The organism is Rothia sp. 11254D007BW (genome assembly GCF_053548195.1).
Genome location: NZ_JBPWPK010000001.1, coordinates 113,186 through 169,594, shown reverse-complemented (window position 1 = coordinate 169,594; position 56,409 = coordinate 113,186). Strand labels below are relative to the sequence as shown.

Here is a 56,409-nt window from a genome sequence, read left to right as displayed (position 1 = left end):
ACGGCCCCGGCACCACCCACGAACTGCCTGAAGGCCACATCGGCATCAACGGCCCCGGCACCACCCACGAGCTCCCTGAAGGCCACATCGGCATCAACGGCCCCGGCACCACCCACGAGCTCCCTGAAGGCCACATCGGCATCAACGGCCCCGGCACCACCCACGAACTGCCTGAAGGCCACATCGGCATCAACGGTCCCGGCGTAACTGCTGAGCCCAAGCCGACCATCGATCCCTCAACTGTTGTAGCTGAGCCTAAGGTCGAGGCTACCCCCGTAGAGACCCAGGCTGAAGCAGCTCCCGCTCCTGCAGAAACCACCAAGGCTGAAGCAGCTCCCGCTCCTGCAGAAACCACCAAGGCTGAAGCAGCTCCCGCTCCTGCAGAAACCACCAAGGCTGAAGCAGCTAAGGCAACTCAGTCACAGCAGCAGCTTGCCAACACCGGCGCTTCCAGCGCAGCTGTATTGGCTCTTAGCGGTCTAGCTGTTGTTGCGTTGGGTGCAGGCGCAGTATTCGCAACTCGTCGAGCAAAGGCATAATCGCTCAATTCCTACTATTTACCAATAGAAGGAGTACGCGATAACTGACTCCCAGTGAGTCGGACGGCGGGTACGTAGCGATATAAGCTACGTACCCGCCGTTCTCGCTTTGGGCGCAGTTCCGTATGCTGCCTTCCCCGCTCCATTTCACTTTATTTCCAGAAGGTCCCATGAAAAAACTAAAAGGCTTCGCTGCCTATGCCTTTACCGGACTAGCCATCACAGGTACCTTACTCCTCAGTAGCTGTGGTTCTTCTACTACTGCAGAGCCAGCGTCAGAGCCATCATCAGCAGCTGCACAATCAGTCCCTGTTATTACAGATACAGCTGATATTCTTACGGACCAAGAAGAACAAGAGCTCACCCAGCGTATCTCTGACTTAGAGCAGGAGCATAACTCGCCGCTCACCCAAATCTTTATTATCGATGACAGCAGTAAAACAAACTTTGCAGCTGAGGTAAATCAAAAGCTCACGGAACAAGAGTCGAATTTTCAAGAACAAGGCGTCATTATCGGCATCAACCTTGGCAGCAAGTCAGCATATATAGCTCGGGGCTCTGTAGCTAGCCAAAACCTCACCAATGAGGAAGCATCCTATATCGTCGATAAGGCGATTCTCCCCTACGTTACAGCAGAAGAATACAACGGTGCGATGACCAACGCCCTTGATGGTGTCTACCAGCTTTCGCACAATAACACCACGGCTGACTCATCGCGGGGTAGCGCTAGTGCGAGCCCCACGGCCACTAGCTAGAAATGTTCCCCACGCTTTATAAAACAAACAGTAAATAAAAGTAAGGCCCTAGCCGTACCCTGCGGCTAGGGCCTTACTCGTTCTTTCAGCTAGCCAAGAATAGCTGGCGCCTCAAAGTCTTTCCCTGAGAGGTGCTGATCTAACCAGGCTGTGAAGACCTGGTACCAGAGGCGGGAGTTGCCGGGTTTCAGGATCCAGTGCCCTTCATCGGGGAAGTAGAGGTACTTGTGGCCTAGCTCCGGGGAGTGGCGCTGTAGGTCAGCCCAGAGGTGGTGGGCCTGGCCGATGGGCACGCGGTAGTCCTTATCGCCGTGAATCACCAGCATAGGAGCCGCGATATCGGCGGCACGATGACGGGGCGAGATGCTGTCGCCCTCTCCCCCAAATTCGACCTTCCATTCGTGCCAGGCACCGTTATCTGAGAGGTAGTACATGGTGTTGTAGTCCCAAATTGAGGCGTGGGTGACGTAGCACTTAAAGCGGGTGCCCGCGCGTCCTGCCACCCAGTTGGTCATAAACCCGCCGTAGGAGCCGCCTGAGAAGGCCACGTTATCGCCCTGGATATCGTCGCGGGCGGCAGTCTCTTCGACCACCTGCATGATGTCGGTGTAGGGGGTGCCGCCCAGGTCGTCGCCGCCGCGGTCGAGCATGTGCTGGCCGTAGCCGGTGGAAATCGCGGGGTCGGGCATGAGCACGGCGTAGCCGGCTTCGGTGAAGGCCCAGGGGTTCCAGCGGTAGGTCCAGGAGTTCCAGGACCCCCAGGGGCCGCCGTGTGCAAAGACGAGCAGGGGCAGGGGGCCGTCCGCGTCCTTTTCGGGCAGGGCGAGGAAGGAGGTGAACTCGGTGCCATCAGCTGCGGTGGAGCTTAGGCGCTCGAAGCGGCCCGGGGCACGCAACTCTTCGACCGGCGAAGCCAGGCGGGTGACCTCGCCGGTTTCGATATCGATGCGGACGGGATAGGCCGAGTGCTGGTGGGCATCGCGCAGGGCAATAAGAGCCCCTTCGTTGTAGGCCAGGGCTGAGAAGTGGCTGGCGCCGTCCTCAACCAGTACGCGGGTAGCACCGTCGATGCTGCCGGTGAAGATGGCGGTAGCTCCCAGGTGGTCGGTGACGAAGGCGTATCGGGTGCTATCAATCCACACGATGTCGCCAGCCCAGCGGTCGACGTCGCGGGAGAGCTCGGTCAGCTGGCCGGTCTCGAAGCTGTAGTGGCTGGCGTTGACCTTGATGGACTGGCCGGGCAGCCAACGGCGCACCTCGGTGATAGCCAGGCCGCTGCCGTCCGGGGTAAAAGTACCGGCTGAGTAGTCGTGGGTTTCGGTCGCTTCGGCCAGCAGCTGGGGTTCTTTCTCACTGTTGAGGTCAAGCAGCCAGGTGCTGTAGCGCTGGTGGATGCCGCGGGTCTTGGTGTGCAGAGTGACGGCTGCGCGGTCGCCGGCGGGGCAGACCTCAAAACCGGCTAGTTCTGAGCGATCGCCCGGCAGGGTGATGCGGCGGGGTTGGCCGTCACCGTCCTTAACGAAAAGGGCGCGGACGCCGGTGCCCAGGTCGTGGTCCCAGAAGCGGGTGGGGAATTCGGTGTAGAGCACACCGGAGGTTGCGGTTTTCTCGCGTTCATCGAGGGTCTTGGCCTGTTCTTCGAGGCTACCCCGGTGGGCTTTGCCGCTGTAGATGTAGCGGGTAGTTTCACCGCGCTGGCGTACTGCGAGGGCGTCCACGCCGCCGGGGTGAGTGAAGATGAGTTCGGGTTCGCCGTGCTCGGGTAAGCGGTAGACGCCTTTGAGGCTCTTGGAATCGGCTTCGTCGACGTCCTTGTCCAGGGTCAGGTAGATGTGCCCCTCATCGGTAACGGTAAGGACGGAGGCGCCCGACTCGGGTGCCGTCAGCGGGTAGGGCTTGCCCTCCTGCCCTGCGGGAAGGGCCCAGAGGCGGGGGCGCCACTTTGCGCCGTCCTTATTGAGGGTGTTGACGGTGAGCACCGGGGCACCGGTGCGACCTGCGGCCAGCCCGACCATGCGGGGGTGTTCGATGAGCTGCGATAGGTAGGCAGCGTTTTTCTGCTGGTTGTTTTCGCTAGATGTGGTGTCAGTCATAGACTCTACGGTATCACCAGCACCTGTTGAGGTGATAGCGATTTGCTCTCCCCTTCTTAACATTGCTGCTAGCTGACAGGCAAGCCAGCAAAAGTTCCGTCGTCCATACCTGCACCAAGGTAGGCATCTAGAATCTGCTCAGCGTGGTGCGGGGCAAGAACCCGAATAATGGCCAGAAGGTCTTCTCTTGTGTTCAGGGGTTGCTCTACTGCCGCCGTCAAAATAGGGGCTTCTTCCGCGGCTGCCGCCCCAAAGATGATGTGCGGTGCGCCGTGGATACGGTCACGACAAATACCCAAAGCGGTGTTAAGTGCAAAGAGGTTGCGGCCTTTGATCGCGGCACGAGCGCAGGTCGCCTGATAGCTAAAGCGGCTCTGAAATTCCACCTGCATGTACAGGGTATCTACCAAGTTTTGGAGTTCAGCAACTTTTGCCTCTAGGTCTCGATACTGGGCCACACTAACCGGGGCGTCCTCAAAATCACCGCCAGTGAGAAGAGGGAAAATATGCTGAGTATTCAGCGGAGCCTGGTTGCTGTGGTCATCACGCGCAGGGTCGGGGTGAACCCACCGGATTTCCTCAATTTCAGCACTGGGCGCGGCCTGCTCCAGATCAGCGACACCCCCGGCAGTTACCAAGAGGTAGACATGGGCGCGGACGGTTCGCCCTGCTTCGTTGAGGGCCGCCGCCTGGTAGGTTCCCAGGTTCATCAAGGAATAGCTGTCGAGCACAAGGCCCAGTTCTTCGGTAGCTTCGCGGCGGGCGGTTTCTTCGGCGGTTTCGCCCGGCTCAGGCTTACCGCCGGGAAGCATGAACCCTGTGGTGCCGCGTTTGCGAACGGTGAGTACCTCACCCAAGGAATTACGAATGACAAGTGCAGAAACAACAATCGGGGCTGAAGTATCGGTACTCATATCAGTAACCCTATCTCAGTAGTCGAGTTATGTTGTCACACAGGCTCTCTTATTTAGTGAGCGCTGGCACATCGTTGTATTCTTGGAAATGAAACTGCCCACAAGCGACAAGGGAGACGCCCTTCATGGCAAAGATTATCTACACCCACACCGATGAGGCTCCGCTGCTGGCGACCTATTCCTTCCTGCCCATTCTTGAGGCCTACGCTTCAACCGCCGGTGTTGAGGTAGAAACCCGCGATATTTCACTTTCTGGCCGTATTCTGGCTCAGTTCAGCGATATTCTCCCTGCTGAGCAGCAGGTTGCGGACGCTCTGACCGAGCTGGGCGAGCTGGCTAAGACCCCCGAAGCTAACATCATCAAGCTGCCCAACATTTCGGCGTCCGTGCCCCAGCTCAAGGCCGCTATCGCTGAGCTGCAGGCAAAGGGCTTCGCTATCCCCGACTACCCCGATGAGGTTGTGACCGAGCAGGATAAGGACGTCCGCGCCCGCTACGACCGCGTCAAGGGCTCAGCCGTGAACCCGGTCCTGCGCGAGGGCAACTCAGACCGCCGCGCTCCCCTCTCTGTTAAGAACTACGCCCGCAAGAACCCCCACACCATGGGTGCCTGGTCAGCAGATTCCAAGACCAATGTTGCAACCATGGGCCACGACGACTTCTTCTCTAACGAGAAGTCCGTGATTATTGAGGCTGACGATACCCTGAAGATCCAGCACGTCGGTACCGACGGCACCGTGACTGTCCTGAAGGAATCTGTGCCCGTGCTGGCTGGCGAAATCGTCGACGGCACCTACATGAACGTGGCTGAACTCGATAAGTTCTTAGCCGAGCAGGTTACCCGCGCCAAGGCTGAGGGTGTGCTCTTCTCAGTACACCTGAAGGCCACCATGATGAAGGTTTCTGACCCCATCCTCTTCGGCCGCGTCGTGCGCGCCTACTTCTCCGAGCTTTTTGAGACCTACGGTGAGCAGCTGGATGCTGCCGGCCTGAACGGTAACAACGGCCTGGCCGCTATCATCTCCGGTATTGACACCCTGCCCGAGGATATCCGTGAGGGCGTCCGCGAGCTCATCCACAAGGGTCTGCAGGAAGGCCCCGAGTTGGCCTACGTCAACTCTGACAAGGGCATCACCAATCTGCACGTTCCTTCGGATGTCATTGTGGACGCTTCCATGCCTGCGATGATTCGCACCTCCGGTCAGATGTGGGGCGAGTCAGGCCAGCAGGCTGACACCCTGGCCGTCCTCCCCGATTCTTCCTACGCTGGCGTCTACCAGACCGTCATCGATGACTGCCGTGCCAACGGTGCCTACGACCCCACCACCATGGGTACCGTGCCCAACGTGGGCCTGATGGCGCAGAAGGCTGAGGAGTACGGTTCACACGACAAGACCTTCCAGCTTGAGGCGGACGGCAAGGTACAGGTTGTGAGCTCTGCAGGGGATGTGCTCATTGAACACGAGGTTTCTGCCGGCGATATCTGGCGCGCCTGCCAGACCAAGGACATCCCCGTTCAGGACTGGATTAAGCTGGCTGTCACCCGCGCCCGCGACTCCCAGACCCCCGCTGTCTTCTGGCTCGATAAGAACCGTGCCCACGACGCTAACCTGATTGCCAAGGTCGAGAAGTACCTGCCCGAGCACGACACCGAGGGCCTTGATATCCGTATTCTGGCTCCCGCTGAGGCAACCCAGTTCTCGATTGACCGCATCCGCAAGGGTGAGGACACTATTTCGGTCACCGGCAACGTACTGCGTGACTACCTGACCGACCTCTTCCCCATCCTGGAACTGGGCACCTCAGCCAAGATGCTGTCCATTGTTCCGCTCATTAACGGTGGTGGCCTCTTTGAGACCGGCGCTGGCGGTTCTGCCCCCAAGCATGTTCAGCAGGTTCTGGAAGAGAACCACCTGCGCTGGGATTCCCTGGGTGAGTTCCTGGCCCTGGCTGCTTCCTTTGAGCACCTGGCGAAGACCACCGGCAATGCTTCTGCCCAGGTTCTAGCTGACACCCTGGATAAGGCGACCGGTACTTTCTTGAACGAGAACAAGTCGCCTTCTCGCCGTGTGGGCGAGATTGATAACCGCGGTTCGCACTTCTACCTGGCTAAGTTCTGGGCTGAGGAGCTGGCTGATCAGGGTGAGGACGCCGACCTGGCGGCTAAGTTCGCCCCGGTGGCTGAGGCCCTGACTAAAAACGAGGAGAAGATTGTGGCTGAGCTGCTGGACGCCCAGGGCTCCCCCGCTGACCTCGGCGGCTACTACAAGCCCGAGGACGCCAAGGCATCAGCGGTGATGCGCCCGAGCGCGACGCTGAATGAAGTGGTGGACGGGCTGAAGAAGTAAAATATAAAGCGGACTACCAAAAGGCTTATTTAAGAGTCCTTTATTTGGCTTCTCAGACTCGCGCGTTGCTGTTGCTCCTCTCGCCGGTTCACAGGCGGTTCACGCTAGCCCCAGCTATCAGCAGCGCCGCGAGTCTGAGTCGCATTGGTACTTCTGGGCAAGGCCTATTTACAATCAATTCTCCCATCTTCGAATAAATTTCATTGAATATTATATCCTCATTTTAATTTAAAAAAACACATTCAACACGAAGGGTTTCAAAAGAGGCCATCAGCAAAAAGACTTCAAATATCTTTGAACAATAAAAACTAAACTTCTAATAAATTTAGGATTTCAATGTCTACATGGCCAACCCTTAACTCCATATCCACCAAAGGACCCCAATTTTCCATATTTTCCACACCCGGAAGTCTTCTTATCACAAGAATAGTAATATTTGTAATAATATTTATTGGACTTTCGCACAGCCTCCAAGAAAACTTGCACAAAACACTTTCCAACATTATAAGTATCCTAGTGGCATTGTGCGCATCATATTTGCTTGGAAAAGTTACTATACCCTGCGAGGAGGTTGAAGGCATCAGGGTTTTAGAGGTTGAACCCGGGATGGTTTTGTGCACCAAAAATTTGACCAAGGGCACCTTTGAGGGCGGTTTAGTTCTTTCAAGATTAACAATCTCTGACTTAAGCCCTCAGGTAGAAATAGTAATTGCTGGAAATCAGGAACCGTTTATCTATCCACCAGATTCAGTTGTCCAAATTATAAAACCTCTCGATGATTCACCACATACTTCAGAGACCATGCCGGATTCGATTCTCAATGCAGTAGAAAAAAGGGATATTAACCTGCTAACTGAAAATGACAAAAGTATCGCAAGAAATCTTGGTCTCATAAAGCGCTTACCTTATAGCAAAAAAGATAAATGGAGCGCTTCCGCCATCTCATACCGAAATGCACTAGAGATTCAAAAATACACAAGCCATAGGGAGCCACCTTCTAGTATCAATATATACGTTAATTTTTATAGTGAGAATGTCTTCGAAATCAATGGGTTCGAAATCAATCTGGACGATGCTATCGAAAAAATATCAAATTTAATAAGTACCGACATTCAGAATAGTTTTTTAAGCCAAATTGAAGCAGGCAGAGACAATAGACAGCCCGAGAAAATTCATGAAGGATTTTTAAAACTAGGGAAAGATATAATCATTGGGGCGTTGGGATCAGGCGCTTGGGCCGCAATCTCAGGCATGTAGGACCAAAGAAGATAATTCACAAGATACCACTACCTGTTAAAATTATCAATCCGTGCATCACCTTAAACATCTGTATATACGAACTTAAAGGCTACAAAGAATTGGCCCGATTCGCTACCGGAGTTTCGATTCATAAATTTCCTAAATATCAGAAATTTGTACCAGTGGAGCTGGACTGGAGCTAACGTTAATCATAAAGTAAGTACCAGTGACCACGTATAAGAGCAAGCAACCAGTACAAGTTTGTAAGATTTAGGAAAAGGCTTCTAAACAGAGAGGCTTATTCAAAAGTAGACACGCACCCCACACCCACCAACTAGACAACGGCCCCACCCGCGGCAAAAATATGAGCGTTAAATCTCTACAAATAACCTCAAGCCATACCGGACAAGACCGTTGCCACACCAGCGTACAACCGGCCTCACAGCCACGCAATTCGCCACACTACACACAGCCCTCACCCATCACCTCACCTGGTCAAAACCAGGCGGAAGACCACCAGCGCTAACCCTCACCCAAGCCCTCAAAATCACCCTGCTCTACCACCGCCACAACCTCACCGAAGAACTCCTCGCAGAACTTTTTGCTGTCTCTCAATCGACAGTCTCACGAGCTATCAACACCATCGAAAAGGCCCTGGAGAAGATTCTCACTCCGCTGACTCAGCCTTTGAAAGAAAGCCTCAAAGCACCCGGGTCCTTAGTAGTTGACGGGACTCTGATACCCACGTGGAATTGGCGTTCACTTGGTAAAACAAATTTCTCTGGAAAGCACAAACGAGCCGGATTCAACCACCAAGTCATTTGCACCTTGGATGGAAAGTTGCTGGCTATCACAGACCCGGTGCCCGGGGCCAGGCATGATGCTTACGCCTTCAAACATCATGGCTTGGAAAGATATCTTGATGAGAGCACTGTGGCTGATAAGGGCTATATCGGGTTGGGGTTGGCTACCCCGGCCAGGCGCAAGCCGGGTCAGCGGCTGAGTCGGGAGCAGAGGCGGAATAATCGGGTGCTGAATCGGCTGCGGTCGGTGGTGGAGCGGGTTATCGCTCACATCAAGACTTGGCGGATTCTTCATACGGGGTTTAGGCGGCCGTTGGGGTTGTATGGGCGGGTGTTTGCGGTGGTGCGGGGGTTGGTGTTTTTGGCTGCGGGTGGGACTTTTGAATAAGCCTCAGACCTAATACATTGCTAAATGATTCTACTCGACTAAATCAATTAATAAATCTGATATATCTCTCAGCCTGTTCCCTTGGAGAATGACTTCCAGCATACTAGCCGCCTCGTCATTTCCCGAGGCGGCTACTGCTTTCTGCAGCTCCGGCAAAGCAAAATGGTAGACCATATCGATATCCCCAGTCCCCAAAGCCAAAGAGGCCAGACGAGAAGGAGTAGGCTCACCCGTCACCACCACAATATGCGGGGTGCGACCCTTACGGTTGCGGATTATATTCAAGGCTTCAGAGCGTGCGTTCTGAGCACGATCACTCCGCAAAGTCCACTTACAACTAATAATGGCCTCAACAAACTTAGCCTCATTATTCACAAGCCGGCGCGGAGTCAGCGCAGCAACAGAATCGTCAACCCGCAAAGCACCATCATTGAAATAGGCATCAGGTTGAGGTGCCTTCGTCATAATCACATCAGGACTAATATCGTAAGAATTTCCCAAAACTGTAGACAGCGTAGGATCAGATTCCACAGCCCCAGCAAGCTGCTTCAAATGTAAATACGGCACAAACTCAGCCAGATAAAAGCCATGCCCACGCTTCACCACATGCTCAATCTCAGTACCTGGTGCAACAATATGGCTGAACTCCGCTAAGACTCGACTCAAGAATCGAGTCGTAGTAGCTTCAAAAACATGCCCCGCTGTCTGACCGGCCAATTTCTCGCCACCAGGCTTCACACCTAGCTGCTCTGCTATAGAAAGAGCAATAGCCTTACTAGTCTTCTGAGAACTATCAGCATTAGAAGCCACGCCAGATTCAGTAACGGCAAGAACACCTAAATCAATCAGCTCCTGATGATATTCCTGGCGGAGCCTACGCAGCGACGCGACCATTCTTCACCTCCAGATTCTGGTTCAGCAAATTAGCAATCTCAGTACCGATGGCACAAGAAACCGGGGGTGGAAAGGCATTCCCAACCTGCCGATAAGCAGCCGTTTTACGCCCGGTAATCTGCCAATCATCAGGGAACCCCTGAATACGAGCAGCCATACGAACCGTTAGCCGAGGCATCTCAGCATAACCAGGTTCAGGAGCGACCTCAGCAATCGATTTACCGTTTACACCCATCTCAGCCCAGGCAGCTTTAGCCCGAGTAGGCCCCAAATCTGGGCCACCGTGCTTCTTCGACCCTCCCACCAATGTAGGCGCGATCTTCTTAGCTCCCTCAGCCCAAGCGTCCGCGCCTTCCCAGCCATTAGAAGCCATCAGGTCATGCAGAGTATCCCCTACCGTTGGCGCTTCGTCTGGACGCCGCTCTGGCCACACAAAACAACCATCCAAATCCTTATGGGTAGCTACCAAAATACTGCGCGGTCGCAACTGCGGAACCCCATAGTCAGAGGAGTTAATAAGCTGCCAATCCACCACATAGCCAAGCTTCCCCATAGCCTTGATAATCTCATTGCGGTAATCAGCAAAACGCTTTGATAGCAGGCCTTTCACGTTCTCGAGCATGACAGCCTTGGGCTCAAGAACCTCAATAATCTCAAGTGCACGAGGGAATAAATCACGCTCATCATCAGCACCAAGCTGTTTACCGGCCACGCTGAAAGGAGGACATGGAACGCCACCCGCGAAGAGGTCCACACCTTTGTAAGGGGTAGGATCCCACTCATTAAGATCAGATTCAATTACGTTCCAATTAGGGCGATTAGCCCGCAGCGTGTTGCAGGCGTCCGAATCTATCTCCACAGCAGCAAGGTGCTCAAATCCCGCCATCTCAAGGCCAAGAGCCTGCCCACCAGCACCGGCGCAAATCTCAACTGAAGTCAGCATACGTGCGTCTCCCCATCAACTCATCACAGTTTTCGAATATATATTCGAATTTATAATCTACTATACATGCGCTCACGAGAGCTGGGAACCCTCTCAACAGACCTTCTTAGTCTACGGATGCAACAAGTCCACATCCATTATTTTCTATGAGCTTTGAAGCTCACCAAGCTCTACCATCTGCTCTTTCGTCAGGAAGGCACCGAAGGCGTCCCCGTCGGGCTCGAACAGATGCGCCGCAGATTCAGGCATCAGCACAGCGTCAAAGCCCAGCGAATCCACCAGCCGAATAGCCGTATCTAAAGCCTCGCTCCCCTGCCCCGCATCAATCACTGCAACAGCACGCGGCAGCGCATGCGGATTCAACGCCCGACTATCAGACGTCAAAGCATCATACGCAATATGGTTCAACGTACGAATAACAGGAACCCGCGCCCCCGGTAACGCAAACGCAGCGCCCGCCGTACCAGCGGCGTCCCAAGGGTTCGTAGCATCAACCACCACACCACGAGCCGCCGAAAAATCAAAGCCGGGCAAGGCCGTGCGCGGCAAAGCCACAATCACAACATCCGCATCAAGCGCGCCCTCAAAATCCACCAGCTGCGCCTCAGGCACCAGCGACCCCAAAATAATATCCAACATAGGCTTAGGCCGCGCATACACCAACGTCTCATGACCAGCAGCAACAGACAAACGAGCAAGCGCCGTGCCGAGCTTACCGGCACCAAGAATAGAAACCTTCATACCCCTCATAATCATTGACAGCGCAAGTTTATTCCACGGTGTTTAAGAAGCAGGCGCCCCATGCCCACACGAGCTGAGCATAAGACGCCTGCGAGCAGTTAGCTAGCTATTGCAGTCTCGCAGGGAGTTAGCGGATCCGGCGACAGATGAACCTGTGAAAACACCTGCTGCCTAGTGGTTGTTGTGTGGGCCTATTTGCCCACATCAGGCCCGAAATCTGTGGAAAACGCTTCACCATGTGCGTAATGTGCCGTTAAAAACCAGTCAAGAGGACTAAACCCCTTGCCAAGACGCACACCCCGAACTATAAAAACACATAAGACCTAGTCACAAAGACGTAGCCAGGAGAACCCCATGAAGCACACACCCACCCGCACCCTCACGCTCGCCACTATCGCACTGCTGGCCCTCACCGGCTGCGGCGCACAGGCCACAGGCAGCATTCCCGAAGCGGACGCCAGCGCCACGACTTCTGCAAGCGCATCCAGCACCTCAGGCGCAGCTGATGCAACCGCTAGCACAGCTGAAACCAACTACTCCGGCGGATCCAAAGCCCCCGACGGCGAATACCGCGCCGCCGACGAACACGGTCCCGCCCAAAACGTACCCAAACCAGTAGCACCCGACGGAATGAACGTAGAAACACCAGAAGCAATGGAAAAATTCATTACGTACTGGAACGATATGCGGAATTATGCCAATCAAACTGGCGATGTGACAGATGTGAGAAAACTGGTAGATGAATCCTTTGAGCAAGAGCAGAAGTTCTACGATTCTCTACATGCTATCTACCAAGCAGATGGGTGGGTTATCGGTGGTAGCCAAGTTGTTCACTACGATAAGAATCTACTAGTCTCGCAAGGCAACGGAGAATATTCTATTGGTGCTAATTTCGAGGTAGAAAATTCTGTACTCTGGGTCAACGGAGAAGCCCGGGCCTACGATAATTCTCAAGCTATTTATGAAGGGGTAGAACTCAAAACAAAATTTTCTAACGGTTCATGGAAAATAGTCAGCGCAAAGGTAGTTAGCTAAATGAAGACCAGAACACCTATCTCGTTAGCGTTAGTAGCTTGTTTGTTTTCCCTTAGCCCTAGCGCCCACGCCGATGATAACGGCACTATTTCAGACGATGAATTTGCCGTAATGATTGATGGATACGAGAATGGCCTCGTGACTGCTGAGGATAGGGTAGTTCCAACCACGCCCATCAACAGTGAACCTTTGGATACTCCTGCGGCTGGTCTCAAACTCATTTACTTCGAAGCTCCCAATGATTCCAATCGCGCCCGGCTCCAAATAAACGGCTCGGTGCGGTCCGGTACCTACTGCCTTGCAACCAACGGGGACCTCGGCGTCCTTTCCCTCGTACCGCCCGATTGGTCCGACGGCTCAGACACCCCCTACAACACACCACAAGGCACCCTCGGCTGTGTGCCCCTCACCCCAGCAGAACTAGCCGCCGCAGGCCTCGAAATCGCAGAAGAAAACGGCCAAACCGTACTCCGCACCATCCGCGTCACCCTCACCACCCAAGACTTCGACACCTTCCCCATCGCCCCTGCAACACCCCACCAAGAAAAAGCACCCCACACCCTCAAAAACTACAACACCAACTTCTGGGCAGACCCCAACCCCCAAGAATTCACGCGCACCATCAACGGCCAAAACGTCACCCTACGCGCAACACCAGTCACCTACACCTTCACCTACGGTGACGGCAGCGTGCTCGGCCCCACCAGCTACCCCGGCCAGGCCCTCGGCGAAGACATCTGGGACCAGCCCACCAGCACCTCCCACCAATACGCAGAGCCCGGCGACTACCAGTTCACCCTCACCACCACCTACCGGGGTGAATACTCAGTAGAGGGCGGTCCCTGGCAGGTCATCGACGGCACGGTTAGCCGCACCAGCGAACCTCAGCTCGTGAGAGTATGGCGTACCCAGGTTGGGCTAGTCGCCGATGACTGCACGACAAACCCCAACGCCTGGGGCTGCGAAAGCTAAAACCGGTACAGGCTACTGGTAGAGCTTGCCACCCGACTCTTCCAGGTAGCAGGTGGGGCAGAGCGACTCATAGCCCACGTGCACCCCATCAATAGCGACCTGGTCACCGGCAAACACAAACTTGCCGTCCACGGTGCGGCCGTTAAAGAGCGCCTTGCGGCCGCACCGGCAAATGGTCTTCAACTCTTCAAGCGTATGAGCAATCTCCAGCAGGCGGGCAGAGCCGGGGAAAGCCCGCGTCCTAAAATCCGTACGGATGCCGTAGCACATCACCGGAACATTCTCTTCCACCGCAATCCGCATCAGGTCATCCACCTGCTCAGCGGTCAAAAACTGGGCCTCGTCCACCAGCAGACAGGAGACGGGTAGGTGCCAGTGCATGCGGTCGTCATCGGCATTAGGCTCAGCAGCGGCGTGGAAGAGCTCGCGCACAGAGTCGTCCGCACCCACCAAAAAATCAGCCTGGCGAGTCACACCCAGACGGGACACAATCTCAGTATCGCCCTTGGTATCAACCTGCGGCTTAGCCAGCAGCACGCGCTGGCCCCGCTCCTCATAGTTATGGGCAGCCTGCAACAGCGCAGTTGACTTACCCGAATTCATGGCGCCAAAACGGAAATAGAGCTTAGCCACGCGGCCACACCTTTCAACCCAGAACACGTACACAGAGAACAAAACCAAACCACACCATTCTAGCCCGGTGCACTCCCCCGCTCACAGGCGTCCGCGTCCCGACCAAACGACTTTGTACCACGCAGTGTTCAGAAATCAGCCTCAAAGTGGGCAGGGGCTGGTACAAACCGGAGTCAATGCACCTAGGTATACAAAAAAGGGAAGGCTCCGGAAACCCCGGTGCCCTCCCCTTTCTTACACGAGACCTACTTGCTTGAGACCTCGATACCTGAGACGTCCACGTCCTTGAGCGGGATAGTCTTTGAACCGGTCACCAGCTTATGCACCAGCCAGACACCAATAATGATGGGCAGACCGATGTAGGCAGAGACAACCTCGAACCAGTGGCCAGCAAAAATAGCGTTGTAGTTCTGGCCAGCAATCACCATCAGACACATCAGCAGCGCAACGATGGGGCCAATGGGGAAGAGAGGAGCCTTGTAGGGCAGGTCGTTCACATCGTTGCCCTGGGCGACGTAGGCGCGACGGAAGCGGTAGTGGCAGATAGCCACGCCCACCCAGGTGATGAAGCCCGACAGGCCGGAGATATTGATCAGCCAGGTGTAGGCAGAGCCCTCACCCACGATAGCTGAGACGAAGCCGAAGAGGCCGATAGCGGCGGTCATCAGCAGGGCGGGCATGGGGATACCGCGGGAGTTCACGCGGGCAAAAATCTTGGGAGCACGCCCCTCAAGAGCCAGAGCGTAGAGCATACGCGATGAGACGTAAAGGCCCGAGTTACCGGCAGAGAGAATCGCGGTCAGAATGACGGCGTTCATCACCGAAGCGGCAAATGCAATACCCAGGTTCTCAAAGACCATGGTGAAGGGTGAGTAGGCGATATCGGTGGTGTCCGCCCGCAGCAGGTTGGGACTGGTGTAGGGAATCAGGGTACCGATAATGGCGATAGCACCGATGTAGAAGAGCATGATGCGCCAGAAGACGCTCTTGAGGGCGCGGGGCACATCGCGGCGGGGGTTCTCGGATTCACCGGCGGCAACACCGATCATTTCGGTGCCCTGGAAGGAGAAACCGGCAACCATGAAGATAGCCAGGATAGAGAGGAAGCCGCCCTTGAAGGGGGCTTCGCCATCGGTCCAGTTTGCGAAACCGTTGTCGTGGTTGCCCAGAATACCGAAAATCATGGCAACACCGGCGATTAGGAAGATAATAACGGTGACCACCTTGATGGTAGCCAGCCAGAACTCTGATTCGCCGTAGGAGCGAGCCGAGAGCACGTTGATGCCCAGGATAATGGCCAGGAAGACGCTAGCCCAGATCCAGCCGGGGACGCCGGGGAGCCAGTAGGACATGATGACACCGGCAGCCACCAGCTCAGCAGCTACGGTAATGGCCCAGTTGAACCAGTAGTTCCAGCCCATGGCGAAGCCGAAGGAGTCTGAGACGTAGCGGGAGGCAAAGGTCTGGAAGGAGCCTGCGACGGGCAGGTTTGCTGCCATTTCGCCCAGGGACTGCATGAGGAGCAACACCATGATGCCAATCAGGGCGTAGGCCAGCAGGGCGCCGCCGGGGCCGGCTTCAGCGATGGTGGAGCCAGAGGCAACAAAGAGGCCGGTGCCGATGGCGCCGCCGATGGCGATCATGGAGAGGTGGCGGCTGGCGAGGCCGCGCTTGAGCTCTTCTTTGGTCTGCCCGGTGGGTACAGACTGCGCTTCAGTAGACATAGTGTGCTGCTACTTTCGGTGGTAATGAGCCCCCAACAGTTTTGCTTAGGGGGCATAAGACAAACTTTAGATTACCACCGCGAGCGCCCTGCACCCCCGGGTGGGTAGCGTGATTTAGCTCTGCTTATCTTCGTTGATGAAGGTGACGGACGCACCGTGTTCGACGGTGCGGGAGACGGTGCAGTCTTTTTCGGCGGAGAGTTTAATCAGGCGGTCGACCATGGTACGGGCTTTTTCACCCTCGTCGGTGGCGGGGAAGCGCACGTTGAAGCTGACTTCGATGTCGTCGAGGCTAACGGCCTTGTTCTCATCGACCTTGCGCAGGCCGGATGAGTGCACGGTGAAGGTTTCGGGTTCTGATTTGCGGCCGGTAACTACATCGACGTCGATGGCGGAGCAACCAGCGATAGCGGCTAGGAGCAGCTCAACGGGAGTAAGCAGGCCTTCGCCCTGGCCAAAGTCGAGGGTGTCGCCCTTGGCGTTGGTGGCGCGGTAGTGGCGGGAGGCGACGCGCTCAACGGTGACGGCGCGGTAGTTGGGGTCTTCGGTGCGGGTGGTCTTGTCGGTCATGGTTCTTCTTTCTCTCTACGGTGGGGCGGACGCCGGTACTCGGGTAACGGCGCCAGCACAGGTTTTATTTCTTGGTGGGTAAGGACTTACATGGTGAACAGAAGGTGGGAGTAAGTCTAGTTTTATCTAAACTTATTGCTATGCACCACACCAGCCCTGATACAGGCCAGCTTGACGCCGTCCCCTCTCCTAGCCCTCTGCCGAGCCCTGCCAGCGGGGCGACGGCGTCCGCCCCCATTACGGGGGAACACATCAGCCAGCTTCCCGGCGAAAGCGGCTTCAAAGAAGGCCTGCGCGTCGCCGGTGTTCTCTGCATCGGCTTTGTGGTTATGGGCATGGGCCTGGGCGTGCTGGTCGCTTCGGTGGGCCTGCCCTGGTGGGTTGCCCCGGCTCTCTCAGCTATTGTCTTTGCCGGGTCGGTGGAGTTCCTGCTGGTGGGTCTTATTGCTTCTTCTGCCCCGCTTGCCCTGGTCGCCTCAACCACCCTTCTGATGAATGCCCGCCACCTGGTCTACGGCATCTCCTACCCCCTGCAGAACGTCAAGGGAAATCTGGCCAAGGCCCTGGCTGTGTATATGCTCTGCGACGAAGCCTACGCCCTCAACACCGCTCCCGGCTCACAGAATTTTCGTAGCTCCCGCATCATGACGGTCTCGGTGGTGCTCTGGCTTTCCTGGTGGGGCGGCTCCACCCTGGGCGTCATTCTGGGCGCGACCTTTCTTTCTAACCTTGAAGGCGTGGATTTCGTCATGACGGGCATGTTCATCGTGCTCTCCATGGACGCCTACCGGGCAGTCAAAGACCGGGTAACTGCCTCGCTTGCGGTTATCGCTTCGCTGACGGCCATCGTCCTTGCCCCGCATTCCATGCTGCTGGTTTCCCTGCTGACCCTGGTAGCCCTACTCATCATCCGCCACCTGACCACCCAGCGTCAGGGCGTTTCACCCCAGGAGGCCCCGCATGCCTAGCACCGGCTACATTCTCTCAGCTATCTTCCTGGCAGCCGGCATCACCTTTGCCCTGCGACTGATTCCCTTTGGGGTGAAGTCCGTGCTCAAGGGTTCAGCCCTGGTAGTCAACCTTGCCGCCTGGCTGCCCATGGGAGCCATCATCTGCCTGGGCTTCTACGTGCTGGCAGAAATCGACTACTCTTCCCGCGAGACGGCCCTGCCCTACCTGGCCGGAGCGGTAGTAACTGTTGCTACCCACCTGTGGCGAAAGAACCTGGCACTCTCCCTCATCGTAGGTACAGCAACCTGCGTGGTGCTCGCTAACTGGGTTCTGTAGAAAAGAGGTAGGGGCGGGCATATCCTCGCCGATCGACCCTCTCGCAGGCTCGCAAGCTCGCGTGCGATTCACGCCAGCCCCATCCAATCGGCTCCAGATATGCCCGCCCCCTACCCCACCGGAGCCCAGCAAACACACAGCGGTGGGTATATCCCTGGAAGCCTGCTGGCTTGGGGCTGGCATGAATTCCAGCGAGCGCCCCAGCGCGAGCTGGGAGAGGGTCAGCAGGCGGAGGGGATATACCCACCGCTAGGTAATGGTCTTAGTCTTAGAGGGCGGCGAGCGCTGCCTCGTAATCAGGTTCGGTGGTGATTTCGTCGACCAGCTGGGTGTAGATGACCTCACCAGCGGCGTTGATGACCACAACGGAGCGAGCCAGCAGGCCGGCCAGGGGGCCGTCGGTCATGGTGATGCCGTAGTCTTCGCCGAAGGAGTCGCGGAAAGCGGACGCTGATACAACGTTCTCAATGCCTTCGGCACCGCAGAAGCGGCTCAGGGCGAAGGGCAGGTCCTTGGAGACGCACACAACGGTGGTGTTCTCCAGCTTGGATGCTTCTTCGTTAAATTTACGGACGGACGCGGCGCAGACGCCGGTGTCGATGGAGGGGAAGATGTTAAGCACCAGGTTCTTGCCCTCGAATGAGTCTGAGGTGACGGTGTCGAGGTCGGTGTTCACCAGGGTGAATGCGGGTGCTGTGGAACCTACGGCGGGCAGGTCGCCTACGGTCTGTACGTCGTTGCCTTCTAGATGTGTAGTAGCCATAGTTGTATTGTGGCGTAGGCAACCTGCCCTGTGCAAGGTGTTGCGCTGTGCGGGGAACCGCCGGTCTAGTCAGGGACGCGCGGTTCGCTAAACTGATACGCAGCTATCCTTCGCACTTTAGGGAGATTTCGTGTCTACTGCTCACGCCGCTGATTCCCATCAGACTATTCGTATTACGGGTGCCCGCAATAATAATCTCAAGAATGTTTCGGTTGAGATTCCTAAGCGCCGTCTGACGGTCTTTACCGGTGTGTCGGGGTCGGGTAAGTCGTCCTTGGCTTTTGGTGTGGTGGCTGCTGAATCGCAGCGTCTGATTAACGAAACCTACTCGGCCTTTGTGCAGGGCTTTATGCCCCACCAGGATCGCCCCGAGGTTGATGCGATTGAGGGTCTGACCAGCGCTATTATCGTGGATCAGGAGCGTCTGGGGGCTAATCCGCGTTCTACCGTAGGCACGGCAACTGACGCCCTGCCTATGCTTCGTATGCTTTTTGCCCGGGTCGGTACCCCTAATCTGGCCTCCCCCACAGCTTTTTCTTTCAACCAGGCAACTGTTCAGGGCACCGGCGCCCGCAAGGTCGGCGACGGTAAGGCCGAGCACGTCACGTTCTCCCGCACCGGCGGTATGTGTAACCGCTGTGAAGGTCTAGGCCGCACCAGCCAGATCGACCTCAACGAGCTCTTTGATGAGAACCTCACCATGAATGACGAGGGTTTCTTCAAGGTGCCCGGTTTTACTGCCAGTGGCTGGTCAGCCCGTCTCTACAAAGAATCGGGGCTCTTTCCCACCGATGTTCCGGCTAAGGACTTCACCGAAGAGCAGCGTGCCGATTTTCTCTATAAAGAGCCCACCAAGATGAAAATTGCGGGTATCAACATGACCTATGAGGGTCTGGTGCCCCGTATTGAGAAGTCTATGCTCTCCAAGGATAAGGAGGGCATGCAGGCCCATATTCGCGCTTTTGTTGACCGGGCGGTCACTTTTGTCCCCTGCCCTGACTGCGGTGGTACCCGCCTGTCGCAGGCTGCCTTGGCGTCCAAGGTCAACGGGGTGAACATTGCTGAGCTCTGCGACATGCAGGTTACCGACCTGCTTGCCTGGGTGCGTGAGCAGGACATCCCCGAGGTCGCTCCCCTGCTCGCTGCGCTGGAGCACCTGCTCGACTCTATGGTCACCATCGGCCTGGGCTACATTGCCCTTTCCCGCTCTGCATCCTCACTCTCAGGCGGTGAGGCCCAGCGCGCCAAGATGGTGCGCCACCTGGGTTCCCCGCTCACCGACATCACCTATGTCTTTGACGAGCCCACCGCGGGCCTGCACCCCCACGACGTCACCAAGATGAACGAGCTTCTGCTGCGCCTGCGCGACCGCGGCAACACTGTGCTGGTGGTAGAGCATAAGCCCGAGACCATTGCTATTGCCGACCACATTATCGACATGGGCCCGGCCGCCGGTTCCGCCGGCGGCACCGTGGTCTACGCCGGGGCCTTCGAGGGGCTCAAGCAGGCAGATACCGTCACCTCCCGCCACTTCTACGACCGGCAGGGGCTTAAGGACGCCGTCCGCCCGGCTACCGGAGCCCTGCAGGTTGCTCACGCAACCCGCAATAACCTCAAACATGTCTCGGTGGCCGTGCCCACCGGCGTCCTGACCACCTTCACCGGCGTTGCCGGGTCTGGCAAGTCCTCCCTGATTACCGAACTCCTGGAACAGCACGCAGATAGCGAAGAGCGCATCATCTACATCGACCAGGCCCCCATCAAGGGCTCCCGCCGTTCCAACCCGGCTACCTACACCGGCCTGCTCGAACCTATCCGCAATGCCTTCGCCAAGGCTAACGGGGTCAAGCCCGCCCTCTTCTCAGCCAACTCTGAGGGCGCCTGCCCCGAATGTAAGGGCACCGGCGTGCTGGAAACCCAGCTGGGATTTATGGAAAAATCCACCGCTATCTGTGAGGCCTGCGAAGGGAAGCGTTTCTCCCCCGGCGTGCTCGAATACCGTCTGGGCGATAAGAACATCAGCGACGTTCTGGCCCTCTCCGCAGCCGATGCCCTCGCCTTCTTTAGCACCAAGGAGACCAAGCTGGCCGCCGCAACGAAAATCTTGCAGCGTCTGGTCGATGTGGGCCTGGGCTACATCACCCTGGGTCAGCCCCTCTCTACCCTCTCAGGCGGTGAGCGCCAGCGTATCAAGCTAGCCACCCATATGGCAGAACCCGGTGGAATCTACATCTTCGATGAACCCACCACGGGCCTGCACCTGGCCGATATACAGCAGTTCCTCGGTCTTCTGGATCAGCTGGTCGACGCCGGTACCACCGTGCTCTGCATCGAACACCACCAGGCCGTGATCGCCCACTCTGACCACATCATTGACGTAGGCCCAGCAGCAGGTCACGATGGCGGTACAATCGTGTTTGAGGGCACCCCCACTGCCCTCGCCGCCGCCGGTACCCTCACCGGCGAGCACCTGGCGTCCTACCTAGCGTCATAAAACCCCGCCGCACCACGTCATAAAGGCGTTCTCCCACGAAAAAAGACAGGGTGCGACGCCTGTAACCACACCATCATCTAAAGTAAAACTGTGCCAAAACTCATCAACCACGAAGAACGAAAACAAGAAATCGCCCAGGCGGTCTGGGCGGTGCTAGCCCGTGAAGGCGTCCGCGGCGTATCTGTGCGAACCGTAGCCGCCGAAGCCGGCATCTCTACAGGCTCCCTGCGCCATGTCTTCCCTTCCCATGAAGAGATGATGCGGTTCTCCCTCGACTTCGTGGGTAAGCGCTTCATCCGTAGCCTTACCAGCCGTACCTTCAACTACGAGCTGATTTACAGTCTTGAAGAGATTTTCACCGAGCTTTCTCCCGTTTCTGAGGACGGCAAGCTCTTCATCACCGTGGTTGCGGGCATGCTGGCCGATGCTTCAACGATTCCCGGTATCGCCAAGATTCTACAGTCCCACGAAAAGGACTTCCTCTACGCCTACGGCTTCCTGCTCAGCCAGTTACGGGCCCAGGGCTTTGTGCGCGACGATATCGATATCGACCTAGAGGTAGAAAAGCTCGTAGCCCTGCTGTGGGGTATCAACTGCCTCTACCTGCTCACCGACGGTGAAGCCAGCGACGAAGAGCTCATGGCCCCCATGCTCACCCACTTCGAGACCCTGCTGGAAATCTTCACCTACCCCGAAGAGCAGGACCTCGACTACTTCAGTCAGGAGTTCTTCAGTGCCTAAGCTCATTGACCACGACGAACGCAAGAAAGTCATTTCCCAGGCGGTCTGGAAGCTCCTCAACGAACGCGGCGTCAGCGCTATCACCATTCGCAACGTGGCAGCCGAAGCCGGCATTTCCACCGGTTCCCTGCGCCACTCCTTCGACAGCCGCGTCGAACTTGTCACTTATGCCCTGGAACTTATCGGTGTAGAGACCGAGGCCAGTATGCGGGCGGTATCGGTACAGGGGCAGGACGTGCTCAACACCATCAAGATTCTTGAGCACTTCATCCCACTCACCCCGCGCTCCCGCGCGGTTTCCCGCATCACCCTGGGCATGGTGGCCGAGCTGCGTTCTACCCCCGAAATTAAAGATATTTCGACTGCCAGCCTGGAGCGCATCCGCACCCTCTTCTACGACATGCTGATGCACCTCGATGAAGCTGGCCAGCTCAAGGCCGGAACCGACGTTAAGGTACAGGCTAACCAGCTCGCCATGCTCAGCTACGGCCTAACCACCAAGGCTATTATCGGCGGCAAGGGTTCAGACCCGGTCAACCTCAGCTACATCTTCCGGTCCAGCATCAACGAGCTGCTTGTACACCCCGTACCCTATGCAACCCAGGAAGACATCGACGAATTCATTGCCCTGTCTGAGGGCGTGGGCGAGCTGCACACCCCCGAAGAGACCGCAGAAGAAAACTAAAAGCGGGGCAAACCTATAGCGAAACTCTTTAAACGCCACAGCGGGCGGAACCGGTACCGGTTCCGCCCGCTGTGTGTATAGGCTTCTGGCTAGGGTGCCTGCTACCAGGCGAAGCCGATAGAATCCTCAATCTTCTTCACGAAGTCAGGGTTGGCATCATCCACCAAGATAGCGGCGTGCATCAGCTCGTGCCCGTTATCCAGGGTGAAGATGTAGCCGGGGGCGTTACTCGAAGCAAAACGTACCTCGGAGCGAATCACACGCACGCCGTCTTCGCGGGTGTAGTTAATGGTCTCAATGGTCTCGTTGATAGACCAGGCCGGGGTAAGTCGGGCGACGGTTTCTTTCTCCATCTCCTCAGCGCTGCGCCCCTGCTCATCGTTGTAGGGGGTGCCCACCATAAAGCGGCCCGCGGCGTCCTCGGCGCTACGGTAGTGGGTGAACTGGTAGGTGAAGATTTCTGCCTGGGAGGGAGTGGCGTCCTGCACGTAGTCCTGGGGGACGAAGAAGGTCACGCCGTTCTCGGCAAAAACGGTGCCCGGGAAGGGGTCTTCGGGAGTGGGCTCAGGGGTCGGCTCTGCGGTGGTGGGTTCGGGAGTCGGCTCCGGAGTGGGCGTTGCGGTGGTCGCCTCAACGGAGGGGGTAGGGCTGGGCGATGCTGAACTTGCGCTTGCTGAAGCGGTCTGCGGGTCAACGCGGGTAATCGCTTCTTCCTGCTGACAGGCGGTGAGGGCCAGCAGGGCAAGGCTAGTGAACAGGACGACTGATTTTCTGGTCATGTTTCCTTCACAGGTTAAGGCGTGGTGTGCGGCTTTTAATTCTAAAGACCGCAGTAGCACCTGCCCAGTGAAAACCGGAAAATGTGGGCAAGATACCGTGCCCCTCCCCGCGCATTTGCTGCCTGTCGGCTGGGAGGGGCGGCGGGCGTCCGCCCCTGAGAAACTAGGACGCCTGTGCCCGGCCTGCCAGCTCCCGCTTGGCCTTGGGGTAAAGCAGGGCAATCATGAGAATACCCAGCAGAATTACCGGGATGTGGCTGGCCATAGCCCAGCGGAAGGCCTCAAGGGTGTAGGTTTCGGGGGTGCCGGCGCCGAGGCTGTCAAGAATCAGGCCGATCAGGAACACGGTGGTGAGGGCCCCTACGAAGCCACCCATATTGGCGATGCCTGTGGCCAGGCCCCGCTGGTGCTGAGGCACGTGCGAACGCACCACCTCAAAAGCTGCCATGGATACCGGGCCGTTGATGCCCAGAGTAATAGCCGCAGCGTACACCAGGACGGTGGGGGCAATTCCGGGCCAGAAGAAGATGAGGGACCACAGGCTGAGGTTGAGCAGGCTGCTACCCACCGCAATATGCACCCGGTAGGGAGAAAAGCGGGAGAGAATCGAGCCGGTGAAGAATCCGGCGATAACGATGGAGGCTACCACTGTGCTGACGATGCCCGAGGCCAGGGCCCGGCTATAGCCCAGGCCCCCTGTCAGGAAGGGCATGCCCCACAGCAACATGATGGAGAAAATCATGGAGGCCGTCACGTAGTGCACCCAAAAGGCCAGGCGCACGCCCGGGTAGGCCAGCACCTGTCTGATGGAGGCCGCAAAACCTGAGTTTCCTGCTGGGGGTAGTACAGGTAGAGAGTCTGTGACGGGGTAGGGGTGGTCGGCGCGGGCCCGGTTGGCTTCTTCCTGGTCAGGGAGCGGACGCCGGGCGGACGCGCTCCCCCGTCCGCGCCGGGCCCGGCGGCCCAGCCCCTGGGCTACGGTAGCCCTGCCGGGAGCCGGCCTGAGCGTATATATGGCCAGGATCAGAAGGCAGGAACCGATAGCGGCGAGAACAGTAAAGCCACCCTGCCAGCCCAGGGCACCCACCAGGGTGACCAAGGGCGTGACGGCAACCAGCTGACCCATCTGACCCATATTGGCGCTAATTTGGTTGACCACCGGAATCTGTTTAGGGGTAAACCAGTCTGAAATCAGACGGATGAGGCTGACGAAGATACAGGCGTCCCCGCTACCCACCAGCACACGCGCCAGCAGGGCTAGGGGAACGGTCTCGCTCTGGGCCAGGAGAAACTGGCCAGCCGTCATGAGGGTCAGGCCGATGGCAATCAGCACCGGCGCCCCCTTACGGTCAAGCAGGGCACCCACCGGCACCTGCCAGCTAGCGTAGACCACCAGCTGCAGCATGATGAAAAGGGAAATAGCTGTAGCCTCTACCCCAAAGTGGGTTTGGGCAGTGGCCCCCAGCGCCGAGAAGGAGCTGCGGTTGATGATTGAGAACACGTAGGCGGCTATAGCCACCGCCCACACTAACCATTTCATAACTGGGCCACTGCTTTCAGGGGGTTAGTTGCTCTTCTTGACTACGGAGGACTTCAGGTACATCTGGCCTGCGCCAGGAACCTTAGCTTCAATATCGTGGCCGTTGACGGGGCTTTCGAGCAGACGGATACCGCGAACCTTGGTGCCAGCCTTGATATCGGCACCCCCCTTGACCTTGAGGCCCTTGGTGATGGTGACGGAATCGCCGTCCACCAGCTCATTGCCGACAGCATCGAGCACCTTGGAGCCGGTCTCTTCTGCCTCAGCAGCATCGGTTTCGGCCCACTCGTGGCCGCACATGGGGCAGACCCAGAGGTCACCCTGCTGGTAGGAGTACTCTTCAGAGCAGGCAGGGCAGGCGGGTGCGGGGGCATCAGACATGGGGGTCTCCAAAAGTTAGGTGGTGTCTAGGTCGCTCCCCATTATCCCAGATAGAAGCACAAAACCTCCCGCTCTTCGGGGCGTCGAAGAGCGGAAGGTTTTAGTCTTAAAAGAATGGGGCTTTACTTGGTAGTTGCCGGACCTTCGTCGTTCATGTCGGTAGCGGGGTCTGAGACAACATCGGCAGGGGCCTCGTCGGCCAGCTTCTGGGCCTTCTTATCGGCCTTCTCGGCTTCCTTTTCGGCCTTAGCTTCTGCCTTTTCTACCTGCTTCTCGGCCTTAGCTTCGGCGCGGGCGTCCTTGACCTCTTCAGCCTTTTCCTTGGCTTTCTCGGTGCCTGCGGCGGCAGCTTCTTTAGCCTTTTCGGCACCTGCCGCAGCTGCTTCCTTGGCCTTTTCGGCGACGACGGGTGCCTGTTCCTTGATGGTTTCTTCGGCGGTCTTGATGCCGTTCTGCACCTTGGGGTCGTTCCAGACGTTGGCAGCCTGGGTCTTGATCTTTTCGTACTGGCCGCGGCCTGCGCGAGCACCCAGTACGTAACCGATACCTGCACCGGCGATGAACGCTAGACGTGCTTTCATGATAAACCTTCTTTCATCAGGTAGCTTGGTATCCACTATTGTGCCAAAAGCATACTTATGAGCGGTAGACGACACACCGCACACGCACCTAAGACGCCATCGAAAAAGTGCAAGTGCCCCGCACTTTTCGCGGGGCACTTGCACTTTAAGACAGGCTCTTACTTGCTTCCCCCCGATAGCTTCTTTTGACCCTCCAGCTCGAAGATCGGGTCATTCTTTTTCTCGTCTACAGGAAGATTCATTACGGTTGCCAAAATATCTGCTAGCCTACGGGCCTGAAATAGGTTCTCCCCAGAAGTAATCCACCGATCAAAATCAACCTGGAAATTTTGATCCTTTGTGATGATATGGAGCTGAGGGTCACGGGACTTTCGTTCGTCTAAACGCACATAGCGAATATCGGCCAGGGGATGAAGCTCACCAACCAGTCCCTTCTTCCGCAAATCTCCGTAGCTCACAATAAAGAAGTCTGTCTCTGTGATTCCCAAGTATGAGTTGGTGAATCCCTCATTAACATCCGCAAAAGCCAGCAATCGAGTCCCAGGAGGCAGAGCCCACCGAAGAATACGATAAAGTGACTCTTCAACTTCCTGATTAAATACGGTGAAATTTGGTTCTGGTTGTGCTGGCGTACGGTAAGCTTTTCCAGCTAGCGCTGAGACTGCTTGGGCTAATGATTCCGCCTTGTCAGCTGAATTTAGGCTGCGTCGCCCCTTTCCAAAAGGTATACGAGCCAGCCCTCCCTCTGGGGTAAGTTCCTTAATCAGATTCAGCTGTTGAACGAGTGTACTCAACAAGTTCTCAAGTTTTTTACGTGATTCCTCATATTCATTCTCGGTAGTAGCCAGAACAGTTTCTAACAGGTCATATGCACTCTCATCTAAGCTAATATGCGCCGACCGCAGCACATTCCAGCGATGTCTCGTCCATTCGGCCAACAGAAGACCATTAGCGTCATTGAGTATGGCTTGTTCGTTAGCTTCAATGTAGCTTCTCTGCTCATCTATATTTGCTGACAAGGCTGAGAGGTGCTTTTGTACGTTATTTGAAAAAAGCTCACGGCTTTTAATAATTTCTGATTCTTTGCCTTGGATAGGCCCAAATACATGCCCTGTTACCTGGCCAACCGAGCGTGCTTCATCAAGAGCTTTTGAAACTACCTTATCTAGGGAGATGAGCGTTGCCCACCGGTCTTCTTGGGTGGCTTGGCGAATCTCGTTAATAGCTTGCCTAGTTAGTTCAAGATTTTCATCAAGTTTACGGTTAATTGTTGCAACCTGATTGGCAACTCCAGCTAATGCCAGGGTTGGCAACATTCCAGGACCGGTGAGTAGAGCAGCCGTTTCGGGTGGAAGAGCGATCCACTGTAGCGAGGCACCGATGCTACTTCCCTTCATGAGGGAACCGTAATTAACCAAACCATTTGTCATCGGAGCCATGGTTTCCAGGTCTTTCAAGGTCTTGGGGGTAAGCTGAACCAGCCCCTGCAAGACAGCCCCGGTCTGGACGAATTGGCTACCTATGCTTCCGGCGTTGAGAAGCATCGATAACCCATCAGCAAGTCGCGCATTAGTCTCATTATTGAGTAAGTCAAATGACATGGTTTCTAGCCCAGCCACTGAATCTTTAGAGTATAGGGCAGCAATACCGGGACGTAACTCAACAAGAGCAATTTCAGCTGCAGTTTGCAGATTCCGCTCTTGATCACTCTCTTCTTCAGACATACCGTTTCCTCCTGTAAAAAGGTTTTTTAAAGTCCTTTAGGCCAATCATATATGACTAAAAACTTACAAAAAGATCCACATGCATTGGGAACAATTCACAAGGTATTATTCGACCTCATCTGACGGTCATTCTGTTGTCTCTCTCAAGGGCCAGTTGTGGACGAATGCCTCTGCGCTACCTCTGTGTATGCCAGGTTGCTGTCTCACTAAGCTGTGCCCCGACTTTTCGCCCCACTTATCTCAAAACCTCACCGCGGCAAACTATCTTAAACACCCTTCCCCCGCCATGCGTCCGCACACGTACCCAAGACACCATCGAAAAAGTGCAAGTGCCCCGTACTTTTTGCGGGGCACTTGCACTTTTCCAATGGCACTTCTCTAAGGAGGCTAAACGTTGAAGCGGAACTCCACCACGTCGCCGTCCTGCTCAAGAACCTCCAGGCTTTCTAGGCAGTGCTTCAGCGGTGGGAGATAAATCCTAACTACTTCAAAAACCAGCTCAATATCCACTCCAAAATACTCATGAACCAGTATGTTTCGCAGGCCACGGATCTGTGGCCATGGAATCTCTGGATAAGCTTCGGTTAGGGTCCCCGGGAGCGTTTTCACGGCGTCACCAATAATCTGTAGATTCCGTTCGATTGCATCCTCACCCATCCTCGTTAGACGAGGTTCAGAAGAAATGAGTTGAACGTAGTCCTCGCAGTTACTGATAGCGCGCAAGATATCTTCGATGCGCTGGCTCACTAGTCTTGCCATAGGGGAACTGCCTCGGCCAGGGCCTGCTGCGAAACCTGATCTTTAAGGAGCTGAAGAGGGAAAATATCAACCCGCTGAGTCCCCAAAAGGTCACGGGTTTCCTCCATAAGACCAGCTGCCCGCATCAAGACGTTACCATCAGCGGGATCCATCTCTACCAGAATATCTAAGTCGCTCTCCGGGCCAGCAGTACCCCGGGCGACCGACCCGAAAAGCTGCGGGTTATAGGCACCATAGCGTTCCAGCAGCTCCGTGAATGACTGCCAGTGGGTCTGAAGTAAAGACCTGTGCTCTAGGCTTTCTCTGCTTAGATTTCTAGTGCTCATACCCACAGTTTACCTATCCGCTTCTGGGAAAAGATAGGGCTTTTCTTTTCTATAAAAAGTGGCCGGTAGCTCCTTCCAGGGAGCAACCGGCCATCAGGATATCAGAGGCTACAAAGTTAGACGTTGAAGCGGAACTCCACCACGTCGCCGTCCTGCATGATGTAGTCCTTGCCTTCCATGCGGACCTTGCCGCGGGCCTTGGCCTCAGCCATCGAACCGGCGTCGTCCAGGTCGGAGAAGGAGACAACCTCAGCCTTAATGAAGCCGCGCTCAAAGTCGGTGTGAATGACGCCGGCTGCCTGGGGGGCGGTGTCGCCCTTGGTGATGGTCCAGGCGCGGGTTTCCTTGGGGCCGGCAGTCAGGTAGGTCTGCAGGCCCAGGGTGGAGAAGCCAACACGGGCCAGCTTGTCGAGGCCGGACTCGTCCTGACCACTCATCTCCAGCATTTCGCGGGCCTCTTCTTCAGAGAGCTCAACCATGTCGGCCTCAAGCTTGGCATCCAGGAAGACGGCCTCAGCGGGGGCGACCATGGCGCGCAGTTCAGCCTGCTTTTCCTCAGAGGCGAGGACGCCCTCGTCCGAGTTAAAGACGTAAATGAAGGGCTTGGAAGTGAGCAGGTTCAGCTCCTTGAGCAAGGCCATATCGATCTTGGCTTCTTCGTACTTAGAAATCAGGGTGTCGCCCTGTTCCAGTACGGCCTGGGCCTTCTTGTATTCCTCAAGCTGGGCAGGGTCGCCCTTCTTGATTTTAACGGCCTTTTCCAGGCGGGGAATAGCGTTTTCCAGGGTCTGCAGGTCAGCCAGCACCAGTTCGGTGTTGATGGTTTCCATATCGCTGGCGGGGTCTACCTTACCGTCGACGTGGATGACGTCGGGGTCATCGAAAGCGCGGACGACCTGGGCGATGGCGTGTGCCTCGCGGATGTTCGCGAGGAACTGGTTACCCAGACCTTCACCTTCGGAGGCGCCGCGAACGATACCGGCGATATCAACGAAGGAGACGGTCGCGGGCAGAATGCGCTCGGAACCGTAGATTTCAGCCAGGCGAGCCAGGCGCTCATCGGGCAGGTTGACGACGCCCACGTTGGGTTCGATGGTCGCGAAGGGGTAGTTCGCTGCCAGGATGTTGTTTTTGGTCAGTGCGTTAAAGAGGGTCGACTTGCCGACGTTGGGCAGACCCACAATTCCAATAGTTAAAGCCACGGTTTCTAGTTTACAGGGGTGAGTCAAGCGAGCACGGGAGCGTCAGTGAAGCCCTGCACGCGGTGCGGACGCCCGGCCTCAGCGGGTCGGTCAGGCAGCTTCCACACACCCACCTCTTGTTACTTAGAGCACAGTATTTTATGCTGGTCAGCATGACAGTAGCGCAGTTTTCACCTCGGGACACCACTATTCGCCCCATCAACCTTGACTCCGATAACGACATGGAGCAGCTCAATGCTCTAGAGTCTGCCTGCGATGAAAAGCTCTATGGTTTCCCGTCAACTACATCTATCGAAGAGCGGCGGGCTATTCTTAGCCCCACTAGCTACCATGAAAAACATCGCTGGGTTGCAGAGGTTCAGGGGAAGATTCTCGGTATTGTGCTGGTATCACTCCCTCTGAAAGAGAACCTCGACGGCCTCACTTTTGCACTCGCTGTCCACCCCGGCTTTGAGGGGCGGGGTCTTGAAGAGGCGCTCACCCGTCACGCCCTGGCCGAAGCTATTAAACCCAGTGGACGCGCCCACATCACCTACTACGGCTACCTCATGCAGGATGACAACAAGGACGACCCCGCCCTGCCTATCAATAGGGTTGCGGCTCTTCTGGGGCTGAAACCTAAGAATTCTGCTATCACGAGAATCGCTCCCCTGCCAATTCCTACTGGCCTTGTGCAGGCGGCTGAACGCAAGGCAATAGCCGACCCGACCTATATCTTTGAAGTCTGGGAAAAGCGCATTCCCGAACGGTACATAGAATCAGCTGCCGCCGCCTACCATCAGCTGGAAGCAGACGAACCAACAGGTGAGGCCCAGCAGGTCGCCGCGGACTTCACCCCGGAGCGCCTACGAGAGATGGAGGCCCAAGCTCACGCAGCCGGTGACGGGCTCATCTATGCCGTCGCCCTACACCAGGGGGCGATTGCTGCCCTCACAGTACTGAGCTACCCCACCCAGCCGGGCAATGCCTCAGCCTGGCAGGCATCTACAGTGGTCATGCCAGAGCACCGCGGCCTTGGCCTCTCCCGCACCCTCAAGATGCTCAGCCATACCCGCCTACCGGCGTCCGCGCCCCACATTCGGCAAATTATTACCATGAACTCGGCCGTCAACCCGGCCATGATCAAGGTTAATGAGGAGCTGGGCTACCGGCCCGTCTGGGAAGAAATCTGCTACCAGAACTAGTGGCTAGCCCCGCCCAGGTTGAGCACCAGAACTCCGGCAACAATCAGGGAAATACCCACCACCTTGACCAGGGTGATGGGCTCCCCCAGGAAGACCGCACCGATAGCGACGATAGCGGCGGTACCCAGCCCCGACCAGAGGGCGTAAGCCACCCCCACCGGAATGTCCCGCACCGCCAGCGACAGCATGAAAAAGGCAAAGCCATAGCCCACCAGACAGCCCAGGGTAAACCACAGTTTGGTGAACCCCTCGGTGTATTTCAGCAGGGTGGTGGCGATGAGCTCCGAGCCAATGGCGAGTGCGAGAAAGAGGTAGGGCATAGGCCCATTCTGCATGGCTCGTACAAAAAAGGCTAGAATAATAAGTACGCGTATCTCACAAGGATGTGAATCTAGGAGTTTTTGTATGTCTCACAAGGGCAGCAACGAATACACCGATGTCTCCACCGCAGCCATCGAAATGGGCGACGCCGCAACCCGGGCCCCAAAATGGAACCGCACCGACACAGCCTGGACCGTTAGCCTCTTTGGCACAGCCGTCGGCGCGGGCATTCTCTTCCTCCCCATCAACGCGGGTGCCGGTGGCGTCTGGCCGCTACTAGCCGCCACAATTCTCATCTGGCCCATGACCTTCCTGGCTCACCGCGGGCTCTCCCGCATGGTTTCTGCCAGTTCCAAACAAACCGCTGACATCACCGAGGTCGCCGAAGAATTCTTTGGCCGAGGCTTCGGCAAAATCTTTACCCTGCTCTATTTCCTCTCCATCTACCCCATTCTGCTGATTTACGGTGTCAGCATTACCAACACGGTCGATTCCTTTCTCACCAACCAGTTCGGGCTAGAACCCCTACCCCGTTGGCTCCTCGCCGCCCTGCTGGTCGGCGCCATGAGCGCCGTCATGATCATCGGCCAGAAACTCATGCTCACGGTCACCCAGTTCCTGGTCTACCCCCTCATTCTGGTGCTCGCCGTGCTCACTCTCTACCTGATTCCTCACTGGTCGCTGGACGGCTTTAGCCAGGTGCCGGCTCCCGGCAACTTCTCGATGACCCTCTGGCTCATGCTGCCCGTCCTCGTCTTCTCCTTCTACCACGCAGCGGCAATCTCCCAGTTCTCGGTTGCCATGCGCAAGCAGTACCACGGTTTCGCCTCGGTCAAGGCCTCCCGAGTGCTACGAGTAACTTCTATTATTTTGACCCTCTTCACCATGGGCTTTGTCTGGTCCTGCGTGCTGGCCATCGGTCCGGACGGCCTGGCTGAAGCCCGCGCCTCCAACCTCCCTATCCTCTCCTACCTGGCCAACGAATTTGACGCCCCCTTCATCAACTGGCTCGGCCCCATCGTAGCCATCGCTGCCATCGTCTCCTCCTACTTCGGCCACTGGCTCGGCGGGCACGAAGGAGCGGCAGGTATCGTCCGTAAAAACTTCGACCCCGAGAAAAAACGCATCAGCGACAAGGCCCTCAACGCGGCAATCAACGTCTTCATCGTTGTCACCGTCTGGGTCGCCGCCGTGCTGAACCCCAGCGTCCTCTCCCTCATCGAATCCCTAGTCGGCCCCGTCATGGCACTGGTACTCTTCATCGTGCCCATGTGGGCCATCCACAAGGTACCGGCACTGGCCCCCTACCGCGGCAAGCTCTCCAACATCTTCGTGGTGATTTCAGGTATCGCAGCCTTCTCCGCCGTCGTCTACGGTCTGATCCCCAGCTAACCAGCCCCACAAGAAAAGGCCCCCGTGAGGGGGCCTTTTCTTCTGGGCACGCTAGGAGTTCGCTCGCGATTTTACCGACTCGGCTGTGCTCCTCACTTCCTAAATTTGCCCAATCGTGGGCAAATTTTTAACGGAAGAGGACTTCGTTGCGAAGCCGAGCCGATCGCTTCGCGATTTTACCTACTCGGCTTCGCTCCTCGTCCTCCCAATCGCATCGCGGGCTCACCCGAATCATTCTTCAGGGCCGCGCGAAGCTCCTTGGGTAGCGAGAAGAGAATATCTTCCTTGGCGGTCTCAAACTTCTCAACGTCAACGTAACCGTAGTCTGCCAGCAGACGCAGCACGTCCTGTACCAGCACCTCGGGCACAGAAGCGCCAGAGGTCAGACCCACGGTGGTCACACCCTCGAACCAGGCCTCATCAACCTCATTGGCGTAGTCCACCAGGTAGGCCTGCTTAGCGCCGTATTCCAGGGCGACTTCCTTCAGGCGCACAGAGTTCGACGAGTTGGTCGAACCCACCACAATCACCAGGTCAGCCTTCGGAGCGATCTCCTTGATAGCGCCCTGACGGTTAGAGGTCGCATAGCAGATGTCGTCGGAGGGCGGGTCCTGCAGGGTGGGGAAACGCTCGCGCAGGCGGGCAACGGTTTCAAGGGTTTCGTCCACAGATAGGGTGGTCTGTGAAATCCACACGACCTTCTCGGGGTCACGCACGGTCACCTGATCAACCTCGTCAGGTGAGTTCACAATCTGAATATGGTCAGGGGCTTCGCCAGCGGTACCCTCAACCTCTTCGTGGCCGGTGTGGCCAATGAGCAGGATGTCGTAGTCCTGCTTGGCAAAACGCACAGCTTCGCGGTGCACCTTGGAAACCAACGGGCAGGTAGCGTCGATGGTATTGAGCTGACGCTCTTCCGCTGAGGCCACAACAGCCGGTGACACGCCGTGGGCGGAGAAGACGGTGACGGCCCCCTCGGGGACTTCCTCCACCTCGTCCACAAAAATTGCGCCCTGAGCTTCGAGGGTTTCAACCACATGGCGGTTGTGAACAATCTGCTTGCGCACGTAAACGGGAGCCCCGTAGTGGTCTAGGGCCTTTTCAACGGCGATGACGGCGCGGTCAACACCGGCGCAGTAGCCACGGGGTGCTGCTAGGAGCACCTTCTTGTCGCCGGTGGGGGCGGCTGCCTCAACTTCTTCGCGGGTCCTGCGCACGCGGGGTACGGTGGGCAGACCCAGTTCAATGGTCTTCTCTTGGGTAGACATAGTCTCTATCCTACGTGGTTCTAGCGGGTGCGTGCAGTGGCTTCTCTCGCAGTCAGCCCCATGATCGCTGAGAGAAGAGCAAGAAGTGTCAGTACTGCCCCCGCAATCAGCAGATTGAGGGCTAGGCCGTTGTGGTAGCTGGCGAAAGATGCGGTGATAGTTTCAGACAGTTTTTGCAGGAAAAGGACGGCCGCGTTGCTAGCCGGTAGCTGTATCCCGGCGGTGAGGGAGGCACCGCCACCCAGGAGGCCAGCGATCCAGAGTAGGGCTGCTGCGCTGAAGGCGATGAAGGCTAGGTAGGCGAAGCGGTTGCGGGGCCAGAGCAGGAACCCGAGCAGGGCGGATACGCCACTAACCACCAGCAGAGGCTGCCAGAGGGAGGCCAGCCATATCAGGGTATTGATAGTGGAATTGATAGGCCAGATGTTCTGCCCCGTATCCAGGGTGATGGTACGGCCGGGCAGACTTGAGGTATCAACACCAAAGCCGGTCGCCGACTGCACAGACGCCCCAGCCTGGTCGTAGAGGGCAGAAAGGTCAAGCACCGCCGGGCGGCTTTCACCCGAGAAGTTATAGGCGTGGGTATCTGAAATCACCTGGGCCCACAGCTGGGGGTAGGCATCGGAGGTCACCAGCGAGTTGGTAGCCCCGTCAACCAGGGTATAGGTCTGGTCATAGAGCCAGTTCTGCACTCCCCCGTACCAGGCGGTGGAGTTCCCGTCGCCCAGGTAGGTTTCGATAGCGGGTGAGGCCATGATGTCGTCGGTAACGGCGCTTGCCAGACTGGTCTGGAAGTCCTGATCGTAGGCGATGGACTCGGTCATCGCCGCAAAGTTTTCGGTATCTACCAGGGTGGTTTGTGCCCAGTAGGCTGTAGCTGCGGTCAGCCCGGTAGCCAGCGTAAGGAGGGCCAACAGGACGCAGAGAAAGCGCCTGGCTAGGCTAAAGGCCGGACGGCGGCGCTGACGTCGAGGCGCCCGTGGGGGCGCATAGGAAACCACCGGGGCGGACGCTACCCCCTGCGCCTGCGCTTCAGGAGGGTAGGCCCCCTGGGCATAGTGAGCCGAGGCCGGCTCTGCATAGGGGTGGGTGTAGCCCTGGGGCTGCTGGGCGTAGGCTGCCTGGGCTGCTTCTTGGGCGCGCTGATTTTCGGCCTGAACATAGGGGTTTGTCCAGTTGCCGTCGCCGTAGTCTTCTGTGCTCTTGCGGGTACCCGTCATGCTTGCATAGTAGCCGGTCTTACTGAGTATTTGCTTGAGCAGTTCTTATAGGTGGAGCAGGCTCACAGCGAAGCTGCTGGCTCGGGGCTGGCGTGAATCACCTTGTGAGCGCTAGCGAACCGGGTGAGAGGGTCGGCAGCGAGCGTGAGCCTGCGTAACCTTTCAAAAACCCCACAGCAGAAAGAAGACAGTTTTTCTTGGCTCAATGCTTAAAGTGTCAGCCAGCGGTGGTAGAAGTAGGTGTATGAACAGTTTTGGTGATTCTGCACCCGGTCATCTGACGCTGGCACAGCTACAGGCCCAGCAAGAACAGCAGGCCCAGCGCGCACCCCGGCAACTAGCGGAACGCGCTGGCCAGACCAGCGTCGATAACCCCTGGCCCCTACATGTGCTGTCGAATAAGATGCACGAGTATATTGCCCGTTGCGTACCGACCTGGGTAGAGGGGCAGATTATTGAGCTCAACCACCGCGGCAGGGTTTCCTATGTGACGCTGCGCGATATTGAGCAGGAGGTCTCGGTATCGGTTACGGTCTGGGGCTCAGAGATGGCTAAGGTGCAGGGCCAGTTGGAGCGGGGCTCTCGGGTGGTTTTGCAGCTCAAGCCTGATTTCTGGGTGAAGACCGGCCGCCTATCGATGCAGGGCTCTAACATCAAGCCGGTGGGTGTGGGCTCTATGCTGGAGCTCATTGAGCAGTTACGCGCCAAGCTACAGGCTGAGGGTCTTTTTAGTCCCGAGCGTAAGAAGCCCCTGCCCTTGCTCCCCCGCCGGGTGGGTTTGATTACCGGTCGTGATTCGGATGCTATGAAGGACGTTATCCGTAACGCTTCGTTGCGCTGGCCCGCCGTTGATTTTGAGGTGCGGGAGGTTGCGGTGCAGGGTGTGAACGCGGTGGCTCAGGTGACCGCGGCCCTGGCTGAGCTGGATAGCAGAGCCGATATTGATGTGATTGTGATTGCCCGCGGTGGCGGCTCCTTTGAAGACCTCTTGCCTTTTTCTGAGGCGGCCATGGTCCGGGCTGTTGCCGCAGCCAACACTCCGGTGGTTTCGGCGATTGGCCACGAGGCTGACTCCCCGCTGATGGATTACGCCGCAGACCTGCGAGCCTCAACCCCCACCGATGCCGGCAAGCGTATTGTTCCGGACGTCCGTGAAGAGCGAGAACTCTTTGCATCGGCTCGCTACCAGTTGCAGCGAGCAGTAGAACAGCTGATTGCAGCTGAGTGGCACGGACTAGCCCAGGTGCGATCCCGCCCGGTTCTTGCTAACCCGGGCTCTGCCCTGCTGGCTAGGTCAGAGGATATTGAGCGGCTGCGGGCGAGGGCTTCGAGCGCGGCCGTCCACCGTCTTGCCAGGGACCGTGATCTTATTAGCCAGCTACGGGCGCGGGTTACGGCCCTGTCACCCCAGCAGACTCTGGAGCGCGGCTATGCGGTGATGCAGGACGCCTCCGGCCAGCTGGTGCGCGATGCCCGCACCCTGCACGAGGGGCAAAACATTAGTGTGCGTGCGGCAGCCGGCGCTGTAGACGCAACCGTTACCGCCGTACACGAGAAAAACCACTAGAACCTGGTCAGAGACCAGGTCAAGGAAAGGAAACCTATGAGCAACACCGTCGAATTTAAGACCGAGCTGAATGCCACTCCGGTTGAGCAGCTGACCTACGAGCAGGCCCGTGAAGAGCTCCTGCAGGTTGTAGCCCGCATGGAGTCCGGTGCGAGCACGCTTGAAGAGTCTATTGCCCTGTGGGATCGGGGTGAGGCCCTTGCCCAGCGCTGCGAAGCCTGGCTCGACGGCGCCCAGGCAACCCTGGACGCCGCCCGCCAGAACCAGAGCTGAAGTGCAGAGCAGGCTCATAGCAAAGCTGCTGGCTCGGCGGCTGGCGTGAATCGCTGGTGATGAGCACCGAGATTCCGAGCGCGCGAGGAAAACAAATCTCGGTGCGAATCTGGCGAGCTTGCGAGCCAGCTAGCGAACCAGCGAGAGGGTCGGCAGCTTGGCTGTGAGTCTGCTCTAATCTGCGCGCTGCAAAGCTTTCTAGTTCTGCTTGTAGTCAGCCAGGAAGTTGCCCAGACGCTCCAGGGCATCGGCCAGGGTGCGGGTATCTGGCAGGAAGACCAGGCGGAAGTGGTCGGGCTCTGACCAGTTGAAAGCCGTGCCGTGGCTCAGCAGAATCTTCTGTTCCCGTAGCAGATCGAGCATGAACTGCTCATCGCTGGTGATATTGAACTTATCGATATCGAGCTTGGGGAAGAGATAGAGGGCGCCCTCAGCCTGCTGCACGGTCACGCCGTCCATTTCGCTGAGCATCTTGTAGGACAGGTCCCGCTGCTCTTTCAGGCGTCCGCCGGGCAGAATCAGGTCGTTGATGGACTGATAGCCGCCCAGGGCGGTCTGTACGGCGTGCTGGGCGGGCACGTTTGCGCACAGGCGCATATTAGCTAGCAGGTTAATACCCTCGATGAAGGGGGCAGCTGCAAGCTTGGGCCCCGAAATAGCCACCCAGCCAGCGCGGTAGCCGCAGACCCGGTAGGCCTTGGAAAGACCCGAGAAGGTTAGGGTGAGCACGTCGTCGCCTGCAAGAGAAGCTACGTGGGTCATCTGGGCGCCGTCGTAGAGAATCTTCTCGTAGATCTCATCAGCAAAAATTACCAGCTCGTGTTCCCGTGCAAGGTCAACAATCTGCTGGAGCACCTGGGGAGTATAGACAGCACCGGTGGGGTTATTGGGGTTAATGACCACGATGCCGCGGGTGTTGGAGGTGATTTTTGATCTGATGTCCTCGATATCGGGCAGCCAGCCGTCCTCTTCATTGCAGAGGTAGTGCACCGGCTTGCCCCCTGCGAGCTGGGTAGCAGCCGTCCAGAGGGGGTAGTCAGGACTGGGCACCAGAATCTCGTCCCCGTTATCGAGCAGGGCCTGCAGGGTCATAGGAATCAGCTCCGAGACACCGTTACCCAGGTAGACGTCGTCGGTCGTAATGTTCATGATGCCCTCGTTCTGGTAGTACTGCACAATGGCAGTACGGGCAGAGTAGAGGCCTCGGGAATCAGAATAGCCCTGGGTGTAGGGCAGGTGCTCGATGATATCCATCATGATGGTTTCAGGCGCTTCAAAACCGAAGGGCGCCGGGTTACCGATATTGAGCTTGAGAATACGGTGACCACGCGCTTCCATACGCTGGGCTTCTTCCAGAATGGGCCCGCGAATATCGTAGAGAACGTTTTGAAGTTTTTTTGATTGCTTGAATGCCATGAGATTTAGATTACCCTTTCATGCGGGTCAACCAGAAATGGGCGGCGTCGGTTTCTGAAACGGGGTTATCGCCGCTCGTAAGCGTATTGAGGCGTACCAGGGAATCGGTGTCGAGGTTGGCGGAGACATCGTTGATGATGTCCTTGACCTGCTGGGGCAGTTCCCCGGCGCGGGTGACGGGCACGATGTTTTGCGCCAGCTGGGTGCGCTCGGGGTCCTCTAGCAGCACGAGGTTATTGGCCGGGATCTCTGCGCTGGCTGAGTACATGTAGCTCATGCTGGTTGCGCCGGTGATGAGTTCCTGGGCCTGGTCTGACCGGCTATCAGCGGTTTTGCTAGCTCCCGGGGTGCAGCTGTAGTGGGTGCTCAGCGAGGTAGCACCGCTAGGGTTGGTGGCGTAGCTTTCGGGGGCAACCAGGCTGAGCTCAGAGCAGGCCTGCCCCAGGTCGCTCATGGTCTCCAGACCGTAGCGCTGGGCAGTAGCCCGGGTGACCACGTAGCCATACCGGTTAGTAGCGTTCGAGGGCGAGAGCACCTCAGCGGTATCGGGCAGGGCACGGTCAACGTAGCTGACGATGTCGTTGCTGCTGAGCCCGCGCACGTTGAGCGCGGTAGCGCTGGGGATGGGCGTAGCAGTAAGACTTGGTGTAGCGGTAGGGCTAGAATCAGCGGACGCGCCCACACTAGCTTCTGCGCTCGCAGTCGAGTCTGGCGCGGGGCTGGTTTCTGCCGCGGCGCTAGCCCGCTCTTCTTCGATAATGGTGGGGCTAACCGCTCCGTTATCGGTGAGGTAAAGCAGCAGGTCGCCAGACAAATCAGGGGTAATATGCACAAGCCCATCTGCTGGTCCGGTCTCAGTAGGGCTGGCTGTAGCGGTGGCGGCGGTGTCTATCCCCATACTGGCAAAGTAGGCGGGTCGGCTATCGTCGGTCTCAACCACCTCAACGGTGTAGCCCGCTTCTTGCAGGGCAGCCTGGTAGATATAGGCTGCGTGGCGGGTCTCAGCCGTCAGCCCGGTACCGATACGCAGGGTAGCGGTCGTGGCGGGGCTGGTCGAAGTAGTCGCACCGCTGCCGGTCGTTGAGCTGCCGCAACCGCTCAGCAGAAGGCCGGTGGCCGCAGCGAGAGCAACCAGCTGGGCGCGGTAGCCCCGTGTGCGCGAGCGTCCTTGTTCCTTAGTCGCTTCCCTAGTCATGCGAACCCTCCCGGTAGCTGGCTGCCAACTCACTGGCGTCCACATACCCTAAGAGGCGTGCGGCCTCGTCTACCAGGGAGTAGTAGAAATGCTGGTCGAGCTCAGCCAGCGGAACCCACTCTGCCAGGTCGGTCGATCCGCCAATCTCGGCAGTAAGCTCTCCGCCGGTGATATGGGCAGTGTAGATGGTACGCAGGGCGCAGAAAGGACGGGTTGCCCCGGCTTCGGGCTCAAAGTAGGCCGCGTGCACCCCCAGCAGGCGGTCAAGTTCCACCCGGTAACCGGTTTCTTCAAAGACTTCGCGCACGGCAGTCTCATGGGGCTGTTCGCCGGGGTCCATGCCGCCACCGGGTAGGGTCCAGCCGGGGCGGTAACCGGGAATATGCGGTACCCAGCGGGAGAGCAGAATCTTGCCATCCTCAATCACCACGGCGTAAGCAGCCGGGCGGGTATCCATCACCAGGGGCATCTCTTCTTCCTTTGTTCGTCTCTGAAAAACCAGTCTATTGCACCCTTGGCTCAGGTGCGCCGCCCTAGCGTTCGCGGGCAGCTGGCATACCGGTTTTCTTCAGTCAAAGACGATAGGCTCGTAGGTATGACAGTAACCGGGATTTTAGCAGCAGAAACAACGCCCCTTGAAGAAAGCGCTGAGGCCGCCGGAACCATAATGGCCAGGCTGGCTAGCCTAGATTTTTGGCTGGGAGCACCCCTTCGCATACTCATTATTATCATCCTCGGATTCGTCTTACACGGCCTGGTGCGCGTGGTCATTCGCCAGGTCACCGACTCTATCGCCCGCGGCACCCGCAACCGGGTGGTTGCAGCAGAAGAGAAAAAGGGCGGCAAAACTAGCCGGTGGAAGGCCGATACATCTCTGGCGAGCACCCGCCAGTCCCAGCGGGCACAGACCGTTGGCTCGGTGCTCCGGTCGGTCTCGTCGATTGTGATTTGGACGGTCATGATCGTCATGATTATCGCCGAGCTGGGCTTCAATATTGCCCCCGTCATCGCCTCAGCCGGTGTAGTGGGTGTCGCCCTTTCCTTCGGGGCTCAGTCTCTCGTTAAAGACTTCCTCTCGGGTATCTTCATCGTGGCCGAAGACCAGCTGGGCATCGGTGACTGGGTCAACTTAGGTGAGGCCGAGGGCGAGGTGGAGGCAGTGGGTCTGCGCACCACCCAGGTGCGTGATACCGCCGGAACCCTCTGGCACGTACGCAACGGCGAGATTCTGCGTGTGGGCAACTCTTCCCAGGGGTGGGCCCGCACCATCATCGACCTGCCCATTCCCTACGATGCCGATATCGACGAGATGGCGAGCTTCCTCATGACCTCAATTCAAAAAGCCATCAAGCTACCCGGTATCAAAGAGAACATCTCGGGTAAGCCCCAGTACCTGGGTGTGCAGTCTGTAACCGGCGAGTCGGTGGTACTGCGCCTGACAGTCAAGACCGCTCCCTCCGAGCAGTTCGCGGTGGGGCGTAAGCTCCGGGAAGAGCTCAAGAAGGCTATGGATCAGCGGGGCATTCGTATTCCGCTGGCTAACCAGTCGGTGATTCACAGCGAGATACACGAGGAACGCGCCGTGGTTTCATCTTCTGCCCAGAAAGCAGAAGAAAAGACCGACCAAAAGAGCTAGCTCTCGGTTAGCCCCTCAGCGCAACTTGTTATTTAGCGCTTTTTGCCCCGGGAGCCTCGGCCCGAGCCCTTGGCGCTCCCCTTGCCACCCTTCTGGGCCTGGTACTGACGCAGGTTACCGTTCTTCTGGGCGTTCCGCTTCTTACGGTCTTCCGCCTCACGGCGCTTGTTAGCAGCCGCCCGCTTCCGCTTAGCCTCTTCCTTCTCGCGCCGCTGCTTCTCAAGGGCTACCTCGCGGCTATCACTACCGCGATGAGAGGCAGCGGTGCGGCCGCGGGTAATACCCACAAAGTCCTGGATTACCTGCTCGCGGGCGTCCTCACGCACCTCCCGCTTCCACACCAGCAGAACCGGGTACTCACCCAGTCCCTCAACCGGGCGGTAGGTCAGGTCTTTGCGGTGGTAAAAACGGGCTACAGACATCGGCACCACCAACAGGCCCAGCCCGGCAGCCACCAGCTCAATCGCGTCGGCCCGGTGCCTCATTTGAGGTAGCGGACGCGGGTTCTCGGCCCGGTAGTCGGCGGAAAGATCGCGCCATTCGGGCACCTCATCGGGGCTCTGGAGTAAAAATTCTTCGGCTAGCTCAGCAACCGGAACGGTCTCGAGCACCGTCAGCAGGTGATCCTTAGGGAGTACCACCACCGGGGTTTCCCGGTAGAGTTCAATCGCGTGGTAGCGCTTCTTATCGCGAGCTTCGGGCTCGTCCTCAGCGCGCACCAGCGCCATATCCGCAAAAGCATCGAGCGAAGCGAGGCCCTGCCCCTCAGCCAGGGCGACGTCGGTCAGGGGAGCCAACGCCGAATAGCGCTCCCGCCACCGGGTAAACCACTTACCGGGCATAACCCCGGGAACGAACCCCACACAAAGACCGGGCACCTGCCCCACCTGCTCATAGCGAGCAGTCTGATCATCAACCAGCAGGTCGGGGTGGGCAAGAATCAGCTCGCTCAGGATCATAGCTTAGTGTCTTTCGGTAGTCGCGACATGGAACGTTTTCTGTCCCGGATTTTTGCGGTGATAATGACGGCCGCCAGCAGGGCCAGCACCAGGGCGGCCACCCGTGGGTTCTCAAGCCAAAGCCAGACAACCGACATGCCAACCGTTGCGTAGATGGTACCCCACATGAAAGTGCCCACCAGCATAGCTGGAATCCAGCGGGACAGGGGCATACGGGTAAAGCCGGTAGTCAAAATAACCGCAGTTTGAAAGCCCACCGTCAAGAAACAGGCGGGAACAGCCAGCACACCCCAGCGATTCACAAAATCCTGGGCCCTACGGTAGAGGGGGTGGCCCATCAGGTGCTGTATCTTCTCAAAGCGGGAACCCCCAGCCTGGGCTAACCAGCCCAGAGAAAAGACGAGGGAGGTACGCACAATACCCACCACCCACATAAAGCCGATGGCGGCAACCCAGTGCAAACTTTCAAGCCATTCCCTCACCCCACCAGTCTAGCCTGTTCTCAGAGTCTGGCGCGCTGGCGTCCGCCCCTCTTCCACCTGGGAATCACCCCTTCCTCCCAGTGGCAAGGCACAACAAGCCATTTTTTAGGTTCACCTATCCCACAAAATAGGTTAACCAAAAAATTTTCGCCAAAGACTAGCCACAGGGGGCTTAATTAGGTTATATTTTTATTACCAAATAGCCGCAAGGCCCTGTGGGAGGGCTGGCTAGGCGGTACAAAGAAGACTTTTCTTCCTGTGTGTGATGCAGCTGGAGGCACCCTAACGGGTGCCTCCAGCTTTTTAAAGAGGGTCAGCTACGAAGCCGCAGGGCTCACGAGCAGACTTAGGTAAGCTTGATACCTTTTACTTTCTTGAGAACCCGGGGCAGGGCGTCAAAGGCAGTCATGCGAAGCCCCATAGCCAGTAGCTCCGAGCGACCCAGCAGGTAGCCGACCGCGAAGGGATCAAGCCCCAGCTCATTAGCCTGAGCACGCAGGCCCAGAAGCCAGTCCCCCATCGTCAACTCGTCAGTCAGCTCACCCAGCTCTGCCTGAACAGCCTTAGCCCGCGCCACCAGCTCAGCCTGGGGCTCGGTCAGGGGAAGCCCAGCATCGGCAGCAACAAAGAGACAGTAGCGCACCGCCTTAGCTGCCTTACGCACATCGTGTAGGCCCTCATCAAAGGCAGCGCTCGCCGAGAAATCAGCCGCCTGCTCTGGCCAGGTAGCCATGGCCCGTTCCCCCTGCTTGACCAGGTTCTTACGCAAACGCTTAGCTACCTTATTCACGTAGTTCTCGCTATTGAGCGGCAACTCAACAACCAGGGTCACATCGGCCAGTAAAGATTCGAGAGCCAGCTGAAGTTCCAGCCTCCCGGCAGAGGCCAGGTAGCGGCGGGCCTGGGCGGCAGCGTCCGCCTGCTGGTGTTCCATGACCGCACCGAAGACAGCACCTGCGCTCTCCCCCAGCACCGGGTGAGCCTGCAGAACCCGCTGTGCCATAGGGTGCACAAGCTCGCCATTACGGTGCGTTTCTAGCTGACGGGCATAGGTTTTCAACCCCTGCATCATATCTTCAAGCGCAGAAGCAAACCCGCTGCGCGCATACGGCAGAGCCATATACTTCAGCACGCTCCGCAACTGACGGGCAACAATACGCCCCTGGTGGGTGGCATCGGGTACCCCCGCTGCCACCAGCAGATCAGCTTGGGCAAGCCGTTGGGTGTGAGAGGCAAGCACCCGAGTCAGCAGCTCAGCAGAGCTCGGCACCGGGGGAAATTCAACTGCCAGAGCCTTCTTTTTCTTTTTCGCTGCTTTCTTACCCTGCCCCTTAGCTTTGCCGCCCATTCGCCGGGCCTCAAACTCGGCGTCATGACCCAGGGCCCGGGCAATCTTAGCCGGCGACTGCGAGGGCACAGCCCCGACAGCCTGCAACTGACGGGCAACGTCCGCAAAGAGCGCCTCCGTGAGCTTACGATCTTGGGCGGTCTGCCCCAGCAGCTCTACCTCCCACTCATGCCAGGCCCGTTCCTGGCCGGTGGCATAGTCAAGCGCCTGCACCCGGTCATCACAGATCTCAGCTAGCTGCTCCCCGGCCCTATCAAGAATCACGGTACGGGTCCGCTGGGTTTTTAGAGAAACCCGAGGCTCCAGCTCCTCTCCGAGGGCTGGCACCTGCACAAACTTCTTCACCGCAGCAGGCATAGCGGAGCGGTTAGACAGCAGGTCAAAGGTCACCTCATGACGCTGGCCTGCAGCATCAAACTTGATATGCCAGCCCTGGTCGTAGCCGCCCAGTCGGCGGCGCAGGGCTACCTTATGCCGTCCCAGGTTGCCAGAAGGGGTGTCGTAGTAGGTTGCATCGAGCTGCTCTGTTACAGGCTCACTGACACTCCACCTTTCAAAGCTCCACTCCACCGAGGGAACCTCACTGTTCACATCGGCAAGCTCAAATTTCTGCTCAATTTCCAGGTGGTGTGTAGCCATACGGTTAGCCTTCCTCAGAATATCGTGGGGCGGTGTGGTCCTGCCCCTCAAACAGAATACCCAGCTTCGCGGCCTCTCAGGGTGAGGCTACGGCTGGGTATCTATTCTTTGAAAAAACTTCATCTTCGCCTAGGCGCGGCGGCGCTTCAGCACATCGTCAAGGTTGAGGCTTGCTGCCTCGGCCAGGGTCTGGGTCTGGCTCTTCGGCGCTACCTCGGTATCAAGAGGTGCAGGAGCTTCCCTGCGGACGGTCTCTGTCTCAAGGTAAGTAGGCAGGGGTACCTCTGTGACCTGCCAGCGGGTATCGGGCAGAGCCTCGTCCATACGCAGGCGGGTTGAGGCCTGTTGTTCAGTTGCCTCGACCTCAGATGTCAGCACCGGGGCAGTCGATACCGGGTGATGCTGAGTTTTGGCCCGCCGGAGGGCCTTAGCCGCGTGGCTGACCGGCATCTGCTGGCGGGCACGAGCAGGACGCTCGGGGGCAGGCTTCAGCTCGACAGTAGAGACGGTAGCTGCTGGGCGACCCTGCTGGTTGCTGGGTGCGCGAGAGGTGCCTGAGGGGGCAGAAGGACGCCGCTGGGCCTGGCGCTGTTCAACAGCCAGTACGGTGCGGGCCCGCCTACGGTCGCGGTCACGCAGGGCCAAAACACGCAAGGTAGCCAGGCAAGCCAGGCTAGCTAGCAAGAAGAGGAGGGGAAGGAGCGGGGCTGCTCCACCGGTGAGAGACAGAACTCCCGTGACCAGGCTGGCCAGCGCAAAGGCTAGAGCTAGCCCGAACACAGCCAGACGGGTGGTTTTTAGCCGAAAAGCCGGGGCGGTTTCGGTCGCGGCCTGAGCCGGAGGGGCGGACGGCGCACGGCGGGCCTCAGCCTCGCTGGCGTGGCTCTCAACAATATCGGCAACGAACTTCTCAGCCCCGATGCTGGTCACAGAATCTGACTTACGGCGGCGCACAACGAGCCCAAGGCCAACCAGCACACATACCAGCAAAATAAGGCCTGAACCACTCAGGAAGTCCATCGCTGCCCCCGTTCTTTATCTCTGTGACACAAATATCTAGTTCATTCTACCCCAGCTCTCTCAAACAGAGCAGGCCATGAGACAAGAACTGGGTACCTTCTAGAAGGTACCCAGTTCTTCTGCTTCCAAGCTACTCACTACCGAACGGTTCAAGGCCTCCCTTAGCCCCGCGTCCGCCCAGCAGTAGCATCAGGGCTTACAGCTCGGCTGCGAATTCCTTAATCCAGGTACGCAGCTCAGGGCCCAGATCATCGCGCTCAGCAGCGAGAATGACGTTGGCCTTGAGGTAGGAGAGCTTGTCGCCGGTGTCGAAACGGCGGCCCTTGAAGACCACGCCGTAGACACCTTCGCCCTCGCCGGTGCCCTGAGCCAGAGTCTGCAGGGCGTCGGTCAGCTGGATTTCATCGCCGCGGCCCGGTGCGGTATTTTCCAGCACCTCAAAGACCTTGGGGGAAAGAACATAGCGGCCGATGACGGCCAGGTTTGAGGGGGCATCCTCAACAGCGGGCTTTTCGACCAGGCCGGTGACCTTAACGAAGCCGTCCTCGCCCTCAACAGCCTGCACTGCAGCACAGCCGTAAGCAGAAATCTGCTCTTCGGGGACCTCCATCAGGGCAACGACAGAGCCGCCGGTCTTCTGCTGGACAGCAACCATAGCAGAGAGCAGGTCTTCTTTTTCGTCAATCAGGTCATCACCCAGCAAAACCGCGAAGGGCTCATTGCCAACGTGGACCTTGCCGCGCAGTACAGCGTGGCCCAGACCCTTGGGGTCGCCCTGGCGGACATAGTGGATCTCACCCAGGTCGTTGGAATCTTCAACGCTCTTGAGCAGGGCGTCCTTGCCCTGGTCAGCGAGCTGCTGTTCCAGACCGGGTACACGGTCAAAGTGGTCCTCTAGGGCACGCTTGTTGCGGCCGGTAATCATCAAAACGTCGTTCAGGCCAGCGCGAATGGCTTCTTCGACAACGTACTGAATCGCAGGGCGGTCCACCACGGGCAGCATCTCCTTAGGAGTGGCCTTGGTGGCGGGAAGGAAGCGAGTGCCGAGACCGGCGGCAGGAATCACAGCCTTGGTCACGGAGAGTGATTTATTTTCAGTCATACCTTTCAGAATACCCAAATTTTAGAGTTTGTCTGCATTCGCTGCCCTAAAGAGGGGTAAATTGTGACTAGATTCAGCTAACACTTCTTCAGGAGGGCACCCATGAGCTCTACTAGATCAGCAAGCACCACCCAGGCTAAGGCCTTTGCCCGCAGCTACCTGCGCAGACGCCGAACCCACAACCCACCGCACCAAGAAACGGCTCAGGGCTTTGAACGCACCCTAGCTCCCCTCTGGCAAGGCCTCCCTACAGGCAGCACCCTTGCCGCCTTTCTTCCCCTTCCCGCTGAGCCTCCCCTTCTGCCAGCCCTTACCCGGGCAGTAGCTGAGGGGTACCGGGTGCTGGTGCCGGTCGTCCGTCCCCGGCGTCAGCTGGCCTGGGTAGAGTGGCAGCCACAGGTAGAATACACCGTCAATGCGCTGGGTATCGCAGAGCCGATAGGCGAGCGCCACGGGGCTGAAGCCTTTATCCAGGCAGACCTGCGCCTGGTACCTGCCCTTGCCTACGACCTGGCGGGGCGGCGGCTGGGGCAGGGCGGCGGCTACTATGACCGGCTTTTTGAGCAGCTTGGCCCTCTGGCACAAGACCCCTCTACCGTGGGGGTGGTGTTTGAGCGGGAAATCCTTGATGGTCTGCCTGTAGATAGCTGGGATGCCACACTTCGGTTTGTGGCAACGGAGAATACCCTGCACCGCCTGGGTGATTGAGGACGAGCCGCCAGAACAGAGTAGAATAACCCCCAGATTTATCGCCTATTTGATGGAGTTATCCGTGCCTGTTTACGTTTACCAGTGCAAGAACTGCGGCCACGTGTTTGAGCAGCACCAGTCGTTCTCGGACGACGCGCTCAAGACCTGCCCCGAGTGCGGCCAGGACACCCTGCGCAAGAAGTTCGGCCAGGTCGGTGTGGTTTTCAAGGGGTCTGGTTTCTACGCCAACGATAAGGGCAAATAAGCCCAGAGACGTTCAAGGGGCTGCCTGTCACGGTATGTGGCAGGCAGCCCCTTCTTTTTATTGCCCGTAGTGGGGCGGACGCTGTTCTTTGAGCCAGGTTGCCCGGGCGTCCTCCCCCTCGGTGGGCGGGGCGGACGCACTTGGTTCGGTGAGCCCTGCCAGTTTGGGTTCGGTGCCAGTAAAGGATGAGCCGCCGGTGGCCCGGCGGTGGCCGCGCCGTTTTTTGGGGACGGGGCTGTAGCCGGGGCCAGGGGTTTCAGTTCCTGCTGGCTCAGCGCCTGATGGCTTACTCATTGCGCCCCAGCCCCAGGTAGCTTCCAATCCGGCCGACCAGGGTTTCGGGGTCTGAGAAGACCTCGATAGTCCAGCAGGTCATGTGGTTCCAGCCGGTACGGGCCAGGAGCTCAGGAATCAGGCGGGAGCGTTCGCGCACGCTCATGGCAGCGTAGGCGTCTGAACCGTCAGAGACAACGGCCAGGGGCACTCTCACCGGGGTGGTACGGTCGACGTCCTGCACCATGGTGCGGGCCCGGGGGCTAGCCACTGCCCCGGCCAATAGAGATTCTTCCTCACTCGTTGCGATCAACGAGATCAGGGGAACGTCCGATTCGTGCAGGGTGACCTTGTGCTGGCCCAGGCGGCGCACCAGGTCGTTGAGCAGCCAGTCACCCATGTCGATGGCTTCTAGGTGGTCGTTGGTAAGGAATTCGTTGACCGGTAGCTTGTCGGTGATGGGCTTGGTCAGCTCCTGAGCGGCGCGAGCTTCTTGCTCACGGCGGTAGGCCAGCAGCAGGCGGTAGATATCGAAGGCCCCGTATTCTAGGCGCTGGGGGTCCAGATCTTCGGGGGTCACGCAGGTGACCAGGCGGGTGAGATGGCGGGCGCGGGTGGTAGCAAGCACGAAGCTTTCACGGCCGCTGCGCTCGGAAAGGTGCCCAAAGTGGTGGGCTGCCCCCTGGGCTGTTTTACCGGCGCCAAGGGCGAAGATAATGACGTCCCGTTCCATGTCGACGGCGCGGGAGACATCAACGACGCGGAAGGACTCGTCCCCCGCTGCGAAGTAGGGGGCGAATTGGGGGTAGCGCACCAGTAGCTGGCGGACGGCCTCGGCGATACGCTGGGCGTGACGGGCTGTGGTAGTAACTACTGCTAGGGTCTGCTGGGGGCTGCGGTAGGCGTGCTCGATGACCATTTCGGCTACCCGCTGTACCTCAAGGCTGGGTGAATCAAGGGCGGCGTTGTCGGAGACCCGCCCGGTGACGTCCACATATTCCACGGTGAGAGCCGGGGTGCCGTCGGTAATTTCTTCCCCCCAGGGGTAGCTGGTGAGGGCTCCCCGATAGAAGTGTTCGTTGAGGTAGCCAAAGAGGGCGGGGTCAATTGCCCGGTTGACGGTAGCCAAAGACCGGCCAGGCAGTACCTTGGCGAGGGCCTCGAAGGTGCTAACCAGTTTTTGGTTCTTTACCACCGGTGCGTTCTGGGCTACCGCTGAGACCATGAAGGGTGAGGGGAAGCCGCTGTGGGGGTCACCCAGGGCGATGACCTGCTCTGCCCGGATGAGGGCAGGTAGGTTAGCTGCCAGCGGGGTGGATTCGGCATCGAGCAGAATCGCTGCGTCAAAGCGCATGCCGGTGGGCACCTTGCCTGAGAGGGCGAAGGGGCTGGTAATCCACAGGGGTAGTAGGGTGGTGGCCATGGTGGGAGCGTGGGTCAGCACCTGCTGGAGGTTGAACTCGTGGCTCTTGAGCTGGCTGCGCAGGAAGGCCGCTTCGTGGTCGTACTCGTGGATGCGGGCGCGCCAGGTATCGGCTACGCGGGCATGCAGGCGGGCAGGGGCGGACGCCAGGTGCGAGTAGTCTGCACGGCGAAAGCGGGTTTCGAGGTCGCGCAGGGTGTCTGCACTCAGAATCTCAAGTTCTTGAGAGGCCAGCATCATTTCAAGGGCGGTCTGCCACCAGGCAAGTTCTAGTTCAGCAGCTACAGCGCCGCTTTCGAGCTGGCGTTCGTAAAAGTCATCGAGGAGTTCGCCCAAGCCCTGGTCGCTCAGTTCCCGGGTGAGGCGGACGCGCTCAGGCAGGGTGTGTAGGAGCCATTCGTCATCGATGAGGGCGGCGAGCCTCTCTTCGAGCTGGTTGAGGGGGGTGGCTGAGAAGCGGGTGCCGGCCGGGGAATCTTCCAGCACGATAGCTAGCCCCGTGAATTCTTCGAGCAGGGCGGTATAGCGGGCCCGCAGGTCGGCGAGGTTCTCGGGGATAGTGGGGACGCGTTCGTCCTTAGCCAGGCCAATCCATTCTTCGCGCTGACCCTGAACGATAAAGAGGTTCTCGTGTAGGTCTGAGATATTGACGCCGGGCACGATGTATTCTTTGGCGGCCCGGCGCAGGCGGGAGCGCTGGATGCTCGACATGTCGATGCCGTGCTCTCGTCGCCAGGTTCCACTCGCGGTGGCGGCAATCAGGTCGGTGACAGGTCGGTCGAAGATATCGGGGCTGAAGCGGGTGAGGGTATCAGCGATACGTTCGAGCAGGTCAAGCTGGGTTCCCCAGTCGTCCATGGTAGTGGCGGGCTTCAGGCCGGTTTCGTCGGCCATGAGGGTCATGCCCGCTGACACCTCGTTCAGGGAAGTACGCAGGCTCTTGACCAGGGCGTGGGCGGCTTCGGTATCGTCTGAGCTGGTGAGCTTAGCCCGGTGCCAGGCTGAGGCCCGGGTTGAGGGGCGGAAACCGCCAAGGTCAGCTAGACGCTGGAGCTTGTGGACGGTCTCTGTGCGGCGGGTCAGCTCGTCCATGGTGGTGCGGGCTAGACGTACCTGGGTAGAGGGCGCCGGGTCCTGGGCGGTAAGCGCTGCCAGGGTTTGCAGGGCATCGTAGACAGAGCAGCCCCAGCGGGATTCGGTGAACCGCAGCGATTCGGTGTGGCCGCGCAGCTTGGCACGGGTTTCTACCAGTTCCCGGTGGATATCGGTGACGTTGGGGGCGGGAGCCTTCTCATCGCGCACAATCGCTGAGATGAACTCCTGCCGGTAGGCCTCTGAGTCCCGTTCGGTCAGCAGATTGAAGGTGAGGTCGGTGAGGTGGGTGCGTTCCAGCAGACGGTTGAAATCGTTGAGGGTGGAGCGCTTCTCCCCTACCACAAGCACAGATTTCCCCTGGTGAATCAGGGCCGCGGCAATGTTGGCTGCGGTGCCGAGCTGGTCGGTACCGGGAGCGGTGGTCACAGCCAGGGAGTGCCCCAGATGGGCCAGGTCAACGATGTCCTGCCCGCTGGCGTCCGCGTCCACCACCAGCATGTCGGTATCAGGGTCGCGGCTATCAAGGGGTTCGCGAGTGTTGTGGACGGGGGCAACAAAGGGCTGCTCTAACGGGTTGAGCTTGAGCTGGGCAATATCGCGGACGAGCGGGGTATGGGCGGTTGCCGGAAGCTCCCCAGTGCTTTCCTTAAGGTCTGCAAAGGTAGAAATGAAGTAGGTAGAGCGAATCGTCATGCCGGGTACAGCCCCGGTGGTAGCCCGCATGCGCTCAATGACGGGCTCGGGGTCTAGCTTGCGCATGGAGTTGGCCAGTTGGGCGACGTCCATGGTGCCCAGGTCGATGCCGTACTCTTTCTTAATCTGCCGCACCATGGCGGGGTTCAGCTGGGCTGGGCCGGTGAGCTGAACCTCAAAGTCGTCGCTGGTAGGGTGCGGGGTAATAGCAAGAGGAGCCATGAGAATCGGTGCGATAAAGCGCTTCTCCCCCACCATGCCGTCCTCACGGACATCTCTTGAAAGCCAAGAGGCGGTGCCCGCAACGAAGTAACCTGCATCTAGCCCGTGCCCGGTTGCCAGCTCAAAAATCTTGGTGCGCAAGGCTCGAGCCGCTACCATGCCAGCCTCAAGCTTGGCCTTATCGCGCAAGATGGTTGACAGTCGAGTCTTTCGACCCATAAACATCTGGGCTACGCCTGAAGAATTCGCATCAGTGAGGTCAATGTGCACGTAGTCGACCTGGTTGAAGTCCAACATGGCATCGGGGCCAGTGTAGGTTTCCATCTGCTCGGCCCAGGCTTCAAGGCCTGCCTGTACCTGGGCTGTTACCTGTTCATCAGCGGTAGAGTCCGGGGTTTCCAGCGGGGTTTGTGCATGGCCCTGGGACCAGGGTGCGGCGGCACCGGTAGTGCGCTCGTTAGCGGTTTCAGGGTCTACCTGCTCGTTCACTGAATCTACTCTAGCTTTCTGCACGTGTTAACTTCCCTACCATCATAGAGCTTTCGGGCCCGCAGCACAGATTCTCAGACACTACAGGAAGGCCCTGTTCCCAGGGAACAGGGCCGGGGATGGTTTTTAGCCGGTGGCCAGGTTGAAGTAGGCCAGCAGGGTAAGCAGGGATAGCAGACCAAGCAGGGCCATGCCCGCAAGGATAACCCAGCGGAGGCGGGGGGCGAAGGGCTCACGCGGGGCGTCCCAGAGGGAGCGGGTATAGAAGTAGCTCAGCAGGAAGCCAGGAACGTTGCCGGTGAGTAGCTGCTGGGCTACAGCAAACATACCGAAGCTGCGCTCGGTATTTTCGTTTTCGGTTTCTGCTGCCCGCAGCAGACCCACCATAATCAGTGACATGCAGCTGACGATAAAGGCAAGGGCGATAGCGGGTTCGTTCAGCATTTCGCGGAAGTCGACGTTTTCTCCACGCGACACCGCAAACTGGTAGAAGAAGAAAACCATGGGGCTGATAAGCCAGTACCAGAAGAGGAAGGTGCGGAGGCGCTGGGTGTCGCGCAGGGCATAGAGCAGGGCGTTCATGAATTCTTTTCTTGGGTATCGATGTACTGGATGTATTGGCGAACGGTGTAGTCCAGCAGCACGCTCAGAGCCACAAAAGAGTGGTAGGGCTCTTTGGCTGTTCCCGTGACGGTGGGTGTGGACTCGTAGTGGAGGGAAAAATCTGCGGCGGCAGAAATCGTGTTGACGCCAAGTGCTGTAATGGCAATCATCGGGATTTTGCGGGCGGCCAGGGCGCGCACCGTCGGCAGAGCGCTTTCGGTCTCGCCCGAGAGGGAGGCTATGATGACGAGGTCATCGGGCTTCATAACGCCGATGCTCCCCCTAAACTCACTGGAGGCCGGAATAACGTGGGTGAATTTGCCGCAAGCCAGCATGGACTTTGAAAATTCTTGAATAGCGGTGCGCTGGGCAAAACCGGTTCCGTAGCAGTAGATGGTACGAGCCAATTCAATTTTCTTGAGGATGGGCTCGAAGTTGACGTTGGTGAGACCCTCGTAGGTTTTGAGGATGTCGGTGCGGCCGCTCTCTAGAAAATCTGTGTTAGGCGATGCTGCATCTAGAAGTGAATTTTTCACGAAAAACTTCAGTTCGGCAAAGCCAGAGAAGCCTAGCTTCTTCGTCAGGCGGATAATGCTGGACGTTGAGGTGAAGGTCTTGTGGGCCAGAGCGCTAATGGTTGAGTCGGCAACGAACTGCTCGTTGTTGAGCATGAAGGCGAGTATCTCGCGCTCGGTGTCGCTGAGGCGGTTCTGGTGCGCGTTGACGAGTTCCTGTAAGTCCACAAAGGGCTCCTGAAGTTTTGCGGTTCACTGCAATTCTATACAGTATAGGCGCTAAAACATCAGGAGCCCTGTGTTAGGTCATTGGTAGTAGGTGTCTACTTACCAGCATTGACCATTTCTTCGAACTTGTCGCGGACCTGGGGTACGTCCATACCGACGATGACCTGCAGGGCCTTGCCCTTGTTCACCAGGCCGAGTGCGCCAGATGACTTGAAGTCAGCTTCGGTAGCGACCAGTGAGGGGTCATCTACTGAGACGCGCAGGCGGGTGGCGCAGTTGTTCACATCGGTGATATTGGCGGGGCCACCGAGCAGAGCCAGGAAGTCGGTTGCGCGCTGGGTGTAGGGGTCTGATGCTACTGCGGTTGCAGTACCAGCAGCTGCACCTGCGGCAGCGGCACCTTCAGCACCGAGGGTGCCGTTCTTCTTGGCTTCCTTGTAGTCAGCCTTGGTGTAGAGCTTGGTTTCGTCACCGTCTACTTCGCGACCGGGGGTATTGAAGTCGAACTTGAGGATCAGGAAGCGGAAGACGACGAAGTAGATCAGGGTGAAGCACAGACCGATACCGATCTGGGTGAGAACCATACCTGAGTGGTTGGGCCACATGGGGATCCAGTTCTGGAAGAGGAAGTCAATCAGACCGCCGCCCATGTTACCGACAACGCCGAAGGCGTACATGGTAGCTGACATGGTTGCGGCCAGGACTGCGTGTACTGCGAACAGCGGGGGTGCCAGGAAGAGGAAGGTGAATTCGAGGGGCTCGGTGATACCGATCAGGATTGCGCTGAGGCAGACGGGGATCAGCAGAGCCAGGGTTTCCTTGCGCTTTTCGGGGCGAGCAGTGGTGTAGAAGGCTGCTGCGATACCGAGGGGGCCGAAGACCTTGGAGTTACCGTGCAGGGCGAAGCCGCCACCGGGGAAGAGTTCCTTGACGGGGGTGGTTGATGCTGCGAAGGTTTCGAGGTTAGCAACCCAGTACTTGGTGATGCCGTCCGGAACAACGGCGGGACCGAAGACGAAGGGGGTGTAGATGAAGTGGTGCAGGCCGGTGGGGATCAGGATGCGCTCAAGGAAGGTGTAGAGCCATACGCCGAAGACGCCGGATGAGATGAAGAAGCCCTGCAGGGAGCCAATGCCGGTCTGGATGGTGGGCCAGATAGCGACGAAGGCGAGCGCGATAGGCATCATCAGGAAGAAGCCCAGGCCGTAGACGAACTGGGTGCCCTGGAAGATACCGAGGAAGTCGGGCAGCTTGGTGTTGAAGTAGCGGTTGTGCAGCCATACAACGATAGCGGAGATGATGATGGCACCGAAGATGCCGGTGTCGAGGGTCTTGATGCCCGCGATCATCTTCAGACCGGTACCTGCTGCTCCTTCGGAGAGGTCGACAGTGAAGTCGACGCCGAACTTGTCGCCCCAGATGCTGAGGATAGAGTTAACGAAGTAGTTGAAGGTCAGGTAGATCATGCCTGCTTCGAGCACGGCACGGGCCTGGGCGGTCTTAGCCAGAGCGATGGGAAGACCCAGAACAAAGAGGAGTTCCATCTGGTTGAAGACGGTCCATGCGCCTGATTCCCAAACGGACCAGAAGTTGTACCAGCCGGTACCTTCTGCGGCGATGCTGCCCAGAAGCTGCTCGTTCTTGCAGATAATGGCGATACCCACTGCAAGACCGGCGAATGCAAAGATGAGGACGGGGGCCAGCATGGCCGAGCCGAACCTCTGAATCTTCTCCATCATCGGATAAGAACCTTTCGTGTATAGGTGGGGCTCGCCGTCTGCTTGCTGCGTTGGTGTGTGCGGAGCGCCACCCGTGTGATTACTAGCCTTATCTAACCATTCTTTGGCCGAGCGTAGGCGTGATTTGGGGTACTTTGGCATTAATGCCGTGAACCGGCACGTTTTTCGGGAGCGGGTAAAAGTGCCGGGGCTCAGGAGCCGGGTTTGGTGGGGGCAGACAGGCCGGGCGCACCTAGGATGGGTAGCCGTAGGACTCTCCTCGTTGACCCGTGAAAGTGACGCTTGTACTCGATGAAACTATTAACGCTGAACACCCACAGCTGGCTTGAGGTGCACCAGATTCCCAAGATTTTTGAGTTGGCTCAGTTTATTGTGCGGGAGCAGGTTGATGTAGTTGCTCTGCAGGAGGTCAACCAGTTTGTGGAGTCCGCCGTGGTGGATACCCCTCTCGGCTTTGTCGGGGGTGCTGACCGCCCCGTCCGCCAGGATAACTATGCTCTGTTGCTGAACCAGTTTTTGGAGCAGCTGGGTTCCCCCTACCACTGGGCCTGGTCGGTGTCTCATCTGGGATTTGACCGCTATGACGAGGGTGTCGCTCTTTTGACCCGGCAGCCCTTTGAGCGCTGTGAGCTAGTTGATCTTTCGCCGGCGTATACGGATCAGGACGTCGCCCGGCGGGTTGCTGTGGCGGTTCAGCTGGGTGAGGAGTTCGGTGGCGCCTGGGTTGCGAGCGCCCATATGAGTTGGTGGAAACTCGGTGAGGTAGCCCTCTTTGCTGATGAGTTCACCCAGCTAGAGGGGCAGATGAAGCAGCTAGCTAACGGTGCTCCCGTGATTCTTGCCGGCGATTTTAATAATGCGGCTCAGGTGCAGGGTGAAGGTTACGATCTGATGCAGGAGCGGGGCTGGATTGATACCTACACGGTAGCTGAGCAGGTGACCGGCGAGTTTACCGTTCACAAGGCCATCCATGGCTGGGATAATCTCACCCAAGCCCTGCGTATCGACCTTGTGCTGACCGACCGGCCCACGCGCGTCCGCACCCACGATGTCGTCTTCCCCGACACCGACGAAACCGCAATTTCAGACCACTCCGGTCTGCTACTGACCCTCGATATCTAGCCAAACCGCAAAGGAGCACATCATGACAGTCGAAACCCAGTGGTGGCAAGAACCCGTTGTCTACCAGATTTACCCGCGGTCCTTCAACGACTCTAACGGCGACGGCATCGGCGACCTTCCCGGTATCACCGAGAAAATCCCCTACCTAGCCAAGCTCGGGGTGGATGTCATCTGGCT

The 56,409-nt window shown here is 57.9% G+C and carries 54 protein-coding genes (2 of these 54 only partly in view); 21 read left to right on the top strand and 33 right to left on the bottom strand.

What is annotated here, in order from left to right:
• On the top strand, positions 1-539 hold the final stretch of the coding sequence (locus tag ACEE43_RS00795) for an LPXTG cell wall anchor domain-containing protein (protein WP_449122292.1). It extends 916 nt beyond the left edge of the window; 539 of the gene's 1,455 nt are visible here — the last part of the coding sequence; the start codon falls outside the window, past its left edge; it ends in the stop codon at positions 537-539.
• 170 nt (positions 540-709) lie between these two features.
• The gene (locus ACEE43_RS00790) at positions 710-1,294 is read left to right on the top strand and encodes a TPM domain-containing protein (RefSeq protein WP_237210346.1); all 585 of its coding nucleotides are present in this window, start codon (positions 710-712) and stop codon (positions 1,292-1,294) included.
• A gap of 89 nt (positions 1,295-1,383) precedes the next feature.
• On the opposite strand, the gene ACEE43_RS00785 is transcribed toward ACEE43_RS00790, so the two are convergent.
• Complete coding sequence (locus tag ACEE43_RS00785) at positions 1,384-3,387, bottom strand: prolyl oligopeptidase family serine peptidase (protein WP_449108335.1); 2,004 nt, start codon at positions 3,385-3,387, stop codon at positions 1,384-1,386.
• Between the two features lie 68 nt (positions 3,388-3,455).
• Positions 3,456-4,301 carry an NUDIX hydrolase gene (locus tag ACEE43_RS00780; RefSeq protein ID WP_449108336.1) on the bottom strand — a complete coding sequence of 282 codons (846 nt, stop codon included), beginning with the start codon at positions 4,299-4,301 and terminating at the stop codon, positions 3,456-3,458.
• 125 nt (positions 4,302-4,426) lie between these two features.
• On the opposite strand from ACEE43_RS00780, the gene ACEE43_RS00775 reads away from it, so the two are divergent.
• From ACEE43_RS00775 to ACEE43_RS00765, 3 genes are all read left to right on the top strand, one after another.
• A complete protein-coding gene (locus ACEE43_RS00775) occupies positions 4,427-6,649 on the top strand; it encodes an NADP-dependent isocitrate dehydrogenase (protein WP_449108337.1) in 2,223 nt (740 codons plus the stop codon).
• A gap of 336 nt (positions 6,650-6,985) precedes the next feature.
• The gene (locus tag ACEE43_RS00770) at positions 6,986-7,906 is read left to right on the top strand and encodes a hypothetical protein (RefSeq protein ID WP_449108338.1); all 921 of its coding nucleotides are present in this window, start codon (positions 6,986-6,988) and stop codon (positions 7,904-7,906) included.
• A 396-nt stretch (positions 7,907-8,302) separates the two neighbouring features.
• Complete coding sequence (locus tag ACEE43_RS00765) at positions 8,303-9,079, top strand: transposase family protein (protein ID WP_449122291.1); 777 nt, start codon at positions 8,303-8,305, stop codon at positions 9,077-9,079.
• Positions 9,080-9,109: 30 nt separating this feature from the next.
• Here the strand turns inward: ACEE43_RS00765 and ACEE43_RS00760 are convergent, their stop codons facing one another.
• The 3 genes from ACEE43_RS00760 to ACEE43_RS00750 form a co-directional block, all read right to left on the bottom strand.
• Positions 9,110-9,973 (bottom strand): NgoMIV family type II restriction endonuclease, encoded by an 864-nt coding sequence (locus ACEE43_RS00760; protein ID WP_449107518.1) that lies wholly within the window; start codon positions 9,971-9,973, stop codon positions 9,110-9,112.
• Positions 9,954-10,916, bottom strand: a complete 963-nt coding sequence (locus ACEE43_RS00755; protein WP_237186068.1) for a DNA cytosine methyltransferase — start codon at positions 10,914-10,916, stop codon at positions 9,954-9,956. The genes ACEE43_RS00760 and ACEE43_RS00755 overlap by 20 nt, the downstream gene beginning before the upstream one ends.
• Before the next feature lie 144 nt (positions 10,917-11,060).
• Positions 11,061-11,657 carry an NADPH-dependent F420 reductase gene (locus ACEE43_RS00750; RefSeq protein WP_237186067.1) on the bottom strand — a complete coding sequence of 199 codons (597 nt, stop codon included), beginning with the start codon at positions 11,655-11,657 and terminating at the stop codon, positions 11,061-11,063.
• A 354-nt stretch (positions 11,658-12,011) separates the two neighbouring features.
• On the opposite strand from ACEE43_RS00750, the gene ACEE43_RS00745 reads away from it, so the two are divergent.
• Together ACEE43_RS00745 and ACEE43_RS00740 are read left to right on the top strand one after the other, a co-directional pair.
• The gene (locus ACEE43_RS00745; RefSeq protein WP_449107517.1) at positions 12,012-12,692 is read left to right on the top strand and encodes a DUF6318 family protein; all 681 of its coding nucleotides are present in this window, start codon (positions 12,012-12,014) and stop codon (positions 12,690-12,692) included.
• 42 nt (positions 12,693-12,734) lie between these two features.
• Positions 12,735-13,664, top strand: a complete 930-nt coding sequence (locus ACEE43_RS00740; RefSeq protein WP_449107516.1) for a hypothetical protein — start codon at positions 12,735-12,737, stop codon at positions 13,662-13,664.
• Between the two features lie 12 nt (positions 13,665-13,676).
• Here the strand turns inward: ACEE43_RS00740 and ACEE43_RS00735 are convergent, their stop codons facing one another.
• The 3 genes from ACEE43_RS00735 to ACEE43_RS00725 form a co-directional block, all read right to left on the bottom strand.
• A complete protein-coding gene (locus ACEE43_RS00735) occupies positions 13,677-14,297 on the bottom strand; it encodes a thymidine kinase (RefSeq protein WP_237223381.1) in 621 nt (206 codons plus the stop codon).
• A gap of 245 nt (positions 14,298-14,542) precedes the next feature.
• Positions 14,543-16,021 carry an amino acid permease gene (locus ACEE43_RS00730; protein WP_449107515.1) on the bottom strand — a complete coding sequence of 493 codons (1,479 nt, stop codon included), beginning with the start codon at positions 16,019-16,021 and terminating at the stop codon, positions 14,543-14,545.
• A 114-nt stretch (positions 16,022-16,135) separates the two neighbouring features.
• The gene (locus tag ACEE43_RS00725; RefSeq protein WP_449107514.1) at positions 16,136-16,591 is read right to left on the bottom strand and encodes an OsmC family protein; all 456 of its coding nucleotides are present in this window, start codon (positions 16,589-16,591) and stop codon (positions 16,136-16,138) included.
• Positions 16,592-16,731: 140 nt separating this feature from the next.
• Here ACEE43_RS00725 and ACEE43_RS00720 point away from each other — a divergent pair, with 140 nt between their 5' ends.
• A complete protein-coding gene (locus ACEE43_RS00720; RefSeq protein WP_449107513.1) occupies positions 16,732-17,559 on the top strand; it encodes an AzlC family ABC transporter permease in 828 nt (275 codons plus the stop codon).
• The gene (locus ACEE43_RS00715) at positions 17,552-17,878 is read left to right on the top strand and encodes a branched-chain amino acid transporter permease (RefSeq protein ID WP_449107512.1); all 327 of its coding nucleotides are present in this window, start codon (positions 17,552-17,554) and stop codon (positions 17,876-17,878) included. Before ACEE43_RS00720 ends, ACEE43_RS00715 begins: the two co-directional genes overlap by 8 nt.
• Positions 17,879-18,146: 268 nt before the next feature.
• On the opposite strand, the gene tpx is transcribed toward ACEE43_RS00715, so the two are convergent.
• Entirely contained in the window at positions 18,147-18,641 is a 495-nt protein-coding gene (gene tpx / locus ACEE43_RS00710; protein WP_449107511.1) for a thiol peroxidase, read from the bottom strand.
• A gap of 130 nt (positions 18,642-18,771) precedes the next feature.
• Between tpx and ACEE43_RS00705 the strand changes: the two genes are divergently transcribed.
• The 3 genes from ACEE43_RS00705 (at position 18,772) to ACEE43_RS00695 (ending at position 22,561) form a co-directional block, all read left to right on the top strand.
• Positions 18,772-21,135 (top strand): ATP-binding cassette domain-containing protein, encoded by a 2,364-nt coding sequence (locus ACEE43_RS00705; protein ID WP_449107510.1) that lies wholly within the window; start codon positions 18,772-18,774, stop codon positions 21,133-21,135.
• Positions 21,136-21,225: 90 nt separating this feature from the next.
• Entirely contained in the window at positions 21,226-21,876 is a 651-nt protein-coding gene (locus tag ACEE43_RS00700; protein WP_449107509.1) for a TetR/AcrR family transcriptional regulator, read from the top strand.
• Positions 21,869-22,561 carry a TetR/AcrR family transcriptional regulator gene (locus ACEE43_RS00695; RefSeq protein ID WP_449107508.1) on the top strand — a complete coding sequence of 231 codons (693 nt, stop codon included), beginning with the start codon at positions 21,869-21,871 and terminating at the stop codon, positions 22,559-22,561. The genes ACEE43_RS00700 and ACEE43_RS00695 overlap by 8 nt, the downstream gene beginning before the upstream one ends.
• A gap of 101 nt (positions 22,562-22,662) precedes the next feature.
• Here ACEE43_RS00695 and ACEE43_RS00690 read toward each other — a convergent pair whose 3' ends face one another.
• The 8 genes from ACEE43_RS00690 to ychF all read right to left on the bottom strand — a co-directional run bounded on the left by ACEE43_RS00690 (position 22,663) and on the right by ychF (position 29,853).
• Positions 22,663-23,340 carry a hypothetical protein gene (locus tag ACEE43_RS00690; protein ID WP_449107507.1) on the bottom strand — a complete coding sequence of 226 codons (678 nt, stop codon included), beginning with the start codon at positions 23,338-23,340 and terminating at the stop codon, positions 22,663-22,665.
• 163 nt (positions 23,341-23,503) lie between these two features.
• Complete coding sequence (locus tag ACEE43_RS00685; protein WP_449107506.1) at positions 23,504-24,880, bottom strand: MFS transporter; 1,377 nt, start codon at positions 24,878-24,880, stop codon at positions 23,504-23,506.
• A 24-nt stretch (positions 24,881-24,904) separates the two neighbouring features.
• A complete protein-coding gene (locus tag ACEE43_RS00680) occupies positions 24,905-25,261 on the bottom strand; it encodes a zinc ribbon domain-containing protein YjdM (protein WP_237186053.1) in 357 nt (118 codons plus the stop codon).
• 122 nt (positions 25,262-25,383) lie between these two features.
• Positions 25,384-25,842: a hypothetical protein gene (locus ACEE43_RS00675; RefSeq protein ID WP_449107505.1), complete on the bottom strand. Its 459-nt coding sequence runs from the start codon at positions 25,840-25,842 to the stop codon at positions 25,384-25,386.
• A 158-nt stretch (positions 25,843-26,000) separates the two neighbouring features.
• A complete protein-coding gene (locus tag ACEE43_RS00670) occupies positions 26,001-27,566 on the bottom strand; it encodes a hypothetical protein (RefSeq protein ID WP_449107504.1) in 1,566 nt (521 codons plus the stop codon).
• Between the two features lie 387 nt (positions 27,567-27,953).
• A complete protein-coding gene (locus ACEE43_RS00665) occupies positions 27,954-28,313 on the bottom strand; it encodes a HepT-like ribonuclease domain-containing protein (protein WP_449107503.1) in 360 nt (119 codons plus the stop codon).
• Positions 28,313-28,651 (bottom strand): nucleotidyltransferase family protein, encoded by a 339-nt coding sequence (locus ACEE43_RS00660; RefSeq protein ID WP_449107502.1) that lies wholly within the window; start codon positions 28,649-28,651, stop codon positions 28,313-28,315. Before ACEE43_RS00660 ends, ACEE43_RS00665 begins: the two co-directional genes overlap by 1 nt.
• 116 nt (positions 28,652-28,767) lie before the next feature.
• On the bottom strand, positions 28,768-29,853 hold the full coding sequence (gene ychF, locus ACEE43_RS00655) for a redox-regulated ATPase YchF (protein WP_237188077.1): 1,086 nt from the start codon (positions 29,851-29,853) through the stop codon (positions 28,768-28,770).
• A 152-nt stretch (positions 29,854-30,005) separates the two neighbouring features.
• Between ychF and ACEE43_RS00650 the strand changes: the two genes are divergently transcribed.
• Complete coding sequence (locus ACEE43_RS00650; RefSeq protein WP_449107501.1) at positions 30,006-31,037, top strand: GNAT family N-acetyltransferase; 1,032 nt, start codon at positions 30,006-30,008, stop codon at positions 31,035-31,037.
• On the opposite strand, the gene ACEE43_RS00645 is transcribed toward ACEE43_RS00650, so the two are convergent.
• Complete coding sequence (locus tag ACEE43_RS00645; RefSeq protein ID WP_135013866.1) at positions 31,034-31,357, bottom strand: DMT family transporter; 324 nt, start codon at positions 31,355-31,357, stop codon at positions 31,034-31,036. The two genes, ACEE43_RS00650 and ACEE43_RS00645, sit on opposite strands and share 4 nt — an antisense overlap.
• Before the next feature lie 85 nt (positions 31,358-31,442).
• Here ACEE43_RS00645 and ACEE43_RS00640 point away from each other — a divergent pair, with 85 nt between their 5' ends.
• Positions 31,443-32,750: an amino acid permease gene (locus tag ACEE43_RS00640; RefSeq protein ID WP_449107500.1), complete on the top strand. Its 1,308-nt coding sequence runs from the start codon at positions 31,443-31,445 to the stop codon at positions 32,748-32,750.
• A gap of 176 nt (positions 32,751-32,926) precedes the next feature.
• On the opposite strand, the gene ACEE43_RS00635 is transcribed toward ACEE43_RS00640, so the two are convergent.
• Together ACEE43_RS00635 and ACEE43_RS00630 are read right to left on the bottom strand one after the other, a co-directional pair.
• Positions 32,927-34,018 (bottom strand): 4-hydroxy-3-methylbut-2-enyl diphosphate reductase, encoded by a 1,092-nt coding sequence (locus ACEE43_RS00635; protein WP_237186045.1) that lies wholly within the window; start codon positions 34,016-34,018, stop codon positions 32,927-32,929.
• Positions 34,019-34,038: 20 nt separating this feature from the next.
• Positions 34,039-35,238 carry a hypothetical protein gene (locus ACEE43_RS00630; protein WP_449107499.1) on the bottom strand — a complete coding sequence of 400 codons (1,200 nt, stop codon included), beginning with the start codon at positions 35,236-35,238 and terminating at the stop codon, positions 34,039-34,041.
• A gap of 244 nt (positions 35,239-35,482) precedes the next feature.
• Here ACEE43_RS00630 and xseA point away from each other — a divergent pair, with 244 nt between their 5' ends.
• Both xseA and ACEE43_RS00620 read left to right on the top strand, forming a co-directional pair.
• Complete coding sequence (xseA, locus tag ACEE43_RS00625; RefSeq protein ID WP_449107498.1) at positions 35,483-36,805, top strand: exodeoxyribonuclease VII large subunit; 1,323 nt, start codon at positions 35,483-35,485, stop codon at positions 36,803-36,805.
• A gap of 36 nt (positions 36,806-36,841) precedes the next feature.
• The gene (locus ACEE43_RS00620; protein ID WP_449107497.1) at positions 36,842-37,078 is read left to right on the top strand and encodes an exodeoxyribonuclease VII small subunit; all 237 of its coding nucleotides are present in this window, start codon (positions 36,842-36,844) and stop codon (positions 37,076-37,078) included.
• 198 nt (positions 37,079-37,276) lie between these two features.
• Here the strand turns inward: ACEE43_RS00620 and ACEE43_RS00615 are convergent, their stop codons facing one another.
• Genes ACEE43_RS00615 through ACEE43_RS00605 form a run of 3 tightly spaced genes read right to left on the bottom strand, consistent with a single transcriptional unit; the run spans position 37,277 to position 40,158 of the window.
• Complete coding sequence (locus ACEE43_RS00615) at positions 37,277-38,494, bottom strand: pyridoxal phosphate-dependent aminotransferase (RefSeq protein WP_237210317.1); 1,218 nt, start codon at positions 38,492-38,494, stop codon at positions 37,277-37,279.
• A 10-nt stretch (positions 38,495-38,504) separates the two neighbouring features.
• Entirely contained in the window at positions 38,505-39,689 is a 1,185-nt protein-coding gene (locus ACEE43_RS00610; protein ID WP_449107496.1) for a glycine betaine ABC transporter substrate-binding protein, read from the bottom strand.
• Positions 39,682-40,158, bottom strand: a complete 477-nt coding sequence (locus ACEE43_RS00605) for an NUDIX domain-containing protein (RefSeq protein WP_237206247.1) — start codon at positions 40,156-40,158, stop codon at positions 39,682-39,684. The genes ACEE43_RS00610 and ACEE43_RS00605 overlap by 8 nt, the downstream gene beginning before the upstream one ends.
• A gap of 126 nt (positions 40,159-40,284) precedes the next feature.
• Between ACEE43_RS00605 and ACEE43_RS00600 the strand changes: the two genes are divergently transcribed.
• Positions 40,285-41,325: a mechanosensitive ion channel family protein gene (locus tag ACEE43_RS00600; protein ID WP_449107495.1), complete on the top strand. Its 1,041-nt coding sequence runs from the start codon at positions 40,285-40,287 to the stop codon at positions 41,323-41,325.
• A gap of 32 nt (positions 41,326-41,357) precedes the next feature.
• Here the strand turns inward: ACEE43_RS00600 and ACEE43_RS00595 are convergent, their stop codons facing one another.
• From ACEE43_RS00595 to galU, 5 genes are all read right to left on the bottom strand, one after another.
• Positions 41,358-42,284 carry a LysR substrate-binding domain-containing protein gene (locus ACEE43_RS00595; RefSeq protein ID WP_449107494.1) on the bottom strand — a complete coding sequence of 309 codons (927 nt, stop codon included), beginning with the start codon at positions 42,282-42,284 and terminating at the stop codon, positions 41,358-41,360.
• Positions 42,281-42,745: a DedA family protein gene (locus ACEE43_RS00590; RefSeq protein WP_449107493.1), complete on the bottom strand. Its 465-nt coding sequence runs from the start codon at positions 42,743-42,745 to the stop codon at positions 42,281-42,283. Before ACEE43_RS00590 ends, ACEE43_RS00595 begins: the two co-directional genes overlap by 4 nt.
• Positions 42,746-43,112: 367 nt before the next feature.
• Positions 43,113-44,753, bottom strand: coding sequence for a CYTH and CHAD domain-containing protein (locus ACEE43_RS00585; RefSeq protein ID WP_449107492.1), 1,641 nt, complete (start codon positions 44,751-44,753; stop codon positions 43,113-43,115).
• 129 nt (positions 44,754-44,882) lie between these two features.
• Positions 44,883-45,731, bottom strand: coding sequence for a hypothetical protein (locus ACEE43_RS00580; protein ID WP_449107491.1), 849 nt, complete (start codon positions 45,729-45,731; stop codon positions 44,883-44,885).
• A 238-nt stretch (positions 45,732-45,969) separates the two neighbouring features.
• On the bottom strand, positions 45,970-46,875 hold the full coding sequence (gene galU / locus ACEE43_RS00575; protein ID WP_237194634.1) for a UTP--glucose-1-phosphate uridylyltransferase GalU: 906 nt from the start codon (positions 46,873-46,875) through the stop codon (positions 45,970-45,972).
• 102 nt (positions 46,876-46,977) lie between these two features.
• Between galU and ACEE43_RS00570 the strand changes: the two genes are divergently transcribed.
• Together ACEE43_RS00570 and ACEE43_RS00565 are read left to right on the top strand one after the other, a co-directional pair.
• Positions 46,978-47,583 (top strand): 5-formyltetrahydrofolate cyclo-ligase, encoded by a 606-nt coding sequence (locus ACEE43_RS00570; protein ID WP_449107490.1) that lies wholly within the window; start codon positions 46,978-46,980, stop codon positions 47,581-47,583.
• 64 nt (positions 47,584-47,647) lie between these two features.
• Positions 47,648-47,830, top strand: coding sequence for an FmdB family zinc ribbon protein (locus ACEE43_RS00565; protein ID WP_135013206.1), 183 nt, complete (start codon positions 47,648-47,650; stop codon positions 47,828-47,830).
• A 57-nt stretch (positions 47,831-47,887) separates the two neighbouring features.
• Here ACEE43_RS00565 and ACEE43_RS00560 read toward each other — a convergent pair whose 3' ends face one another.
• The 5 genes from ACEE43_RS00560 to ACEE43_RS00540 form a co-directional block, all read right to left on the bottom strand.
• Positions 47,888-48,124: a hypothetical protein gene (locus ACEE43_RS00560; RefSeq protein ID WP_449107489.1), complete on the bottom strand. Its 237-nt coding sequence runs from the start codon at positions 48,122-48,124 to the stop codon at positions 47,888-47,890.
• Entirely contained in the window at positions 48,117-52,025 is a 3,909-nt protein-coding gene (locus ACEE43_RS00555; RefSeq protein WP_449107488.1) for a DEAD/DEAH box helicase, read from the bottom strand. Before ACEE43_RS00555 ends, ACEE43_RS00560 begins: the two co-directional genes overlap by 8 nt.
• A gap of 126 nt (positions 52,026-52,151) precedes the next feature.
• A complete protein-coding gene (locus ACEE43_RS00550) occupies positions 52,152-52,607 on the bottom strand; it encodes a cell shape determination protein CcmA (protein ID WP_237206238.1) in 456 nt (151 codons plus the stop codon).
• A complete protein-coding gene (locus ACEE43_RS00545) occupies positions 52,604-53,371 on the bottom strand; it encodes a MurR/RpiR family transcriptional regulator (protein ID WP_449107487.1) in 768 nt (255 codons plus the stop codon). The genes ACEE43_RS00550 and ACEE43_RS00545 overlap by 4 nt, the downstream gene beginning before the upstream one ends.
• Positions 53,372-53,466: 95 nt before the next feature.
• Complete coding sequence (locus ACEE43_RS00540; RefSeq protein ID WP_237204649.1) at positions 53,467-55,110, bottom strand: alpha-glucoside-specific PTS transporter subunit IIBC; 1,644 nt, start codon at positions 55,108-55,110, stop codon at positions 53,467-53,469.
• A gap of 291 nt (positions 55,111-55,401) precedes the next feature.
• Between ACEE43_RS00540 and ACEE43_RS00535 the strand changes: the two genes are divergently transcribed.
• Positions 55,402-56,232: an endonuclease/exonuclease/phosphatase family protein gene (locus ACEE43_RS00535; protein WP_449107486.1), complete on the top strand. Its 831-nt coding sequence runs from the start codon at positions 55,402-55,404 to the stop codon at positions 56,230-56,232.
• A 22-nt stretch (positions 56,233-56,254) separates the two neighbouring features.
• On the top strand, positions 56,255-56,409 hold the 5' portion of the coding sequence (locus ACEE43_RS00530) for an alpha-glucosidase (RefSeq protein ID WP_449107485.1). It continues 1,579 nt past the right edge of the window; the window shows 155 of its 1,734 coding nt (coding positions 1-155); the start codon lies at positions 56,255-56,257; the stop codon falls past the right edge of the window.

Excerpts from the sequence above, each read along its gene's own strand:
- ACEE43_RS00755 (WP_237186068.1), bottom strand. The coding sequence starts at position 10,916 with ATGCTGACTTCAGTTGAGATTTGCGCCGGTGCTGGTGGGCAGGCTCTT.
- ACEE43_RS00595 (WP_449107494.1), bottom strand. The coding sequence starts at position 42,284 with ATGATCCTGAGCGAGCTGATTCTTGCCCACCCCGACCTGCTGGTTGAT.
- ACEE43_RS00640 (WP_449107500.1), top strand. The coding sequence starts at position 31,443 with ATGTCTCACAAGGGCAGCAACGAATACACCGATGTCTCCACCGCAGCC.
- ACEE43_RS00715 (WP_449107512.1), top strand. The coding sequence starts at position 17,552 with ATGCCTAGCACCGGCTACATTCTCTCAGCTATCTTCCTGGCAGCCGGC.
- ACEE43_RS00775 (WP_449108337.1), top strand. The coding sequence starts at position 4,427 with ATGGCAAAGATTATCTACACCCACACCGATGAGGCTCCGCTGCTGGCG.
- ACEE43_RS00605 (WP_237206247.1), bottom strand. The coding sequence starts at position 40,158 with ATGCCCCTGGTGATGGATACCCGCCCGGCTGCTTACGCCGTGGTGATT.
- ACEE43_RS00790 (WP_237210346.1), top strand. The coding sequence starts at position 710 with ATGAAAAAACTAAAAGGCTTCGCTGCCTATGCCTTTACCGGACTAGCC.
- ACEE43_RS00770 (WP_449108338.1), top strand. The coding sequence starts at position 6,986 with ATGTCTACATGGCCAACCCTTAACTCCATATCCACCAAAGGACCCCAA.
- xseA (WP_449107498.1), top strand. The coding sequence starts at position 35,483 with ATGAACAGTTTTGGTGATTCTGCACCCGGTCATCTGACGCTGGCACAG.
- tpx (WP_449107511.1), bottom strand. The coding sequence starts at position 18,641 with ATGGCTACTACACATCTAGAAGGCAACGACGTACAGACCGTAGGCGAC.
- ACEE43_RS00585 (WP_449107492.1), bottom strand. The coding sequence starts at position 44,753 with ATGGCTACACACCACCTGGAAATTGAGCAGAAATTTGAGCTTGCCGAT.
- ACEE43_RS00535 (WP_449107486.1), top strand. The coding sequence starts at position 55,402 with ATGAAACTATTAACGCTGAACACCCACAGCTGGCTTGAGGTGCACCAG.
- ACEE43_RS00615 (WP_237210317.1), bottom strand. The coding sequence starts at position 38,494 with ATGGCATTCAAGCAATCAAAAAAACTTCAAAACGTTCTCTACGATATT.
- ACEE43_RS00610 (WP_449107496.1), bottom strand. The coding sequence starts at position 39,689 with ATGACTAGGGAAGCGACTAAGGAACAAGGACGCTCGCGCACACGGGGC.
- ACEE43_RS00540 (WP_237204649.1), bottom strand. The coding sequence starts at position 55,110 with ATGATGGAGAAGATTCAGAGGTTCGGCTCGGCCATGCTGGCCCCCGTC.
- ACEE43_RS00730 (WP_449107515.1), bottom strand. The coding sequence starts at position 16,021 with ATGTCTACTGAAGCGCAGTCTGTACCCACCGGGCAGACCAAAGAAGAG.
- ACEE43_RS00560 (WP_449107489.1), bottom strand. The coding sequence starts at position 48,124 with ATGAGTAAGCCATCAGGCGCTGAGCCAGCAGGAACTGAAACCCCTGGC.
- ACEE43_RS00680 (WP_237186053.1), bottom strand. The coding sequence starts at position 25,261 with ATGTCTGATGCCCCCGCACCCGCCTGCCCTGCCTGCTCTGAAGAGTAC.
- ACEE43_RS00675 (WP_449107505.1), bottom strand. The coding sequence starts at position 25,842 with ATGAAAGCACGTCTAGCGTTCATCGCCGGTGCAGGTATCGGTTACGTA.
- ACEE43_RS00660 (WP_449107502.1), bottom strand. The coding sequence starts at position 28,651 with ATGAGCACTAGAAATCTAAGCAGAGAAAGCCTAGAGCACAGGTCTTTA.
- ACEE43_RS00550 (WP_237206238.1), bottom strand. The coding sequence starts at position 52,607 with ATGAACGCCCTGCTCTATGCCCTGCGCGACACCCAGCGCCTCCGCACC.
- ACEE43_RS00780 (WP_449108336.1), bottom strand. The coding sequence starts at position 4,301 with ATGAGTACCGATACTTCAGCCCCGATTGTTGTTTCTGCACTTGTCATT.
- ACEE43_RS00720 (WP_449107513.1), top strand. The coding sequence starts at position 16,732 with ATGCACCACACCAGCCCTGATACAGGCCAGCTTGACGCCGTCCCCTCT.
- ACEE43_RS00670 (WP_449107504.1), bottom strand. The coding sequence starts at position 27,566 with ATGTCTGAAGAAGAGAGTGATCAAGAGCGGAATCTGCAAACTGCAGCT.
- ACEE43_RS00645 (WP_135013866.1), bottom strand. The coding sequence starts at position 31,357 with ATGCCCTACCTCTTTCTCGCACTCGCCATTGGCTCGGAGCTCATCGCC.
- ACEE43_RS00630 (WP_449107499.1), bottom strand. The coding sequence starts at position 35,238 with ATGACGGGTACCCGCAAGAGCACAGAAGACTACGGCGACGGCAACTGG.
- ACEE43_RS00760 (WP_449107518.1), bottom strand. The coding sequence starts at position 9,973 with ATGGTCGCGTCGCTGCGTAGGCTCCGCCAGGAATATCATCAGGAGCTG.
- ACEE43_RS00650 (WP_449107501.1), top strand. The coding sequence starts at position 30,006 with ATGACAGTAGCGCAGTTTTCACCTCGGGACACCACTATTCGCCCCATC.
- ACEE43_RS00570 (WP_449107490.1), top strand. The coding sequence starts at position 46,978 with ATGAGCTCTACTAGATCAGCAAGCACCACCCAGGCTAAGGCCTTTGCC.
- ACEE43_RS00635 (WP_237186045.1), bottom strand. The coding sequence starts at position 34,018 with ATGTCTACCCAAGAGAAGACCATTGAACTGGGTCTGCCCACCGTACCC.
- ACEE43_RS00600 (WP_449107495.1), top strand. The coding sequence starts at position 40,285 with ATGACAGTAACCGGGATTTTAGCAGCAGAAACAACGCCCCTTGAAGAA.
- ACEE43_RS00785 (WP_449108335.1), bottom strand. The coding sequence starts at position 3,387 with ATGACTGACACCACATCTAGCGAAAACAACCAGCAGAAAAACGCTGCC.
- ACEE43_RS00745 (WP_449107517.1), top strand. The coding sequence starts at position 12,012 with ATGAAGCACACACCCACCCGCACCCTCACGCTCGCCACTATCGCACTG.
- ACEE43_RS00750 (WP_237186067.1), bottom strand. The coding sequence starts at position 11,657 with ATGAAGGTTTCTATTCTTGGTGCCGGTAAGCTCGGCACGGCGCTTGCT.
- ACEE43_RS00725 (WP_449107514.1), bottom strand. The coding sequence starts at position 16,591 with ATGACCGACAAGACCACCCGCACCGAAGACCCCAACTACCGCGCCGTC.
- ACEE43_RS00685 (WP_449107506.1), bottom strand. The coding sequence starts at position 24,880 with ATGAAATGGTTAGTGTGGGCGGTGGCTATAGCCGCCTACGTGTTCTCA.
- ACEE43_RS00620 (WP_449107497.1), top strand. The coding sequence starts at position 36,842 with ATGAGCAACACCGTCGAATTTAAGACCGAGCTGAATGCCACTCCGGTT.
- ACEE43_RS00690 (WP_449107507.1), bottom strand. The coding sequence starts at position 23,340 with ATGACCAGAAAATCAGTCGTCCTGTTCACTAGCCTTGCCCTGCTGGCC.
- galU (WP_237194634.1), bottom strand. The coding sequence starts at position 46,875 with ATGACTGAAAATAAATCACTCTCCGTGACCAAGGCTGTGATTCCTGCC.